Source organism: Indolivaga alginatilytica (assembly GCF_003201355.1).
In the GTDB taxonomy this organism is placed as follows: domain Bacteria; phylum Bacteroidota; class Bacteroidia; order Bacteroidales; family Dysgonomonadaceae; genus Dysgonomonas_A; species Dysgonomonas_A alginatilytica.
The window spans coordinates 115,344-173,014 of sequence record NZ_QICL01000007.1; the positions used below are offsets into that span (position 1 = coordinate 115,344).

Annotated in this window: 52 protein-coding genes, 4 tRNA genes and 1 pseudogene (2 of these 57 cut by a window edge); 40 read left to right on the plus strand and 17 right to left on the minus strand. The window is 36.7% G+C overall.

Annotation, left to right across the window (positions count from 1 at the left end):
* The 8 genes from tuf to rpsU form a co-directional block, all read right to left on the minus strand.
* Window positions 1–887, minus strand: partial view of an elongation factor Tu gene (gene tuf, locus CLV62_RS07815; RefSeq protein ID WP_110310225.1) — the 5' portion only. The gene continues 301 nt to the left of window position 1, outside the view; only the first 887 of its 1,188 coding nucleotides appear in the window; it begins with the start codon at window positions 885–887; its stop codon lies off the left edge, out of view.
* 101 nt (window positions 888–988) lie between these two features.
* Window positions 989–1,061: transfer RNA gene (locus tag CLV62_RS07820), tRNA-Thr, on the minus strand.
* Between the two features lie 6 nt (window positions 1,062–1,067).
* Window positions 1,068–1,140 (minus strand) — tRNA-Gly (locus tag CLV62_RS07825).
* Window positions 1,141–1,151: 11 nt separating this feature from the next.
* A tRNA-Tyr gene (locus CLV62_RS07830) sits at window positions 1,152–1,234 on the minus strand.
* A gap of 9 nt (window positions 1,235–1,243) precedes the next feature.
* Window positions 1,244–1,317, minus strand: a tRNA-Thr gene (locus tag CLV62_RS07835).
* Window positions 1,318–1,430: 113 nt separating this feature from the next.
* Entirely contained in the window at window positions 1,431–1,730 is a 300-nt protein-coding gene (gene hpf, locus CLV62_RS07840; RefSeq protein ID WP_110310277.1) for a ribosome hibernation-promoting factor, HPF/YfiA family, read from the minus strand.
* A gap of 26 nt (window positions 1,731–1,756) precedes the next feature.
* Entirely contained in the window at window positions 1,757–2,641 is an 885-nt protein-coding gene (locus tag CLV62_RS07845; protein ID WP_110310226.1) for a tyrosine recombinase XerC, read from the minus strand.
* A gap of 59 nt (window positions 2,642–2,700) precedes the next feature.
* Window positions 2,701–2,892: a 30S ribosomal protein S21 gene (gene rpsU, locus CLV62_RS07850; RefSeq protein ID WP_110310227.1), complete on the minus strand. Its 192-nt coding sequence runs from the start codon at window positions 2,890–2,892 to the stop codon at window positions 2,701–2,703.
* A gap of 736 nt (window positions 2,893–3,628) precedes the next feature.
* Between rpsU and CLV62_RS07855 the strand changes: the two genes are divergently transcribed.
* From CLV62_RS07855 to CLV62_RS07900, 10 genes are all read left to right on the plus strand, one after another.
* Window positions 3,629–4,447, plus strand: a complete 819-nt coding sequence (locus tag CLV62_RS07855; RefSeq protein ID WP_110310228.1) for an enoyl-ACP reductase FabI — start codon at window positions 3,629–3,631, stop codon at window positions 4,445–4,447.
* 167 nt (window positions 4,448–4,614) lie between these two features.
* Window positions 4,615–5,223: an L-threonylcarbamoyladenylate synthase gene (locus tag CLV62_RS07860; RefSeq protein WP_110310229.1), complete on the plus strand. Its 609-nt coding sequence runs from the start codon at window positions 4,615–4,617 to the stop codon at window positions 5,221–5,223.
* 57 nt (window positions 5,224–5,280) lie between these two features.
* Window positions 5,281–6,681, plus strand: coding sequence for a S41 family peptidase (locus CLV62_RS07865; RefSeq protein WP_110310230.1), 1,401 nt, complete (start codon window positions 5,281–5,283; stop codon window positions 6,679–6,681).
* Window positions 6,682–6,874: 193 nt separating this feature from the next.
* Window positions 6,875–8,371 carry a S41 family peptidase gene (locus CLV62_RS07870; RefSeq protein ID WP_110310231.1) on the plus strand — a complete coding sequence of 499 codons (1,497 nt, stop codon included), beginning with the start codon at window positions 6,875–6,877 and terminating at the stop codon, window positions 8,369–8,371.
* A 70-nt stretch (window positions 8,372–8,441) separates the two neighbouring features.
* Window positions 8,442–10,886: a bifunctional aspartate kinase/homoserine dehydrogenase I gene (gene thrA, locus CLV62_RS07875; protein ID WP_110310232.1), complete on the plus strand. Its 2,445-nt coding sequence runs from the start codon at window positions 8,442–8,444 to the stop codon at window positions 10,884–10,886.
* A 27-nt stretch (window positions 10,887–10,913) separates the two neighbouring features.
* Window positions 10,914–11,801: a HEPN domain-containing protein gene (locus CLV62_RS07880; RefSeq protein WP_110310233.1), complete on the plus strand. Its 888-nt coding sequence runs from the start codon at window positions 10,914–10,916 to the stop codon at window positions 11,799–11,801.
* A gap of 88 nt (window positions 11,802–11,889) precedes the next feature.
* Window positions 11,890–12,369 carry a GNAT family N-acetyltransferase gene (locus CLV62_RS07885; protein WP_110310234.1) on the plus strand — a complete coding sequence of 160 codons (480 nt, stop codon included), beginning with the start codon at window positions 11,890–11,892 and terminating at the stop codon, window positions 12,367–12,369.
* A gap of 788 nt (window positions 12,370–13,157) precedes the next feature.
* Entirely contained in the window at window positions 13,158–13,748 is a 591-nt protein-coding gene (locus tag CLV62_RS07890) for a DJ-1/PfpI family protein (RefSeq protein WP_110310235.1), read from the plus strand.
* A 352-nt stretch (window positions 13,749–14,100) separates the two neighbouring features.
* The gene (gene nspC / locus CLV62_RS07895) at window positions 14,101–15,243 is read left to right on the plus strand and encodes a carboxynorspermidine decarboxylase (RefSeq protein ID WP_110310236.1); all 1,143 of its coding nucleotides are present in this window, start codon (window positions 14,101–14,103) and stop codon (window positions 15,241–15,243) included.
* Between the two features lie 45 nt (window positions 15,244–15,288).
* Window positions 15,289–15,564 (plus strand): DUF1294 domain-containing protein, encoded by a 276-nt coding sequence (locus CLV62_RS07900; RefSeq protein WP_110310237.1) that lies wholly within the window; start codon window positions 15,289–15,291, stop codon window positions 15,562–15,564.
* 2 nt (window positions 15,565–15,566) lie between these two features.
* Here the strand turns inward: CLV62_RS07900 and CLV62_RS07905 are convergent, their stop codons facing one another.
* The 3 genes from CLV62_RS07905 to CLV62_RS07915 form a co-directional block, all read right to left on the minus strand.
* On the minus strand, window positions 15,567–16,073 hold the full coding sequence (locus CLV62_RS07905) for an isoprenylcysteine carboxyl methyltransferase family protein (RefSeq protein WP_110310238.1): 507 nt from the start codon (window positions 16,071–16,073) through the stop codon (window positions 15,567–15,569).
* A gap of 72 nt (window positions 16,074–16,145) precedes the next feature.
* Window positions 16,146–17,207, minus strand: coding sequence for a type III polyketide synthase (locus CLV62_RS07910; RefSeq protein ID WP_110310239.1), 1,062 nt, complete (start codon window positions 17,205–17,207; stop codon window positions 16,146–16,148).
* 214 nt (window positions 17,208–17,421) lie between these two features.
* Window positions 17,422–18,243, minus strand: coding sequence for an RsiV family protein (locus CLV62_RS07915; RefSeq protein WP_110310240.1), 822 nt, complete (start codon window positions 18,241–18,243; stop codon window positions 17,422–17,424).
* A 138-nt stretch (window positions 18,244–18,381) separates the two neighbouring features.
* Between CLV62_RS07915 and CLV62_RS21695 the strand changes: the two genes are divergently transcribed.
* The 11 genes from CLV62_RS21695 (at window position 18,382) to secG (ending at window position 29,078) form a co-directional block, all read left to right on the plus strand.
* On the plus strand, window positions 18,382–18,549 hold the full coding sequence (locus tag CLV62_RS21695; RefSeq protein ID WP_170120036.1) for a hypothetical protein: 168 nt from the start codon (window positions 18,382–18,384) through the stop codon (window positions 18,547–18,549).
* A 98-nt stretch (window positions 18,550–18,647) separates the two neighbouring features.
* Complete coding sequence (rpe, locus tag CLV62_RS07920) at window positions 18,648–19,298, plus strand: ribulose-phosphate 3-epimerase (protein ID WP_110310241.1); 651 nt, start codon at window positions 18,648–18,650, stop codon at window positions 19,296–19,298.
* 22 nt (window positions 19,299–19,320) lie between these two features.
* Complete coding sequence (locus tag CLV62_RS07925) at window positions 19,321–21,276, plus strand: ComEC/Rec2 family competence protein (protein WP_110310242.1); 1,956 nt, start codon at window positions 19,321–19,323, stop codon at window positions 21,274–21,276.
* Window positions 21,277–21,397: 121 nt separating this feature from the next.
* A complete protein-coding gene (locus tag CLV62_RS07930; RefSeq protein ID WP_110310243.1) occupies window positions 21,398–22,450 on the plus strand; it encodes a DHH family phosphoesterase in 1,053 nt (350 codons plus the stop codon).
* The gene (locus tag CLV62_RS07935) at window positions 22,447–23,031 is read left to right on the plus strand and encodes a DUF4827 domain-containing protein (RefSeq protein WP_110310244.1); all 585 of its coding nucleotides are present in this window, start codon (window positions 22,447–22,449) and stop codon (window positions 23,029–23,031) included. The genes CLV62_RS07930 and CLV62_RS07935 overlap by 4 nt, the downstream gene beginning before the upstream one ends.
* A gap of 14 nt (window positions 23,032–23,045) precedes the next feature.
* Window positions 23,046–24,431: a phosphoglucosamine mutase gene (gene glmM / locus CLV62_RS07940; RefSeq protein WP_110310245.1), complete on the plus strand. Its 1,386-nt coding sequence runs from the start codon at window positions 23,046–23,048 to the stop codon at window positions 24,429–24,431.
* A gap of 189 nt (window positions 24,432–24,620) precedes the next feature.
* A complete protein-coding gene (locus CLV62_RS07945) occupies window positions 24,621–25,457 on the plus strand; it encodes a lysophospholipid acyltransferase family protein (protein WP_110310246.1) in 837 nt (278 codons plus the stop codon).
* A 463-nt stretch (window positions 25,458–25,920) separates the two neighbouring features.
* Window positions 25,921–27,192, plus strand: a complete 1,272-nt coding sequence (locus CLV62_RS07950) for a sigma-54 interaction domain-containing protein (RefSeq protein WP_110310247.1) — start codon at window positions 25,921–25,923, stop codon at window positions 27,190–27,192.
* On the plus strand, window positions 27,189–27,695 hold the full coding sequence (locus tag CLV62_RS07955; RefSeq protein ID WP_110310248.1) for an LptE family protein: 507 nt from the start codon (window positions 27,189–27,191) through the stop codon (window positions 27,693–27,695). Before CLV62_RS07950 ends, CLV62_RS07955 begins: the two co-directional genes overlap by 4 nt.
* Window positions 27,696–27,816: 121 nt before the next feature.
* Entirely contained in the window at window positions 27,817–28,713 is an 897-nt protein-coding gene (locus CLV62_RS07960) for a hypothetical protein (protein ID WP_110310249.1), read from the plus strand.
* Between the two features lie 5 nt (window positions 28,714–28,718).
* Complete coding sequence (secG, locus tag CLV62_RS07965) at window positions 28,719–29,078, plus strand: preprotein translocase subunit SecG (RefSeq protein ID WP_110310250.1); 360 nt, start codon at window positions 28,719–28,721, stop codon at window positions 29,076–29,078.
* A gap of 94 nt (window positions 29,079–29,172) precedes the next feature.
* Here the strand turns inward: secG and CLV62_RS07970 are convergent, their stop codons facing one another.
* The 4 genes from CLV62_RS07970 to rlmH all read right to left on the minus strand — a co-directional run bounded on the left by CLV62_RS07970 (window position 29,173) and on the right by rlmH (window position 35,538).
* A complete protein-coding gene (locus CLV62_RS07970) occupies window positions 29,173–29,964 on the minus strand; it encodes a TrmH family RNA methyltransferase (protein WP_110310251.1) in 792 nt (263 codons plus the stop codon).
* Between the two features lie 110 nt (window positions 29,965–30,074).
* Window positions 30,075–32,000 carry a choice-of-anchor J domain-containing protein gene (locus CLV62_RS07975; RefSeq protein WP_170120037.1) on the minus strand — a complete coding sequence of 642 codons (1,926 nt, stop codon included), beginning with the start codon at window positions 31,998–32,000 and terminating at the stop codon, window positions 30,075–30,077.
* Window positions 32,001–32,019: 19 nt separating this feature from the next.
* Window positions 32,020–34,689: a TonB-dependent receptor gene (locus tag CLV62_RS07980; protein WP_110310278.1), complete on the minus strand. Its 2,670-nt coding sequence runs from the start codon at window positions 34,687–34,689 to the stop codon at window positions 32,020–32,022.
* A gap of 375 nt (window positions 34,690–35,064) precedes the next feature.
* Window positions 35,065–35,538: a 23S rRNA (pseudouridine(1915)-N(3))-methyltransferase RlmH gene (gene rlmH / locus CLV62_RS07985; RefSeq protein ID WP_110310253.1), complete on the minus strand. Its 474-nt coding sequence runs from the start codon at window positions 35,536–35,538 to the stop codon at window positions 35,065–35,067.
* A 489-nt stretch (window positions 35,539–36,027) separates the two neighbouring features.
* Between rlmH and CLV62_RS07990 the strand changes: the two genes are divergently transcribed.
* The 19 genes and pseudogenes from CLV62_RS07990 (at window position 36,028) to CLV62_RS08085 (ending at window position 55,664) form a co-directional block, all read left to right on the plus strand.
* Window positions 36,028–39,237 carry a SusC/RagA family TonB-linked outer membrane protein gene (locus tag CLV62_RS07990; RefSeq protein WP_245904048.1) on the plus strand — a complete coding sequence of 1,070 codons (3,210 nt, stop codon included), beginning with the start codon at window positions 36,028–36,030 and terminating at the stop codon, window positions 39,235–39,237.
* 141 nt (window positions 39,238–39,378) lie between these two features.
* Window positions 39,379–40,938: a SusD/RagB family nutrient-binding outer membrane lipoprotein gene (locus tag CLV62_RS08000; RefSeq protein WP_110310255.1), complete on the plus strand. Its 1,560-nt coding sequence runs from the start codon at window positions 39,379–39,381 to the stop codon at window positions 40,936–40,938.
* A gap of 133 nt (window positions 40,939–41,071) precedes the next feature.
* The gene (locus CLV62_RS08005) at window positions 41,072–41,938 is read left to right on the plus strand and encodes a nucleoside phosphorylase (protein WP_110310256.1); all 867 of its coding nucleotides are present in this window, start codon (window positions 41,072–41,074) and stop codon (window positions 41,936–41,938) included.
* 14 nt (window positions 41,939–41,952) lie between these two features.
* On the plus strand, window positions 41,953–42,597 hold the full coding sequence (locus CLV62_RS08010; RefSeq protein WP_110310280.1) for a SanA/YdcF family protein: 645 nt from the start codon (window positions 41,953–41,955) through the stop codon (window positions 42,595–42,597).
* Between the two features lie 14 nt (window positions 42,598–42,611).
* Window positions 42,612–43,043 carry a GNAT family N-acetyltransferase gene (locus CLV62_RS08015; protein ID WP_110310281.1) on the plus strand — a complete coding sequence of 144 codons (432 nt, stop codon included), beginning with the start codon at window positions 42,612–42,614 and terminating at the stop codon, window positions 43,041–43,043.
* Between the two features lie 39 nt (window positions 43,044–43,082).
* Complete coding sequence (locus CLV62_RS08020; protein WP_110310257.1) at window positions 43,083–43,490, plus strand: tautomerase family protein; 408 nt, start codon at window positions 43,083–43,085, stop codon at window positions 43,488–43,490.
* 6 nt (window positions 43,491–43,496) lie between these two features.
* Window positions 43,497–43,988: a GNAT family N-acetyltransferase gene (locus CLV62_RS08025; RefSeq protein WP_110310258.1), complete on the plus strand. Its 492-nt coding sequence runs from the start codon at window positions 43,497–43,499 to the stop codon at window positions 43,986–43,988.
* 15 nt (window positions 43,989–44,003) lie between these two features.
* On the plus strand, window positions 44,004–44,552 hold the full coding sequence (locus tag CLV62_RS08030; protein ID WP_170120038.1) for a GyrI-like domain-containing protein: 549 nt from the start codon (window positions 44,004–44,006) through the stop codon (window positions 44,550–44,552).
* Window positions 44,552–45,106, plus strand: a complete 555-nt coding sequence (locus tag CLV62_RS08035) for a DUF4269 domain-containing protein (RefSeq protein ID WP_221409227.1) — start codon at window positions 44,552–44,554, stop codon at window positions 45,104–45,106. The genes CLV62_RS08030 and CLV62_RS08035 overlap by 1 nt, the downstream gene beginning before the upstream one ends.
* 215 nt (window positions 45,107–45,321) lie before the next feature.
* Entirely contained in the window at window positions 45,322–47,166 is a 1,845-nt protein-coding gene (locus CLV62_RS08040) for a glycoside hydrolase family 13 protein (protein ID WP_110310261.1), read from the plus strand.
* Between the two features lie 508 nt (window positions 47,167–47,674).
* Window positions 47,675–49,066, plus strand: coding sequence for a tRNA uridine-5-carboxymethylaminomethyl(34) synthesis GTPase MnmE (gene mnmE, locus CLV62_RS08045; RefSeq protein WP_110310282.1), 1,392 nt, complete (start codon window positions 47,675–47,677; stop codon window positions 49,064–49,066).
* Window positions 49,067–49,773: 707 nt separating this feature from the next.
* Complete coding sequence (locus CLV62_RS08050; protein ID WP_146212717.1) at window positions 49,774–50,115, plus strand: hypothetical protein; 342 nt, start codon at window positions 49,774–49,776, stop codon at window positions 50,113–50,115.
* 12 nt (window positions 50,116–50,127) lie between these two features.
* Window positions 50,128–50,793 (plus strand): annotated as a pseudogene (locus CLV62_RS08055) (tyrosine-type recombinase/integrase); the annotation flags it as partial.
* A 6-nt stretch (window positions 50,794–50,799) separates the two neighbouring features.
* Window positions 50,800–51,384 carry a hypothetical protein gene (locus CLV62_RS08060; RefSeq protein WP_110310264.1) on the plus strand — a complete coding sequence of 195 codons (585 nt, stop codon included), beginning with the start codon at window positions 50,800–50,802 and terminating at the stop codon, window positions 51,382–51,384.
* Window positions 51,381–52,358, plus strand: coding sequence for a RhuM family protein (gene rhuM / locus CLV62_RS08065; RefSeq protein ID WP_110310265.1), 978 nt, complete (start codon window positions 51,381–51,383; stop codon window positions 52,356–52,358). Before CLV62_RS08060 ends, rhuM begins: the two co-directional genes overlap by 4 nt.
* Window positions 52,359–52,474: 116 nt before the next feature.
* A complete protein-coding gene (locus CLV62_RS08070) occupies window positions 52,475–52,810 on the plus strand; it encodes a DsrE family protein (RefSeq protein WP_110310266.1) in 336 nt (111 codons plus the stop codon).
* A gap of 4 nt (window positions 52,811–52,814) precedes the next feature.
* Window positions 52,815–53,348 carry a hypothetical protein gene (locus CLV62_RS08075; protein WP_110310267.1) on the plus strand — a complete coding sequence of 178 codons (534 nt, stop codon included), beginning with the start codon at window positions 52,815–52,817 and terminating at the stop codon, window positions 53,346–53,348.
* A gap of 10 nt (window positions 53,349–53,358) precedes the next feature.
* On the plus strand, window positions 53,359–54,093 hold the full coding sequence (locus CLV62_RS08080; protein ID WP_110310268.1) for a hypothetical protein: 735 nt from the start codon (window positions 53,359–53,361) through the stop codon (window positions 54,091–54,093).
* Window positions 54,094–54,446: 353 nt separating this feature from the next.
* Window positions 54,447–55,664: a hexokinase family protein gene (locus CLV62_RS08085; protein WP_110310269.1), complete on the plus strand. Its 1,218-nt coding sequence runs from the start codon at window positions 54,447–54,449 to the stop codon at window positions 55,662–55,664.
* Window positions 55,665–55,791: 127 nt separating this feature from the next.
* Here the strand turns inward: CLV62_RS08085 and CLV62_RS08090 are convergent, their stop codons facing one another.
* On the minus strand, window positions 55,792–56,172 hold the full coding sequence (locus CLV62_RS08090) for a VOC family protein (protein ID WP_110310270.1): 381 nt from the start codon (window positions 56,170–56,172) through the stop codon (window positions 55,792–55,794).
* Between the two features lie 35 nt (window positions 56,173–56,207).
* A protein-coding gene (locus CLV62_RS08095; RefSeq protein WP_245904049.1) for a DUF4419 domain-containing protein crosses the window boundary here: on the minus strand, window positions 56,208–57,671 show its 3' portion. The gene runs 72 nt beyond the window's last position; only the last 1,464 of its 1,536 coding nucleotides appear in the window; its start codon lies beyond the right edge, outside the window — the gene reads right to left on this strand; it ends in the stop codon at window positions 56,208–56,210.

Sequence of the window (57,671 nt, forward strand, 5' to 3'; positions counted from 1 at the left end):
TGAGTGATAACCATACCACGTTTGATATCGTCTTTGTCAACACCACGAAGTAATAAACCTACGTTATCACCAGCTTGACCTTCGTCTAGGATCTTACGAAACATTTCAACACCAGTTACTACTGATTTTTTTCCTTCAGCTCCAAGTCCGATGATTTGAACTTCTTCACTTGTTCTGATAATACCTGTTTCGATACGACCTGTTGCAACTGTACCACGACCTGTGATCGAGAATACATCTTCTACTGGCATAAGGAATGGTTTGTCAACATCACGTGGAGGAAGCTCAATCCAAGTATCAACAGCTTTCATAAGCTCCATAACTTGGCTAACCCAAGGTTCAACACCGTTTAATGCTCCAAGAGCAGATCCACGGATAACTGGAGTATTGTCACCGTCGAAGTTGTAGAATGAAAGAAGTTCTCTCATTTCCATTTCAACTAGTTCCAACATTTCTTCGTCTTCAACGATATCGCATTTGTTCATGAATACAACTAGACGAGGTACGTTTACCTGACGTGCTAGAAGGATGTGCTCACGAGTTTGAGGCATAGGACCATCAGTTGCAGCAACTACAATGATAGCACCGTCCATTTGTGCAGCACCAGTAACCATGTTCTTTACGTAGTCAGCGTGACCTGGACAGTCAACGTGAGCGTAGTGACGGTTTTCTGTTTGATATTCTACGTGAGAAGTATTGATAGTTATACCACGTTCTTTTTCTTCAGGAGCGTTGTCAATTTGATCAAATGATCTAGCTTCAGAGAACCCCTTATCTGCTAATACTTTAGTGATAGCAGCAGTAAGAGTAGTTTTACCGTGGTCAACGTGACCGATTGTACCGATATTAACGTGTGGTTTCGACCGGTTAAAATGTTCTTTTGCCATAATAAAGTGTACTTATTATTAATTAATGATTGCTTTTTAAATTCTTTTCTATAAGTGATAATAAATCACTTTTTTATAACATTGCCTGCCGCAATCTCTAGAGCCTATGACGGGACTTGAACCCGTGACCTCTTCCTTACCAAGGAAGTGCTCTACCAACTGAGCTACATTGGCGATGAGAGCGAAAGACGGGGGTCAAACCCGCGACCCTCAGCTTGGAAGGCTGATGCTCTATCAACTGAGCTACTTTCGCGATAAAAAGAGTGGGCAGTGATGGATTCGAACCACCGTAAGCTTACGCTATCTGAGTTACAGTCAGACCCATTTGGCCACTCTGGTAACTGCCCTTTCTTTTGAGCCTCTTGTCGGATTCGAACCAACGACCCCGAGATTACAAATCACGTGCTCTGGCCAACTGAGCTAAAGAGGCATTAGCCTTGATTATTCATAAATAATAATCGCCGTTTCGCAGATGTGCTTTATGCGAAACGGCGACAAAAATAGAAAGAAATTTCTTAAGTCCCAAGAAAATATGAGTAATTTTTACTTAGATTGTACTTTTTCTTTATACTTGATGAGTTGTTTCTCTAAAGCCTCTACACATAAATCGATTGCTTCTTCGAAACTTTCGGCTGTTTTGTTGGCGTAAAGTTCATCGCTCTTGACGTTTAGCTTTATTGATGCATCTTTATTATTGCTGCTTTCTGGTTTTACAACTTTAAGTATAATATCTGCACTCAATATGTCGTCTGAATATTTTTCTAGTTTAGTTACTTTCTTTTGGATAAACTCTCTTAGTTTATCGGCAGCATCGAAATGTAGAGCTTGAATTTTAATGTCCATCATGATTCCTCCTTTTGTTTTAATAGTTATGCTCGAGGATGAGCTTTATTGTATATTTTCTTTAATTCGTCAAAAGATGTATGTGTGTAAATTTCCGTTGATGCCAGGCTTGAATGTCCGAGCAATTCTTTTACGGCATTAATGTCAGCTCCATTGTTAAGCATTCCTGTTGCAAAGGAATGTCTTAGTACGTGTGGGCTTGCTTTCGCTAAAGTAGGGATCCACTTGAGGTGACTGCTTACTATCCGATGGATTAACATGGGGTAGATTGGCTCTCCATCTTTCTTAACAAAGAAGGCGGCGGTTTGGTTCTCGAAACTTTTATTGCGTATTTCTATATAGGCGTCAATCAATGCTATCGTGTTTTTACTAATAGGTATGATGCGCTGTTTGTTACGTTTTCCGGTGACTCTTATGTTGCCTGAATAAAGATCGACATCTTTATCTGTCAATCCGATAAGTTCAGCTCTTCGCATTCCTGTTACATAGAATAGTTCGAGGATCACTTTGTCCCGGAATGATTCGTAATCATCATCCTGAGTGTCGAAATCAAGAACTTTCTCCATATCTGAATAGTTGATAAACGAAGGAATTGGCTTTTTGGCTTTTGGTCCGCTTATCTTCTTGAGAGGGCTTATGGATATTTGTCCCATTTTTTGAAGAAAACGATAAAAAGATTTCAAAGAGCTTAGCTTTCTGTTTACAGATCGAGCAGATGTTTTGCTTTCCATTAAGGAAATGATCCATGCTCTTACAATGTCCCCGTCTACGGTTTCTAGTTCTACTTCCGGATACTGTGTTTCGATAAAGTTTTTGAACTGGATAAGGTCTGTATAATAAGAAATCTCCGTATGAGAAGAATAATTCTTTTCATAACGGAGATAATCTGTATATTTCTCAACTATCGTCATTCTTTATCTTTATGGATAAGTGACGAAGTTATACAATCGTTGTTATAAATACAAATGTTTTAATCTTCTATTTGGTGAAGCTTTTGTACGTATGCAGCGTGTATTCTTAGTTTTCTATTTGTAATAGAAGGCTTTTCGAAAGCTTGACGGCGTCTTAGTTCTTTAACAACACCAGTCTTTTCGAATTTTCTTTTGAATTTTTTAAGTGCTTTTTCGATGTTTTCACCTTCTTTTATAGGAACAACTATCATAATTTTTATTTTTAAATTTCTTTTTGTGAAAAATATTGTTTTGATTTTTTTAAAATAACGAGATACTCATCATTATTAATGAATATCCTGAGAATTGCTATATTTCTATTGCACTTCTATACCTTATATTATATGTTACTCTAAGTATTAATCAAAACCTCCTTTCTTTTTCGGGAGGCAAAGGTAAGAGTTTCAATGATAAAAACAAAAAAAAGATCAATTTATTACATTTCGGAAATAGTTAAGGTGTTTTGAGTTTTATCGCCTGATAATGATTGAACATATCCGGTTGATTGGTAAATTGTTATTACTAAGGTTTCATTCAGTGGTTGATAATGGAGGCTTTTATACGATATGATTAATGTGACTCCGGTTACGCTGCTCGCCTAGCTGTAAATACGCCGAAAGCGACATTGAAGTTGTTGCTCTGATCAGAAAATCTTCGTTCAATTTGCAATTAGGACACCTGTTGCGCCTAAATTAATAAATTGTTAGGATGATTCTATTTAATATAAATTGATTCAAAATTGTTTTTCCTGTTTGTAATAAATGATAGATTTTCTTGAAATGCAATGTATTCATGTAGATATTGTATATGTATAATGTCAGTATAAGTGGTTGTTATCTAGTGGTCTGTGAAATTTTGCAGAAAAAGCAATCTATAATTGCACATTTTTAGTATTTTTGTGCCATTCAACAATCAAAAAGAATATTATTCACTAATAGAAAAATAAAAATGAGTCATAACTTATTAAAGGGCAAAAGAGGTATCGTCTTTGGAGCTCTGAATGAAATGTCAATAGCATGGAAAGTTGCAGAAAAAGCTGTAGAGCAAGGAGCAACAATTACATTATCAAATACTCCTATGGCAATGAGAATGGGAGAAACTAATGCATTGGCTGACAAATTAAAGGCAGAAGTGATTCCTGCGGATGCTACAATTGTAGAAGATCTTGAGCAAGTTTTTGCCAGATCGCAAGAAGTTCTAGGTGGTAAAATTGATTTTGTTCTTCACTCAATAGGTATGTCTCCAAACGTACGTAAAGGACGCGATTACGATGACTTAGATTATAAGTTTTTAGATAAAACACTAGATATTTCGGCTGTTTCGTTCCATAAAATGATGCAGGTTGCGAAAAAAATGGATGCGATCGCCGAAGGTGGTTCGGTTTTAGCTCTTACTCATATTGCTGCACAACGTACCTTTGCAGGATATAACGATATGGCTGATGCGAAATCGTTGCTTGAATCGATTGGTCGTAGCTTTGGTTATGTATATGGGCGTGATAAAGGCGTACGTGTAAATACTATCTCGCAATCCCCTACAATGACTACTGCAGGAGCAGGTATCGGAGGTATGGGTGGATTTCTTGAATTCGCCGAAAAAATGTCGCCTCTGGGCAATGCCAATGCTGAAGAATGTGCAGATTATTGTATCGTTATGTTCTCGGATTTGACTCGAAAGGTAACTATGCAAAATCTGTTTCACGATGGTGGTTTCTCTAATATGGGACTGACTATTGCCGTGATGGATGAGTTTAATGCAAATAAATAAGCCGGAAATTATTTTCTATAAAAATAATAAAAGTGCGTAAGCCTTAAGAGACAGAAAACAAGCGTTTTCTGTCTCTTTTTTTATTATATTTGCGAAGTTGTAAAAAAAAATTAAAATAAGAAGAAAAGGACCCCTTTTCTGTAATAAGAAAAAGTTTAGTAATAATTATGTTAATAAAGATATATCCCGAGAATCCGAATCAAAAGGAAATCGATAAAGTGGTTAAGGTATTGCAGGATGGAGGATTGGTTATTTACCCGACCGATACAGTTTATGCCATCGGTTGTGATGCTCTGAATGTAAGAGCTGTGGAGAAAATTTGTAAGATGAAAGGTATAAATCCGGCAAAGAGTAATCTGTCGATTATCTGCTACGATTTAAGTAATATCAGCGAATATGCAAAAGTGGATACCTCTACATTTAAGCTGATGAAAAAGAATCTTCCCGGAGCTTTTACTTTTCTTCTGAATACGACTTCATCGTTGCCTAAGATATACAAAGACAAAAAAACAGTAGGAATAAGAATACCCGACAATAATATCATTCGGGAGATTGTCAGGATTCTAGGTAATCCGGTTTTGACAACATCTGTTAAAAATGACGATGAAATTATTGAATACTCAACGGACCCTGAACTTATAGAAGAAAGATATGAGAAAATAGTAGATCTTATTGTTGATGGGGGATATGGAGGTTTAGAGGCTTCAACCATAGTCGATTGTACGGATGGAGAGCCCCATGTTACCCGTCAGGGAAAAGGAGAGCTAATTTGGTAGGCATAAATAAAATACGTATTTTTGCACCCAGCATTAATTATAATACGTAAAGAAAATATGAGAAAGAAACTTTTTACAATACTTACTATTGTTTTAGGAACTATGTTTATGGTATCCTGTGGTGGTGACGATCCAAAACCAAATCCGATTAGTCCGGGTGTTAATGAAGACATTTTGGGGATAATGAACAGAAACTACCTTTGGGCTCTACCTGCCGAACCTAATATATATCAAGAAACAGAACCTTTTTTTACATCTTTACTGCATAAAAATGATGTTTATACTGATGGAGGTAAAACTTACAACTATTCAAGGATATCAGCTGTAAGCAATCAGACCGGTACTGTTTATGATCCGGGATTCGAATATGCGATTAACAATTATACCGGCGGTGTAACTTATTATGTTATTCTGTATGTAAAACCGGGTACTTCTGCTGCAGACTATCTTTTACGAGGATTGTATATCACAACAGTTAACGGAACTGCAGTTACTGCAGCTAACGCTTCAACTTTGTTATATGATGCGTATAGTAAGGGAGCAGATGTGAAGCTATCTATAAGAACTCCTCAGATTACAGCAGAAAGAACTATTACTATAAAACCATATGCAAATTATGTGGAAGCACCCTTGCATACTGCAAAAATGTTAACTGCAGGAACTCAAAAAGTGGGTTATGTATTTTATAATCATTTTTCATCGTCTACACCCGGAACGAGTGACTATAAATATGATAATGCTTTAGCGGCTCAGCTGAATAAATTTAAAACTGACGGAGTAACCACTCTGGTGTTTGACCTTCGTTATAATTCAGGAGGGGGTACTGCTGCTATTCAGGCATTAGGAAGTGCTTTGACAAAAAGTCGTGATACTACCAAACCTTTTATAGAGCAATTATTCCGTGCTGATTTGCCAAAGCCAAATATTCCTTTAAATTTTGTAGATAAAACAGGAGGAAATACTGATATTCCTAAACTAGGAGATCAACTGCAAAAAATATATATTATTACAGGACAATCTACTGCAGGTATACCGGAAGCATTTATAAATGCGCTGAAAGCATATCGTTCGGATATTGTATTGGTGGGTGAGGCAACAAAGGGAAGAGCGGTAGCGACTAGTAGTACTCAGGATGCCTCGAAACAATGGAATTTACGACTTGCGCTTTCGTATCTGGCAGATGTAAATAAGAAGTATGACTATAATAATAAAGGATTTACACCCAATACTATAATAAAGGAGGTTCAGGCAAATGCTGATGCTAATAGTACTATCTTAGGCGAAATGGGAACTGATAAAGAGATTATTCTCTCTCAAATATTAGAGATGATCAACGGAAAAGAATTTGGACCTGCTTCCGGTACAAGATCATCCGCATTTGACCGAGAGGTGAAAACTTCATTGTTCAGAAGACCGGGTGCAAATGAGTCAACAATAGACTTGATCAACCTTAATTAATAAAAGAAGACTTATAAATTAAGTAATATAGAAAAGTGGTGGAATCTTTATTGATTTCGCCACTTTTTGTATTCATAAATGTATCGTTTTCTTAATTTTGTAAACAAAGATTAAATCTTTATATTTGCGAGTATCTGAATCCTAATGGAAAAGCAGATTTAAGCAAACCGGAATCATTCTAAAAATTACATTTATGAAGATAGGGTATTCGTTATTATTAGTGGCTTGTATAAGTCTGTCGCTCTTCACTTCCTGTGAAGATAAGAAAGAAAATAAGGATGGAGAAGATCCTTCGTTAACAGATAACGAATATGTTAATAAGTGGATCTATGAGGAGATGGACGAATGGTATCTGTGGCGTGACCGAATGCCGGATGAAAGTAAACTTAATTTCGATTCGGATCCTACAACCTTTTTCAAGAGTCTTTTATATGCTCAAGAGAGTGCAAAAGGGTATACGTTTTCAACGATAGAAAGTACTCATGATAATATGCTGAAATCGACTAGCTTGGATAATAATACAGTATCGTCTAATTTGGGTTTTGAATATGTTCCGGCTACAACAGGTCTGGCTGATAATCCGGTTGCCTTTATAGTGGTTTATATCAATAAAGGCACAAATGTGGCAGCCCAAGGGGAACTGAAAAGAGGAGATATTATTTTGAAAGTGGATGATAAGGCAATCACAATGGATAATTATCAAACAATTTTATATCAGAATAAGCCTGCTTATAAGTTGGGATTCCTTGATAATACCACTTCTAAAACAATAACTGTTACTGCTGATTATGAAGAGAATCCTGTGTTTCTGGATTCTATCTATATTGTGAATAACCGAAAAATAGGCTATTTGGTTTATAATTCCTATGAGATGGGAGACAAGGCCAAACGTGCCTATGATGTGCAGGTAGCCCAGGTATTAACCAAGTTTCAACAGCAGGGTGTTACTGATCTGGTACTGGATTTGCGCTATAATTTAGGTGGGTATCTTGAATCTGCTAAGGTGCTTTGCAGTGCATTGGTTCCTAATAGAAGTACGAAGAATATACTTCAGATAAGCAGTTATAATTCGGTTAAGCAAGCCCAATTCGATGCTTTACCCGATAATAATGCGACGAAAATAGAATATCTATATGATTATTTTGTTGATAATGTTGTAAACTTCACTACCGGAGGTACTTTAACTTCAATACCTAAACTGGGGGATCAACTAAATAGTGTATATATAATAGGAACCGGTAATACGGCATCGGCAAGTGAAATGACTATAAATGCACTTACTCCGTATCTAAAAGAAGCCGGAAAGAATATTGTCAGGGTCGGAGAAACCACTATGGGAAAAAATGTGGGGTCATCACCTATCTCTAAAGATAATGATACCCGGAATACGTATGTATTGCACCCTATTTCATTTAAAACACACAACAAAAATAAAGAGTCTAATTATGCCTCAGGATTTGAACCTGATATACAAGCTGATGACTTTGAATTGCTATTCGCTCAGGGAGGGTTAAAACCTTTGGGAGATAAAAATGAAACTATGTTGAATGTTGCAATCTCCGATATTACGGGTGCTGCCAGAAACCGAAGTGCGGCAATAAGCAATATTACCTATAAGAAATTACGGGGATCATCTCTGGAACGTAAGCCGACCGCTTATCAGTTGATAAGTAGACAAGTAGACAAGTAAACGAGTAAACAAGTTTAGAATCTCGTTTGCCGTTAAGAATAAATTAAAAGATATAAGACCGCATAGAGCTATGAAAGTAATGAAATTTGGCGGAACGTCTTTAGGTTCTGCTCAAAATATATTGAATGTAAAGAAGATAATAGATGCTGAAAAAGGCTCTTTAGTGATTGTTGCATCTGCTTTTGGAGGAATAACGGACAAACTGATGTCTACCTCTTTGCTTGCTGCGGATGGAAACGCCCTTTATGAGACTGGTTTTAGAGAAATAATAGAGAGACATTTTTCGATAATTAAAGATATACACTTCGATGAAAAAACGGAGGGCGATTTGTTATCGAAGATCAATGTATTATTGGATGAACTGAGTAATATATATAAAGGTGTTTATCTGATAAATGATTTGTCGCAACGTACATCTGATAAGATTGCAAGTTATGGCGAAAGGCTGTCTTCTTTGATTATCAGTTATGTGCTGAATGATTTTGAATATCTGGATGCTATTCAGTTGATAAAGACAAATTCGGCTTTCGGAAAGCATACTCCCGATATAGAGCTTTCGAGTTCTTTGATAAAGAATGCCTTTGCGACTTCGTCGGGCAAAGTATTGGTAGCCGGCTTTATTTCTGCTTGTAAATCCCGTAACGAGATTACTAATCTGGGTAGAGGAGGTTCCGATTATACTGCTGCCATATTTGCTTCGGCTCTCGATGCTGATGTACTGGAAATATGGACGGATGTGGATGGTTTTATGTCTGCCGATCCCAAAGTGATCAGCGGTGCTTATGTGATCGAACATCTGACGTTTACCGAAGCTACAGAGTTGTGTAATTTCGGTGCAAAGGTGATATATCCTCCTACGATATTTCCTGTTTATCATAAGAATATACCTATCCGTATTAAGAACACCTTCCATCCCGAATTGCCGGGAACATTTATATCCCATGATGGGGGCGAGAATAAACGCAAAGCATTGATAAAGGGCATCTCCTCCATCGATGATACTTGCCTGCTTACAGTGCAGGGACTAGGTATGGTGGGTATTATAGGTGTCAATTACCGTATCTTCAGGGCTTTGGCGAAAAATGCAATCAGTGTGTTTTTAGTGTCTCAGGCTTCGTCTGAAAATAGTACATCGATCGGGGTTCGCTCTGTGGATGCAGATTTGGCTTCACAGGTATTGGAAGAAGAATTTGCTAACGAGATAGCTTTAGGCAGTATCAACAGGGTGCAGTTGGAGCGCGATCTGGCAACGGTTTCTATTGTTGGCGAAAATATGAAATATACTCCTGGTATTGCAGGGAAGTTATTCGAAACTTTAGGTAAAAGCGGTATCAGTGTAGTTGCTTGTGCCCAAGGTGCTTCGGAGGTAAATATCTCTTTTGTTATTAAGAATAAATATTTGAGAAAAGCGCTGAACTCGATTCACGATTCATTCTTTTTATCTGAATATAAAGTTCTGAATCTGTTTATTGTAGGATGTACCGGTATTGTCGGTGGTCATTTGATCGAGCAGATAAAGAAGCAACAACCCAAACTAAAACAGCAATATTCCCTGAAGCTGAATGTGGCAGGCGTTGCAAACGGACGTAAAGCGTTGTTCTGCCGTGAGGGTATCGATCTGGATAATTACAGGGAGCTTCTCGATAAGGAGGGTATAGCCAGTTCGCCTACTATCTTGCAGGATAAGGTGTTGGATATGAATATTTTCAATGCTGTGTTTGTCGATTGTACAGCAAGTGAAACTGTTGCTTCGCTGTATGATGGTTTGTTGGGAAATAATGTTTCGGTGGTTACTGCCAATAAGATTGCAGCATCATCGGCTTATGATAATTATCTGAAATTAAAGAATACGGCTCGCGAACGTAATGTGAAATTCTTGTTTGAAACGAATGTGGGTGCAGGGCTCCCCATTATCAATACAATGAACTCGCTTACCAATTCGGGCGATAAGATTATAAAAATAGAAGCTGTCTTGTCGGGTACTCTGAATTTTATATTCAATACCATCAGTAAGGATATTCCCTTTAGTAAGGCTGTAAAGATGGCTAAAGAGGCGGGATATGCCGAGCCTGACCCGCGTGTCGATTTATCGGGACAGGATGTAATCCGTAAACTGGTTATTCTTAGTCGTGAAGCAGGATATAGAGTGGAACAAAAAGATGTGAAAGTAAAATTATTTATTCCTCAGAAATATTTTGACGGAACCCTCGATGAGTTCTGGGCCAGTATCAATGAAGTGGATAGGGGTTTCGAAGAAAGACGTCAAAATCTGGAAGTGGAAGGAAAGCGTCTTCGCTTTGTTGCCAGATATGAAGACGGCAAATGCGAAATGGGCTTGCAGGAAGTAGATATGAGCCATCCGTTCTATGATTTGGAGGGAAGTAATAATATAATTCAGATTACAACCGAGCGTTACAATGAATATCCGATGATTATAAAAGGGTATGGTGCAGGAGCAAGTGTAACTGCGGCAGGGGTGTTTTCGGATATTATAAGTATTGCCAATGTGAGATAATATGGTATTTAATTTTAAACCGTTTGAATGAAAAAGTCAATCACATATCTACCATCAGCCAATCAGCGGGATTTGCATTATATTGTTGAATCTGTCCTGACACGGGTTAAGCAAACCGAAATGATAATTCTTTTTGGCAGCTATGCCCGTAACGATTTTGTTGTATATGATGAAAAATATGAATTTGGCAAGATTCAGTTTTATGTAAGTGATTATGATATATTGGTTGTTACAAGCGGTATATCAGATGGTATTGCAGGTAAAGCACTGGATAATATAGAAGTCCAGTACTACAATCGGGCAAAGGATCCTGACAGGCAGCCTCCTGTTCAGTTTATAACTATTGATATGAAGAAATTGAACAAGGAACTGAAAGAGGGCAGGTATTTCTATACGCAGATAAAACAGGAAGGTGTAATTCTATATGATAGTGGAAACCATAAGTTAGCTCGCAGACGCAAACTTAATTTTGAAGAAATAAAACAGCAGGCACAAGAGTATTTTAATGAGAAATTTGAAAAAGGAAATTTCTTTTTTGATGATGCAATAGCAAATAATGAAAAAAAACGTTTTCAAATGGTTTCGTTTTATTTACATCAAGCCTGCGAAAATTATTTTTATACCATACGTTTGGTCTATACTCAGCAGAATAGTAAACAGCATAACTTAACAAAGTTACTAAACTCGGTAAAGAAATATTCTACTGATTTTGTAAAAGTATTCCCACAAGATACTCCGGAAGAAAAACGACTTTTCGAACTTATCAAGGCGGCGTATGTGAATGGTCGCTACGATCCCGACTTTGTAGTTACCAAAGAGGATATTGATGCGTTAGTTCCGAAAGTGGAGTTATTGAGAGATATTACAAAACGAATTTGTGAGGAGAAGATTAAGGAGTATGGGGAAATTGAGTGAAAGCTCTATTATTTGGAGAAAAAACAGAATATAATATTTGCCCCATTGGATAAGTTACATACTTTATTTGTAAGAGAAGATTTCATGTATGAATATTAAATTTAAAAAGGTAAGTGATTTCAAGCGAGGAATACTTTTTGACTTATTGAAAAATGCGTATTCATTCGACTGTAAGTATGAACGAATCTGCATTGCTGATTGGCTATTTTTTGATAACTTCTTCTTTGATAACCTGCAAATTGCAGATAAGTGTGGGTTTGTCACAACATTAAATGATGAAGCTATCGGATTTGTTTCATGGGATCCGAGAAAAATGCCTGAATATACAGAAATTGGACATAACTGTATCGCTTCAAGGTATAAAGGCTGTGGATATGGTAAAATCCAACTTCAAGAAGCGGTTAATAGAATTGTCCAAAATAATCCGCAAAAAATTATTGTAACCACAAATAGTGATCTTATACCTGCTCAACGAATGTATGAGAGCATTGGATTCACAATATCTCAAAAAAGAATAGAGCCGGATACCTCAGAGTTTGAACTCATTAATTATGAATTGCTCATCTGAAATTATAGATTTTATCGAAACTACTTGTATAAAAGGTAGATACGACCATTGTTTTACAGCCACCGGAGAGGATATTGATGCCCTTGTTCCCAAAGTAGAGTAACTTCGGGATATTACTAAAGATATTTGTGAGGAGAAGATCAAGGAATACGGAGAGAAAGATTAGCATAAAACCAGTCTTTAATACTGACTTAGATTCAAATAATAACCGGTCAAAAGTTCTATTGATAAAATAATGCCAATCAGTATTTGAATTATCAGTAATAAATGCTCATTTTTCCTGACGCACCCTGTCGGGTTTGTCTTTCATTTTGCCTTGATGCAAAACGAAACAAAAGATCAAGACTGTGCCTTTTGCTTTGGCCTCGATTCGTGATCTGAAAGCGAAAACAAAAAATTACTTTTGACTTTGATTTCTTTTTGTTTTTTTACGCTTTCCTCCCACATCGGGTACCCCGTGCAATAGACAAGGTCGGGAGCCTGACGGGCGTAAGCCGAGCCGTCATTTACTTCGCAGGCGAGGTATCCGTTCTGTGAAGCAGTCGTTAAGAATAAAATACAAAAAGTCCGACAGGACGGCTTATTTTATTCAGACTGCAAGCAGTTAACGGATCGCCCAGAAGTGGACGGCAAAGACTTTTTGGTTCCTTTTGCGGCTTTGGGCAAAAGGAACACAAGCAATCTTCGATTGCGCGTAGTATAAATAACTTAAATGAGCGTTTTATATAATCTAACTACTGATTCACATAAATTATAAATGAATTGCGTATTTTATAACTTGATTAAAAATGAAAAAAGTATTGTTGTTATTAGCGGATGGATTTGAAACATTTGAAGCAAGTGTATTCATTGATGTTATAGGCTGGAATCTTGTTGAAGGAGATAACTCTACCGAATTATTTACGTGCGGATTAAAAAAAGAAATTAAAAGCTCATTTAACCAACGGTTTATTGTAGATTATCTGGTTGAAGATATTGATATTTCTACATTTGACGCATTAGCAATTCCGGGCGGATTTGATGTTTATGGATTTTATAACGATGCTTATGACGAAAAATTCTTAGATTTAATTCGAGGATTTAAAACAAATAATAAGATTATTGCATCTATTTGTGTCGGAGCCTTGCCACTGGGAAAGAGTGGTATTTTGAAAAATAAAAATGGAACTGTTTATAATAATCCGGTTCGAAGAGAAGCATTAAAAGGATTTGGTGTTAATGTGATAGATCAACCAATTGTAATAGATGACAATATCATTACTTCATGGAATCCGTCAACAGCGATAGATGTCGCTTTGTTATTATTGGAGAATTTAACAACAAAAAGTAATGCTGACAAGATTCGCCAATTAATGGGATTTGATGATAGAAAAAATTAACTGCCCACAACAAGGAGTTGGCATAATGGTAGGTTGTGTAGTATATCAAATACATAGCTTTAATCGAGCATCGAATCATTTTATCTATCCATGTAAGGATGTATGAGACCTTAATGCGATCGCTAAAGTAACAAGAACGAATAAGAAAAATAAAGCCGTGAAAAAGTGTCACTTTTGTTACTTTTGTCACCTTTTTAATTGTTAATGTCTGATATGTAGTAGATTGTGAAAATCAAAAAAGTAACACTCAGTAGTCACCTTTGTCACCTTATTGATTACTTTTGTAACTGATGACACTTTTTATTGCAGAAGTTTTTCAACAACAGACAGGTATAAATAAGAATAATAAAAAATGATAGAAATACATAAAGTACCCTCTCCATGTTTTGTGATGGAAGAAGAGTTATTACGAAAAAATTTATCGCTGATCAAATTGGTAAAAGATCGTACAGGTGTCAATATTATATTGGCATTTAAGGCTTTTGCCATGTGGAAATCATTTCCTATTATCAGAGAATATATCCCATATTCTACAGCCAGTTCGGTATTTGAAGCACAGTTGGCTTACGAGGAAATGAAAAGTCCGGCACATACATTCTCGCCGGCATATACAAATGAAAACTTCCCTACATTTCTAAAATATAGTAATCACATTACATTTAATTCATTAACTCAGTTCGAACGGTTCTATCCTCAGGTTGAATCAGATGGAAATAAGGTGTCGTGTGGAATACGTATCAATCCCGAATATTCGGAAGTTGAAACCGATTTATATAATCCATGTGCTCCCGGATCTCGTTTTGGCGTAACGCCCGAGGTTCTTGGTGATCAATTGCCCGAAGGTGTCGAAGGGTTGCATTTTCATACGCTTTGTGAGTCTTCGTCTTATGATTTGGAGAAAACGTTGAATGTCGTAATTGCTAAATTCGATAAGTGGCTGAAGCAGGCTAAATGGTTGAATATGGGCGGAGGTCATTTAATGACCCGTGATGATTATGATGTAGAGCATCTAGTTAAGTTGTTGTTGGCTTTAAAGGAGAAATACCCGCATCTTGAAATCATAATGGAGCCGGGAAGCGCTTTTGCCTGGCAAACAGGGGTATTGGTGTCAACGGTAATAGATGTGGTGGAAAATCAGGGAATAAAAACTGCAATTCTGGATGTTTCTTTCGCATGTCATATGCCCGATTGTTTGGAAATGCCGTATAAGCCAAAAATCAGAGGAGCATATCATGACCCTGTACATGGTAAGCCTACCTATAGGATGGGAGGGAATAGCTGCCTGAGTGGCGATTTTATGGGCGATTGGTCTTTTGACGAGCCTTTGGCGATAGGCGATAAAATTATATTTGAAGATATGATTCATTACACCATTGTTAAGACAACCATGTTTAATGGAATATCTCACCCTGCTCTTGCGTTGTGGCATCAGGATAACAGACTCGAGATATATAAGGAATTTGACTATACGGATTATAAAAACAGAATGAGCTGATTGGGATGAAAGGAAGAAAGCCTAAAATCCGTATAATTTAATTATATGTATATCTTCTATTTCCTGATTATCTGGAATATCGTTGTTTTCTTTCTGTATGGATTGGATAAACGTAAAGCAAAGACTAATAAATATAGAATTAGTGAAAAAACATTGCTCCTTAGTTCCTTTTTATGGGGAGCTACAGGGGCTTTTTTAGGAATGCATGTCTTTCGTCATAAGACTAAGCATGCGAAGTTTAAGATTCTTATTCCAATATTCTTAGTTCTCAACTGCGTTTGTTTCTATTATCTCCGGGGTTATCTTTTGATAAAGTTATAGAACTAAAGATTCAAAGCCTTGTTTTCTTCTTTAATTCTCCAAGCTAACATCAAACCATTGAGCAGGGTAAAAATAACTGCTGTATAATACAGGTGGAATATAAGGGGGATAATTGCGATTTCGGCAATAACGATAATATAGTTGGGATGTTTTACATACCTATAAGGGCCTCTTCTTATCAAGGGAAAACGGTTGACCCGATAGATTTTCGTATTCCAGAATTTACCCAATGAAAGGATAACCCATGCTTTTAAAGCCATCAGTACAAAGAATAGAATAAGTAGACGTATACTATAGCGCATAGTTGCAGCAATAGAGTAATCAATAATAGAATATTCAACGATTAAGGAGATAATAAAGAGGACGTGAAGCCCTACAATAAAAGGGTAGTGCTTTTGTCCATATTCAATTGCCCCATGTTGTAACAGCCATTGTTCATTCTTTCGGGAGAGAAACAGTTCACCGATCCGTAGCAGGATAAGAAATAAGATAAAAAAGGAAAATATCATATGATGTCAGTTAGCAGTTATCAGTCAGCAGTTACAAGGCTTGTTTATTTATAACTGTTGACTGATAACTGATTATTGTTGACTGTTTAATAAAACCATCTCACACGAGAAGCCGGGTCCCATTGACATCATCAGGCTATGACCGTTTTCAAACCCTTCGGTGAAGAATCTCTCTAATACATACAATACGGTCGAGCTCGACATATTGCCATAGCCTTTCATTATCTCCCGTGTATTTTTAAGGAAGTCGCCTTCCACGGCTAATGCTTCCTGATAGGCTGTAAGTACTTTCTTGCCTCCCGGATGGAAGATGAAATTTTTAATATCAGACAGTTTCAACTGGTTTTTAGCCAAAAACGAAGTCACATCATTATTTACATTCTTAGCAATAATAGAAGGAATACCCGAAGAAAATAGAACCTTAAAGCCGTTATTCCCAAAATCCCATCCCATAATATCGAGAGTGTCAAAGTACAACTTGCTTTGGCTGTCGATAAAGGCAATTTCTTTTTCGGTTTTATTTGTATGATTATCGCCCGTTATCAGGCAGGCTGCGACTCCGTCGGCAAACAGGCTGGCTCCTATAAAGTTGCTCTTACTGAAATCGTCACGCAGAAAAGTCAGAGAACATAACTCGGCAGCGACTAACAGCACTACGGCATCGGCATTCGCTTTAGCCAAAGTACAAGCCTTTGCGTATCCCGCAACACCTCCGCCACAACCCAACCCGAAAACAGCCATATGATTGATGTGCTGATTAAGCCTCATTTTGTTGATTATTAATGCGTCCATACTGGGGGTTGCTAAACCTGTGGTAGATACAAAAATGATATCGGTAATGTCATCCTTATTGATTTGTGCGGAAGAGATACACTTCTCGATCGCCTCCACGGAATATTCGAGGCATAGCCGGATATACTCCAGATTCTGCTCCTGAAAAGTATGTACTTGCGAATAATAATCGAGTGATTTACAGAGATTCCTGGTTGCAATTTCGGTATTATCAAACGCACTCATCATCCTTTCTACTTCGGGAAAAGAAGCTGAAAATAAGTTTTTCGCATACTCCTTTACGTCCTGTTGGCTTGTTTTGAAAGGGAAATCTATTTTGGATATTGCTGCTAATGAAGGCATGGTTTTGTAGTTTTATTATTAAGCGATATAACATAAGTCCTGCATCATCAAAAGAAGCAATAAGACTATGTCGTAACTTTGTTGTATTAAACAAATGGCAGGAGGGAATAGTTCTAGTCAGAATAAAAGGGCTTCAGATAATCGTTCATTATCCGAAGCCCCTTTTACTATTTTAATAATATTGACAGTTTATCTAATTGCCGTGAGATTAAACTCATTCTGCTTTCTTTTTCGTCTTTAAATCCATTATTGGCAAGTACTCGCTTGTAAGCATGTCTTTTATTTTATCATATGGTAAACTCACTTGTACTAAACCATCCGAATAGGGGGCTACTTCGTAACTGTTATACACATATACAATTCCACGATTGTCGAAGTAGAAATTTTCACTGGGGACTATTGCATCCGGTTCAAGGAGTGTAATAGTATCACCTTGGGAATTTAATGTTTTCGCTAATTCTTCTTTGATGTATTCGGTGATCTTATCTTTGGTGCCACTTTTGAAAAGTTTATTTTCTTTTATGACCGAACCGTTTCGAGTGTCGATATTGTAATAAGCAATATATTGAGAGCCGTGTGCACCACCCATATATTCGTTTGTTTCGGTTCGGGCTGTGATGGTAATATCGGTAGTGTCAAATACGGAAGTTATTACATTTTTATAATAATCGGAAAGGTCGCTTCTATCCCTTATTGCTAATTTAGCAATATCCGTACTTTCGTTAATAGACCTTCTTGTAAGCGTATCGAATGCACTTTGTGGTGAGAGGTCTTTATATTCGTCTCCGGCAAAAGCTGTAGCAAATTGAGATTGTATCAGATGAAGAAGAGAATCATTTCCTATCTGTGATGGGTAGTTGAATTCGAAACTTAATTTTATTCCTCCTTTTGTTGAATCATTGTCAAGGAATATTCTTTTCTCAAGACTCAATTTGTCAAATTTCCATTTTTCGCTTGCAGGAGCGTTCGGTTGTGTTTTTTTACAGGAGGTAATTGCAATGATTACCAGTAAAAAAGCTAAACTGATTTTTTTCATAATCGGGCTATTTATATTTTATTAAGAACAAATGTAAAATAAAAACGCAATAAGGACATAATAAGTTCAATTAACTAACGTTTATAAAGAGTAATTAGTAATCAAGGGAATCAAAAGTAATAAAATTGGGGAAAGCCTATGGATGAGAAATCTACACAAGTAACAGGCGATGAAAAATTAGTAGAAATGTTGAGAGAAGAAAATGGGCCATCAGCAGAGACGTTAAAATTTTTAAGAATGTTTGCGCATAGTTATTATGCCGAACCATCGCTGCCCGAAGCACTCAGTACTACATGCTTAAATTGAAATTGTAGTTTTGAACAGAAAACAACAGTCTTTCCTATAAATGTAGGGAAGGCTGTTTTTTTATTATCTTTGTTGTATATAAGTTATAACGCTGCATTATGAGTCATAAAATATCACCCTCGCTTCTTTCTGCGGATTTTCTGAATCTGCAAAAAGATATTGAAATGTTAAATAACAGTGAAGCCGATTGGTTGCATTGTGATGTAATGGATGGAGTATTCGTTCCTAATATATCCTTTGGTTTTCCTGTATTGGAACGAGTTAAGGAAATAGCTAAAAAACCTTTGGATGTGCATTTAATGATTGTACAACCCGAAAAGTTTATTCAACAGGTAAAAGATATAAATGCGTATATGATGACTGTGCACTATGAAGCATGCACGCATCTGCATCGTACGGTAGGAGCGATACACGAGGCCGGAATGAAAGCCGGTGTAACACTTAATCCACATACTCCGGTCGAACTTCTGGAGGATATTCTGGAAGATATTGATATGGTTCTGATTATGTCTGTAAATCCGGGATTTGGCGGGCAAAAATTTATAGAACGTTCGCTATCGAAAGTATCACGTCTTCGCCGCATGATTAATGAACGCAATCTTTCTACTCTGATAGAGGTGGATGGCGGAGTGAATCTGGAAACGGGTAAACGTTTACTTGACGCGGGAGCGGATGTGCTTGTTGCCGGTAATGCCGTGTTTTCTGCACCTGATCCTACACAGATGATTCATCAGTTGAAAAATTTATAAGATTTATATCTGAGATTGGGGTATGGATAAAATGACGAAATCGCCGTTTTTTCGATTGTTATTACCTCTGGTCTCAGGTATCGTAATCCAGTATTATTATCACATAGGGAAGTGGGGTATAATTCCGATAGTTTTAGGACTTGGAATTATGCTCTATTCTTATTTTGTACCCGAAGCCAAAAGGTTAAGCCGACAATTTGTATTTGGTTATGGTGTGTATTTGATGATGTTGGGCATAGGGATTAGTTCTACTATGATCAGGCAGCAAATATCAGCGTTCAATTTTCAGGATGTTAGTGAAGTTTACACTGCTACCGTTATTGATCTGCCTCAGGAAAAACCGAGATCGTATGCTTATAAAGTAAAACTGAAAGATTCCGATAAGCAGATTGTCTGTTATTTTTCGGAAGATAATATACTGAATAAACTGAATGTAGGTGATACCTTTACTTTCTTTTCGCAGATACAATCCTTTAAAAACAGGGGCAATGCCGATGAGTTTGATTATGCCCGTTATATGTATAATAAAGGATATGCAGGAATGACTTTTGTCAGATCAGACAGATGGCAGAAAGAAGGGTACTCAGATAACAATCTGTTTATGAAGGCGACCCGGTGCCGTCAGTATATCCTTAAGGTATATGAATCTCTCGATTTGACTAGAAATGAATATGCTATGCTCTCGGCTCTGACACTGGGATATACGGATGCATTGTCGGATGAGATTGTGGAATCGTTCAGAGCGACAGGTGTCGCACATATTTTAGCTGTGAGTGGGATGCATGTGATGATTATTTTTACAGTCATTACATCCTTGTTGGGGTTTATCTCCCGACATTCGAGATATCATTGGGTGAAGCAGGTAACTGTTATCCTGTTTTTGTGGACGTATGTTTTTGTGATTGGTTTTCCGCCTTCGGCTCTTCGAGCCTGTATTATGCTTACTGCATTTTGTGTTGCCGATATGAAGGGTGTTAGAAGTTACTCCTTCAATACATTGTTTGCGACTGCTTTTCTGATGCTGGTCTGGAATCCCTTCTGGCTTTTTGATATGGGCTTTCAATTGAGTTTTCTCGCCGTTTTATCTATGCTCTTCTTTATGCCTGTATTGTCGAAAATGATACCTGTCAGAAATAAGCAGTTGAGATATTTACGGGATATCTTTAATGTTTCTTTGTCTGTACAATTAGGCGTGTTTCCTCTTTGTTTATACTATTTTGGAACGTTTCCGGTTTATTTTTTTATAACCAATCTCATTATTATTCCTCTTATAACTCTAGCTGTTTATGATGCAATTCTTATTGTGTTTTTAGCAGCGATAGGGACTGTAAATTCTTCACTGGCGGGTTATTTGTATTATCTGCCGATTCAATTATTTAAGCTATTGGTTAAGGGGACTACTTGGGTTTCATCATTTTTTGAACACTTGCCTTATGCTTCTTTGCAGAACCTGAAGCCTTCTTTTATTGGTCTGGTTTTGTTGTGGGTTATTGTTGTATCTACAACCTATTTCTTTGTAAAAAGAAAACCAAAGGCTTTGATTGTATCTTTGGCAAGTGTTTTAGTTCTTATAGGATTCGCGATCAAAAGCACTATTGATAATAAGAATACATTGATTGTTTATAACCGACTGCAATCAACACAAGTCACATACTATATTGGCTACTGTAAAGATGAAATAACAGGGGTAGATAATCATCGGCTTGTAGTCTTGAATGGCTTGAAATATCTGATAGTGGCACAAGATACATGGAAAGGCAGGTTTCCGACTCAAAAAATGAAGGTTGATTACTTGCATTTAATAGAAAATGAATCACTATCCTTATATTCTCTTAATCAAGTGTTTGATGTAGGTAAAGTTGTATTGGACGGTTCTTTGTCAGAGAAAACTTTAAAAAGATTTGTGTTAGAATGTGAAAAATTACGAATTCCGTATTACGATGTATCTGATAATGGAGTTTTACGGATATTTTTTTAGTATTTTTGCACAATTGTGTTTTAACTAAGGCCGTAAGCCTATTTGCTATTCTAATTAATTATAGCAAACACAGTTTGTTGTAATTGAATTTAGTGTAGCAATATATATCATTTTAGGAGTAATGTTTACAAAAATAATAGATCAGGATAAGATAACCAAAGTAGCGGATTTAATTGATAAAGCGGATAAAGCTGTTATTGTAACACATGTTTCGCCGGATGGAGATGCTATCGGTTCTTCTTTGGGATTGTATCATTATCTGATTGATCAGGGATTGGATGCAACTATTATAGTGCCTAACGAGTTTCCCTATTTTTTGAAGTGGCTTAAGGGTTCGAAGGATATTCTTATCTATGAGAAGTATCCTGAGTTTGCCGAAAAGCTGATTAGCGAAACAGATCTTATATTCTGTCTGGACTTTAATGTGCTGAGCCGTATCAAAAATGTAGGGGTTGCTGTAGAAGCATCTAAGGCGAAAAAGGTTTTGATAGATCACCATCCATATCCTTCAGACTTTAGTAATGTTTGTATTTCTCATCCGGAGATATCGTCAACCAGCGAATTGGTGTTCAGATTGATATGTCGTATGGGTGATTTTGAGATGATGAGTAAAGACTCTGCTGAAGCGATCTATATGGGGATGATGACCGATACAGGAGCATTTACATATAATTCGAATGATGCACAGATATATTATATAATTGCTCAGCTTTTAAATAAAGGAATAGATAAAGATTTTATTTACTCGAAAGTATATCATAGTTATACAGCCGACCGATATCGTATGATGGGGCATATGCTGTCTGAACGTATGAAGATCTATGAAGAATACGGAGCAGGGCTGATATGGTTAGATAATGAAGATCAGAAGAGATTCAATTCCCAAAAAGGAGATACCGAGGGGTTTGCTAATCTTCCATTAAATATACAGGGGGTAACTTTTTCCGTATTTTTGCGTGAAGACGATGATATGATAAAGGTATCACTCCGTTCGCAAGGCGATTTCCCATGTAATACATTTGCTTCTCAGTGTTTCAATGGTGGTGGTCACCTGAATGCTTCGGGCGGTGAGTTTTTCGGATCGTTGGTTGAAGCAATCGATCTTTTTGAGCGTACCCTTCCGGAGTATGCTGATTTATTGATAAGTAATAAAAATAATCTAGAGAAAAAATGAAAAAAGTACTAGGTCTGGTTTGCTTTTTTATTGGTTTATGTGTCGCTTTCGGTGCTTGTAGTAATACAGAAACCTATGCTGATAAATTAAAAAATGAACGTAAAAATATTGCCCGTTTTATCAATGAGCATAATATTGTTGTTTTAAGTCAATACCCGGCTAATGGAGTTTTTGAGGAAAATCAGTTTTTTAGAGATCCTGTTACCGGTGTTTATATAAATGTAATAGATTCGGGCAATGGCAATAGGGCAAGTGTGGCTAAGCGCTCATTAGTGACTGTGAGGTTTTCGGGGGCAATGACAGTGCCTGCAAACGAATTGGATACTAATACTAATAATGTGTCGGGACTACAACCTATGACATTTAACTATGGTATTTCCGGTACTTATTCAAGTACTAATCAGTATCTACCTGACTATTTTTTCTTATCCCAAGGTATTATTGCTCCTTTAAGGTTTGTAGGAGAAAACGCCAGAGTTAGCCTTATAGTTCCTTTTGCACAAGGTTCTACTTACCAATTAGCTGCGTTCCAACCTATGTATTATGAGATGTTACACTATACAACAATTATTAACAACTAATCTATATTTCTATTATGGCATTAATTAAATCAATATCAGGTATCAGAGGTACTATCGGCGGGTATGCCGGTGAAGGACTGAACCCTCTTGATGCTGTTAAATTTGTGTCGGCTTATGCCACTTTTATTCGGAAAAACACAACTGCCGGCAGTAATAAGATTGTAGTCGGTCGAGATGCCCGTATCTCGGGAGCTATGATGGAACAAGTCGTAGTGGGTACACTTATGGGAATAGGTTTTGATGTTGTAAATATAGGATTGGCAACAACTCCTACAACAGAATTGGCTACTGCTATGGAGGGTGCATGTGGAGGAATTATCCTTACAGCGAGCCACAATCCGCGTCAGTGGAATGCGCTGAAACTTCTTAATCAAAACGGAGAATTCCTTAATGCTGAAGAAGGTGCAGAAGTATTACGTATTGCCGAAGCCGAAGAATTTATTTTTGCAGATGTTGATCATTTGGGGAAAATTACAAACAAAGATTATACGGATGCACATATCAAAGCAGTACTCGATCTTAAATTAGTAGATGTTGCTGCAATAAAAGCTGCTGATTTTAAAGTAGCCATAGATTGTGTAAACTCGGTAGGAGGAATCGTTGTACCTAAATTGCTTAAAGCTTTAGGTGTAAATAATATAATAGAGCTCAATTGTGAGCCTACAGGTGATTTTGCTCATAACCCTGAGCCTTTGGCTGAAAATTTGACGGAGATTTCAGATCTAATGAAGTCAGGTAAAGCAGATATTGGTATCGTTGTCGATCCCGATGTTGACCGTTTGGCTTTGGTGGATGAGAAAGGTGAGATGTTTGGCGAAGAATATACTTTGGTGGCTGTTGCCGATTATGTGTTGAAGCATACTCCGGGCAATACGGTATCTAATTTAAGTTCGAGCCGTGCCTTACGTGATGTTACTAACCGTTATGGTATGCAGTATAATGCTGCCGCAGTGGGAGAAGTAAATGTAACTACCAAAATGAAAGAAACCAATGCTGTAATTGGTGGTGAAGGTAATGGAGGGGTTATATATCCTGCCAGCCATTACGGACGCGATTCATTGGTGGGTATTGCATTGTTTTTGACACATTTGGCACATGAAAAGAAAACTGTAAGCGAATTACGTGCGACTTATCCTGAATATTATATTGCGAAACAAAAGATCGAGTTAACTCCCGAAATAGATGTCGATGCAATATTGAAAGCAGTAAAAGATAAGTTTTCATCTTATGATGTAACCGATATAGATGGCGTGAAAATTGATTTCCCTGATAAATGGGTGCACTTGCGTAAATCGAATACAGAACCGATTATCCGTATCTATTCGGAAGCTTCAACGATGAAGGATGCTGAAATTGCAGGAGCTGAGATTATTGAAATTATAAAGTCTCTAACAAAATAGAGTTTTCGAAAAAGTAAATAGAATCGGCTTGTGTCATTGCAAAAAATGATGCAGGTCGATTTTTCCGTCTGAAAAGACAGGTGTATTATATTACAAATAGGTAACTACTCTATTCGTTTTTAGAGCTATATTTAGGAAATAAAAGGAGTGTCCAATAAAACTTGCAGAAACATAAATAGTTTAAGTCAGATGAAAGAGAAACTAGTCAGTATAGATGAAATTCGCAACGTACATCCTGTTTTTAGAGGGCGTTTTGGAAATATTCTTATTAAGATAGCGATGAGCCTTACAGGTTTAAATAAGGTTAATCGTATTTATGATACATCTAAACAATACGAAGGTGTTGAGTTTTGTAACCATCTTTTAAAAGATGTCGGAGTGAATATTGTTGTCGAAAATTCAGAAATTCTGAATCAGTTCGAAGGACAGGCATTTATTACTGTATCCAATCATGCATACGGGCATATTGACGGAATTACGGCAATTGACGTTGTAGGTTCTATACGTCCGGACTACAAAATGATGGTTAATTTTATTCTGGGAATGATAGACACTATGTCGATGCACTTTATTGCGGTTAATCCTTATCAAAGTGGAAAATTAGCCAATAAATCGAGTCTCGATGGAGTAAAACAATGTATCAGTCACATAAAAGGAGGCCATCCTCTCGGATTCTTTCCTGCGGGTGCGGTTTCAAAAACGAAGATAAGGAAAGGTAAAATGATTGTTCGGGACAGAGAATGGCAGCCTTCGGTCATAAAATTGATTAAAGGTTCTAAAGTTCCTGTCGTTCCGATGTACTTTAGTGGGAAGAATTCATGGTTTTTCAATTTTCTGGATCTTGTGGATTGGCGATTACGGAGCTTGCGTTTAGGGCATGAGGTATACAATAAAAAAGGAAAGACAATGCGTGTTATTTTCGGAGAACCTATTATGCCTGATGAAATAGCAAAACATACTGATCTGGAAGAGCTGGGAAATTTCTTAAAAGATAAAACTTATGCTCTGGCTAAAGACGGAGAATAAAGGTAAAGGTATAAAAATACCGGTTTTTTATCTATCAGTTAGCTATGAATAAGGAACATTCAACAAGGAAAAATAAAACTCATAAAAAAAGTGTTACTTTTGTTACCTTTGTAACCTTTTGAATGGTTGTTGATTGATTATTAGTGATTTAAGAAAGTCTCAAAAGTGACATTTATTAGTCGTTTACCGGCTGTTTTTGTTACTTAATTGTTTACTTCCTGTAACTAATGATCCCTTTATTGTAGAACTTTTCACCTGCTGATTTTATTTGATGTATATAAACAGAAGTTGTCTTTTTGGGAGATTCGTTTGTTTGAGATCAAATTAAATATGTAAATTTGTCAGTATAGCTGTTATCAGTTATCAGTTAACAGTTAACAGTCTCGGGTTTACTTGTCTACTTGTTAACTCGTAACTATTTTATTTTACTTAAACAGGTCTGAGACCTTAATTATACTACGATATGGCAAAACCCGATATGCAGCAGGTAAAGCAACGATTTGGAATTATTGGAAATAGTCCGGATTTGAACAGGGCTATTGATATAGCCTTGCAGGTTGCTCCAACAGATATGTCAGTATTGGTAACAGGGGAGAGTGGGGTCGGAAAAGAAAATTTCCCTCAGATAATCCATCAGTTTAGTCGCCGTAAACATGGCACCTATATTGCGGTTAACTGTGGCTCAATCCCCGAAGGTACGATCGATTCGGAGTTATTCGGGCATGAAAAAGGTTCTTTTACGGGTGCTACAGGCGAACGTAAAGGATACTTTGAAGTTGCCAATGGAGGAACGTTGTTCTTGGATGAGGTGGGAGAGCTTCCGCTGTCTACCCAAGCTCGCCTGTTACGTGTTTTGGAGAGTGGCGAATACATGAAAGTCGGTTCTTCGAAAGTGGAGAAGACAGATGTGCGAGTTGTTGCTGCTACTAATCTGGATATGGTTACTGCCACAGCAAACGGGCGGTTTCGGGAGGATTTGTATTATCGTTTGAATACTGTTCCTATTCGTGTGCCTGCATTGCGTGAACGTAAGGATGACATTCCTCTATTGTTCCGAAAGTTTGCTAGTGAGTGTGCAGAGAAATACCAGATGCCCGCCATTGCGTTGACTGCTGATGCCCGTGAAGTTCTTAAAAATTACAGGTGGCCGGGAAATGTGCGTCAACTGAAAAATATCACAGAACAGATTTCTATTATCGAACAGGTAAGAGAAATAAGTCCCGATATATTAAAACAATACCTTCCCGCAAATGAAGTCGGTATTGTTCCCATAGGTACTATTAATGCCGGAGGAACGGAGCATAAGTTATTTAATAGCGAACGCGAAATTCTCTATCAGGTACTTTTCGATATGAGAAAAGATATGAATGAATTGAAGAAGGTCGTACATGACCTGATCGCCGGAAAAGATTCGTCTCATCTGGGGAAGGAAGCGGTAATTCCCTCTTCATCAGGATTTACTGTAATCGATAAAGATACAAATACGAATATAACAGTTCCCGTCAAATATAATGAGAACCCGTCGGTCTCTTTACCTATCTCAAAAGATGCGGAGGATATAGACTCTAATGATTATGAAGAGGAAGCTGTTTCGCTTCAGGACGTAGAGAAGGATATGATTAAAAAAGCTTTGGAGCGTCATAGTGGAAAACGTAAATATGCGGCTCAGGATCTGAAAATATCCGAACGTACATTGTATCGAAAGATCAAAGAATACAATTTAGAGAATTTATGAGAAAACTGATTTCTTGCTTATTAATAGTAGTAGTTGCTGTTTCGTGTCGCATTTCGTATCAGTTTAATGGTGCATCGATTGATTACAGTAAGATAAAGACTCTGGAGATTAAAGATTTTCAAAATCAGGCAAGGTTGGTGTACCCTCGGTTATCACAGGAGTTTAGTGAGCATATGAGAGATGTATTTCTTCGGAATACAAAACTTCAATTAGTTACAAACAGACCTGCCGATCTTGAGATAGAAGGAGAGATTATCGGTTATGATCTTATGCCTTTGGCTGTGCAGGATGGTCAGTATGCATCGCAAACACGTTTGATCATGACCGTGAGGATGCGTTTTCATAATAACGTAAATCCACAGGAGGATAAGGAAGAAACTTTCTCTGCTTATCAGAATTTTGATAGTAATAAGATGTTGACAGATATAGAGGCTGAACTGGTAGAAGAGCTGAATAGGGAAATTGTAGATCAGATATTTAACTCTACAATGGCAAATTGGTAATATATAAGGTCTCAGACCTTTTTGTTGCCTTGGTAAGAAAAACAGCAATAAGTAGTTATCATTAGAAAGTATATCATTAAATTTTTTTATCTACTTATTATACCAGAAAAAAGAGAAGGCTATGAATATAAAGGATTTTTATGAATTGGTTGAATTAAAGAAAGAGCCCGATGTTTCGATGCTTCTTAAATTGCAACTTTTGACGAAGAAATATCCATTTTTTCAAGCCGGATTATATACCTATATCAAGTGTCTGCATCTTGGTGAATCGGATAATTTTTCCTCAGAACTGAATAGATTAGCTCCTTTTATAATGGATAGGAAGGCGTTGTTCTACTATGTGATGAGTGCCGAATACAAAGAGTTTCAGAAAAAATCAGGTCATGCTTTACCTGAAAGCCGCACTAATGTATTGATAAGTGCATTCTTTGAAACGCTTGATAATACGGATGAACAGCGTGAACTGGAGCATGCTATTATAAATTCGAGTATGGCTTCGCTGGATTACTTTTCATATCTGGAATCGTCGGTAAATACGGAGTCCGGTGAGAAGGTTAATCTGGATAGTATTCCCTCCTTCTCTATAGAAGATATAGATCTTCATGGTAAGGGTGACGACGAAGTTGTTATATCTGATGTTGAAGCTGAAATTGAAGTATCAGAAGAGATTGAACCTATTGGGGAGGTTGTTCAGATGAAGCATCAGGGCATTATTGATAGTTTTATCACTAAAGCCCAAGATAAAGAAAATCTGCGCATCACGTTTGATCCGTCTATTCAGGATAATTTGTATGATGGGGATGATGTGCCTTTGCAGGATGAAACAGAGGAAGAATTGGACGATGACTTCTTTTTTACGCAAACTCTTGCTAATATTTATATTAAACAGAAGAAATATAACCGGGCATATGAAATTATTAAGCGTTTGAGTTTGAATTATCCCGAAAAAAATATTTACTTTGCAGACCAATTATCATTTTTAGAAAAAGTAATAAAAAATTCGAATAAAAATAAATAAGAGATATGGAAATTGTTCTTTCTATTGTGACCATTATAGTGTCTATTGTTTTGGTCTTGGTTGTTTTAGTTCAAAAGTCAAAAGGTGGAGGTTTATCCTCTAATTTTTCATCGTCTAACCAATTTATGGGAGCTCCTAAAACAGCAGACGTTTTGGAAAAAACAACATGGATTTTGGCTGGAACAGTTATTCTTTTAAGTATGGCGAGTACTAAAGTAATAACTAGTAATGCTCAAGCTAGACAACCACTTCAGATAGCTGCTCCTGTAGATAACACTGAAGCTCCTGATATGCAATCGCCACAACCAACTGCGGTTCCTCAATTGCCACAAGCGCCGGAATCAACTCCTGAGCCAGCTAATTAATTAGCTTCGTCTTATCAGAGTTCTTAAAATATAAAAGAGGAAAGCTTCGTAACTGTCGCTTTCCTCTTCTTTTCGTTTTGGATTATCGAGAATATCAAAAGCCTCGTTGCCGCATGGCTTCGAAGGTTATGACTGCTGTAGAGACCGATACATTCAGCGAATCGATTTTACCTCTCATCGGAATTTTAATCCTCCGATCGGCATTGTTCAGCCAGAAGGGAGTTAGTCCATCAGCTTCTGTTCCCATTACAATTGCAGAGGGTTGTGTGTAATTTTCTTCATGATACCAGTTTGATGCCTGCAATTCGGCTGCAAACGATTTTATGTTGTTTGCTTTTAGCCACATTAGGGCTTCATCCGACGAGCAAACAGCAGTAGGTACGGTAAAGGTACATCCTACACCTGATCTTATCGCATTGGGGTTATAAATGTCTGTCAATGGATCACAAATAATGACTGCGTCTACTTGTGCCGCATCAGCACTTCTTAGTATAGCTCCTAAGTTTCCTGGTTTTTCGACAGCCTCCAGTATAATAATGAAAGGATTGTCCTTCGGCTTAAGATCTGCTAGTGTATGAGATTTTGGTTTAGCCAATGTAATTAGTCCATCCGAACCTTCGCGGTAAGCAATCTTCTCAAAGACTTGTTCTGATACTTCATATTTAATATCCTCTTTAATACTGTTTAGTACCTGAGGGTAATCCGTCTTGTCAAATAGATCGGGACAGATAAATACTGAATCTACAATATATCCGGCAGAAAGCGCAAGGGTTAGTTCTCGTGCACCTTCGAGTATAAAAAGGTTCTGTGCTTTGCGTTCTTTAGCTTTGCCCAGTTTTACGATGTTCTTTATGCGATTATTTTGCAGACTTGTAATTCGTTCCATATCTATTTACAAAGGAATATAAATTTCTTGATGTATCCGAATAAAATATCAAAAACAAAAGAGCTTGCCTTTTCAGGTAAGCTCTTTTGATATGCTAAGAGTTATTTCTTTTATTCGGCTTTTTCTATAGTACCGTACTGAGATTGTCTTTGGATGTATTTCCACTCTTTATTTCCAACACATTGAAGCGTGTACGTCCAGTTTTCATTTGTGTTAGTGCCTATAGGGTTTGAATAAATCAACACTGTCACTTCAGCTAGTTGGTCAATACCGTTTACCTGAGGCTGAGTATCCGGGAATTTGAGGGTCAGGTATACCTTTATTCCTTCAATAGCCCGTTGATCCATGAATGCAGCTTTTTCTGCCGTAGTTCCCGATTTAGGATATGTTGTATCCAACGACCTGTCTGATTCCCGGTATGAGATGTTTCCATAATTTCCACTAAAACCGTAATAGTATTCAGAATCTCCATAACTACTTACTAATGCAGGATTGGCTATTGCCTCATGAGCTTTTACATAGTTTACTATCATCATATAATCGTCAGTATTTTCTTTTCCTTTCTTCATTGTGACATGCAAGGTAGGATCGAATACCCATCCTAGAGTCGAAAGTACAAATTGATCGGTTTTTTCAAGGATGAAAGTATTAACAGACCATTTTCCTTTTGAGAATACATATTCATCAGCGTAGCATGAAGTCGCAGATACTTTATATGTTATTGTTTTAGCGTCTCCTTCTTGTGCAAAAGGGAATTTAAGCCCTAAGAATGCAGGCAAGAAATCGGGTGCTTGTGCTGTAGTCAGGAATTTAAGACCCATTGCATCATAATCGGTTGGCTGAAGAGTTATTACCGAATCCGCAGCAGATTGCCATTTAGCATTTCTATACTTATATGGAGTATATCTTAATTCCTTATTTTTTACATCTATACCGCTTATCTCATCAAATGCTCTTACATTGTCAATTTGATAAGTTGTTGTTTTCTTTGGAGTTGAAGTGTCATCCCCCGAATATTTGAATGAGATATAGATTTTTTTACCTTTATATGCTTTTAAATCTAAGGTGCCTGCACTGGCCCATGTCGTATAGCCGCTAGCCGGCTGAGGTATGGTAAAACTGCTTGTAACATCCTTCCATGTTGCGGTTGTTATATTAGCGTCTTTTCCACTAAAATTTTCAGACACTTCTATAGATAAACAACTGGCAGTAAAATTACCAACAACAATATCGAAGGTAAATTTAGGACTGGTTGTTCCTGTCAAATCAATAATCTTGGTAATTAATCTTACATCATTAACTGCTTTGGTATTATAAGAAGAAACCTGAGCATAATTATTGTTAGAATATGTTCTGTTCTGCCAGCCAATAGCCCCTTTAAGGTCTTTGTTGATCCAACCGTCGATAGCTACTAATACTCCCGATCCTGCAGGATAACTATTGAAATCTTCTTCGAAGATTTCACTTTCTACAATAGTTGTTACTGGTTCCTCTTTGGAATAATAATATTCAACATTCTTGAACATTCCTTCTACGGGAGCAGTTACGTTTTTTGTCAGAATTACAGGAATTGATTTCTCCGGAGATTTTTCCGGAGTAAAAGCTGTTACGGCATTATCTCCCCATATTAACTTATAATCGCTATCTGTAATCGCATAAGGGGCAGTAGACAGATTCCTGACAACTTGATTTCGCCCCTCTTTATACTGATAGGTAACTTTCACTGACGATTTAACGTCTGCTGCGTAGTATTTTGTTTTCAGAAAATAAGGTATAAGTATTCTTGCATCAGCTTGATCCGAGAACATTTTATCAGCGTTTAAAGTCTTTGCTGTTGCAGAGTCTTTTACATTTTTATTCGCATTTAAAGCGGTTACAATGGAGGTAATATCTGTCGTCGCAAATGTATAGCTTACCCCTGCTAATACATTTGTCGGTTTCGAAAGCTCATCGAATCCATCAAAACTATCATTATAATCACAAGCCGAAAATGTTGCTGTGAGTATTGTTGTCAATAATAATATATATATCTTCATTTTCATTTTCTATTTCGGATTAAAAATTCACTTTCAGAGTGGTAGTATATGTTCTGCCAAAGCCATACATCACAGCAACTTGTGTCCAGTCATCGTGTTTCCCCGGATTTCTGGGTTGTAAATCTCTCGAATCTGAAATGTATGTCTGATCTAGCACATTATTTACATTGCCCATCAGATTAGCATCGAAGGGACCCATCTTGAACCGGTAATTTGCTCGTAAATCTAATAGACCTACATCAGGAACTTTAAAAGGTGTATAATATGTATATGTTCCACCAATATCGGGTATTTCGATAGCATAGTCGGCATAGTTATTACACAGAACTGTAAGATCTGCACCAATAGTAAGGCCGTCTAATAAATGATAGCTTGCTCCTGTAGCAAAAGTTGTTTGAGCGGAATTACCGACTTTCACACCTCTCATGTCGATTGTTATCGGTTTCTGATCTTTAGCGTCAATCACGGTTTTACCATTACTAGGCCTTCCATAGGCGTCATAAACTAAGCCCGAAGTTTTGCTATCCCATATCCAGTCACCAAGAGATGCCATACCCGTTATTTCGAGATTGTGTATTGGTTTGATTACGAAATCAAGCTCTATCCCCTGATGGCGGGCATCGAGGCCACTCAGGTTTACAAATGCATCCACATCATCTCCAATAAATGTTCTCACTGATGTTCTATCCATCCATTTTGTATAATATACATTCAGATTAGCTGTGAAAAATTTAGAGCGATATCCGTAACCGACTTCTGCTGAAAATAGTTTTTCATTGACAGCATTTCTATTCACAGTGTTGCTTGTATGTATGGATGTGAAATAACCTCCACTCATAAACGGAGCACGGGATACATATCCTGTATTAAAGAATACATTGTGTTCTTCATTTATATTGTAATTGGCTCCTCCTTTTATATTGAATCCAATGAAGCTTTTTACTTCCGATTTTTGATTTTCTTTGCTATAGTAGAACCTATCGATTTTCCAATAGGTATTGTTCGATGCAGATCCGGAGATAAATACACTTAATGCGTCTTTGTTGTATTCGGCTTGAGTAAATCCTCCCGTTTGAACAACATATCCAGTGTTGTCACGATATACAATGTCTCCTACTATTAGCTTCTCATTTTTATCTACAGTACTGGTGGGATCTTTGATTGTAGCCCGGGCAGGATCAACATAGAAGCTCCCTCCCATCAAATCGATAATCCGTCCATCATGTAAGCCTGCGTAATAGCGAAGGTCTATACCTCCATAAAAGTTAATTTCATCGGTCAACTGACTTGTATAGGTCGAGATTAAACCTGTCCAGATATGGTTGTTACGCGATTCTGTAAGTACTGTTTTGGAGCCGGTAGTGTTAACGTCGCTAGGTGCATTATCACTCTGTAAATTGGTGTAATCCATATAACCGGTTAATGGGTTCCGGTGGCCTGTTTTATTGACTCCTATGCCATTTAATGTACCTGTTGCAGTTACGGTTCCATAAAGGGAGGATGTCGAAGCACCTCTCCACGCATTACCTGCACCATCACCGATAGACAGATAGAGTGCCGATGACAGGCTCGATTTATCGTTAATAGACCAAGAGTGGTTTAACGAAATTTGAGGTTTGTGGTAACGGTTGCGGTTTGCATTAACACGTTGTCCTTGAGCATCGAACCCGTAAGTGGGGTTGAATTGATATTTCTCTTTTTGTTGCTGCCATTCTGTAACCAACATTTTATCATTATTATAACGTTGATTGTGCCATTGAGGTGACCCGAAGGCAGTAAAAGATAATTGGTGATTTGCATTGATTATCTTGGATATGTTGGCGTACCATGTGTATGCTTCAAATTCCGAACCTAATATATAACCATTACCCCAGTTCTTGCCTCCAACGAAACTCATTGCCCATCCGTTTTTGTTAAGCCCTGTTGAAAGGCTGAAAAGAACTTTGTTATATCCGTCATTACCTATACCATATAGTATAGACCCACCTTTTTGGGCATCGGTTGATTTAGTAAGGATATTAATTGTTCCTCCGACTGATGGAGCAGCAATTTTAGATGCCCCAAGACCACGTTGTACTTGTAGTGAACGAGTTACATCAGAGAGACCTGCCCAGTTAGACCAGTAAACACCTCCCCATTCCATGTCATTAACAGGAACACCATTCACCATTACTGCAATGTTGGCCGATTCAAATCCACGTACGTTGATACGTGAGTCTCCGTAACCTCCACCTTGCTTTGTGGCATATACCCCCGGAGTCGATTTTAGAATTTCGGGGAATTCCTGAGAACTTAATTTAGCTTCCAGCATTTCGGGCTCAATTATCGACATTGCTACTGGAGTCTTACGTCTGATGGCAACGGAAGATGTAACTACCACGTCTCTAAGACCTATGGCACTACTTTCCAGTTCGATTGTGCCTAAGTCGGCTCTTGCATCCAGTTTCAAGGAGTTGTATCCTACGTAAGTAAATGTAATTTTACCTTGTAGTGATGGAACATTCAAGCTGAAGGACCCATCAAGATCTGTTGATGTTCCTAGTTTAGCACCTTCGGAGTACACAGATACACCAATAAGTGCTTCTTTAGTGTCTTTGTCAATCACTGTACCTTTTATCACATTTTGCGAAAAGGCTGAGACCGAACTAAATAAAATAGTGAAAAGCAGAAAAAGCAGTTTTCTCCTCATGATAAAAATTGATAGTTTAGGGATTATAAAATGTAATAGATGTTTTTTATGCTGTAGAGTGTATAGTTGAGATGCAGATTCCTCAACTGTAATGTTTTTAGTATGTTTCCACCAGTAACTCATTCAGCAGAGATATAATAATGGGACTTGTGTTTATATAGATTAGTTTGCAGGCGACAAAAATTGTAGACTCGCAGAACTAGAGGTCTAAATAATAAAAAAAAGCATTTTCTGGAGAAATAGCTCCACATAATGAAATAGATAACTTAAATGAGAGACAAAGGTAAGATTTTTTATAGTTAGTTCTGAACAAATAATAAAATAATTACCCATACGCTAAAATAATTAACATTTAAAATTGTGCGTATTCTGTTCTTATTCGTGGTGATAAGGCTCGTTATTTAGTATAGTCATTGCCCTGTAGAGTTGTTCTATGAATATGAGGCGAATCATCTGATGGGAAAAAGTCATTTTAGACAATGAAATTTTCTCCGAAGCTCTATTATAGATTGTTTCAGCAAAACCATAAGGTCCACCTATAATAAATACAAGGCGTTTAGCTACTGTATGTGTCTTCTTCTCTATGTAAGAGGCGAATTGCAGGGATGAGAATTCCTTGCCTCGTTCGTCCAACAGTACAATGTAATCTCCTGTTTGTAAGTTTTTGACTATGAGATCTCCTTCTTTCTCTTTTTGCTGATCTTCCGAGAGGTTTTTTGTGTTTTTTATGTCCGGTATTATTTGCATTTCGAAGGGGATATAGTGCCCCAGACGGTTTTCGTATTCACGGATAGCATCCACAAAATATCCCGCATCAGTTTTTCCTATTACAAGAAGACTTATTTTCATATAAAGACAAATTAAAATGCAAAATTAAGATTATTAAAGTTACAATACTTATTGCAGGGCATATTTCCTGTTTATTTCGGATTGTATCATAATGTCATGCTTTTGTGTTTTCTAATATATCTCATTTTTTTCTAATATATCTCATTTTTTATCACTAAGTGTTTGTTTGCTAATTGTTTGTGTTTAACTTATTGATGTGTTGATATTTGGGCATTTTAAATGAGATTTGTGTTAAAATGTTATTGTTTTATTTGAAATATGCTTTTATTTGCGAATGTTAACTTTATTGGTAGTTTTAATTTTAAACCTAATAAATATAAAATAGCACAAATAATCTCTTAATCTTAATTAAACTCATGGTAAATACTTCTTAAAGCTATTTCTGTTAATCAGGAATGATTTTCGGGTGGCAATTCTGTTGCTTATTATCTAATAACCCCGAAAAATACTTATGAAAAAGGGTGTACAAATTTTCTAACTATTTATTTTATGAAACACAAATCTCAATTAGCCCATATTCTCATGGGAAAATGTTTCCAACGGACTTCTTTTGCAGCCATAGCATTATCTGTCTGTTGTTCCGGTAATTTTTTGTTTGCGTCAGAGAATACTTCTTTGAATTTTAATGAAGGCAGTTTGCTTGTTGAGCAACAGCAAACAAACAGAGTTCAGGGTCAAATAATTGATAAAGCGGGAGAACCTTTATCAGGTGTAACCATTACAGTAAAAGGCTCTACTAATGGAACGATTTCCGATTTGGATGGTAAATACTCTATCAATGTTCCGGATCAGAATGCTACTCTTATATTTAGCTATCTCGGTTTTACTACACAGGAAGTGCCGGTAGGAGGAAAGCCTGCTATTAATGTCACTCTGAGCGAAGATACTCAGGTGTTGGGAGAAGTTGTAGTAACAGCTCTTGGTATCAGGAGGCAAGCCCGATCGATAGGTTATTCAACTACTCAGGTTTCGGGATCTGATTTTACAGAGTCCCGCGATATTAACCTGGGAAATGCTTTAACAGGAAAAGTCGCAGGGGTAAGTGTATCTAATAATGCGACAGGACCGGGTGGTAGTAGCCGTGTCGTTATTCGTGGTAATGCTTCATTGACAGGAAATAATCAACCTTTGTATGTTATAGACGGAATTCCTTATGATAACAGTACTCAGGGAAATTCAGGAACATGGGGAGGCGCTGAAATGGGCGATGGACTTTCTAACATCAGTGCGGATGACATTGCGGATATTCAAGTCTTGAAAGGAGCGGCTGCATCGGCTCTTTATGGTTATCGCGGAGGTAACGGAGCCATACTTATTACTACCAAATCGGGGTCGAAGGGTGTAGAGGGAATAGGTATTGAGGTTAATAATAACTTAACATTCAATACTATTTATGATCACCGTGAATTTCAGAAAGTATATGGGCAAGGTACGCAGGGTAAGAGACCAATGTCTCAGACTGCTGCCATAGAATCATATTCTTCGAGTTGGGGAGAGAAAATGGATGGAGGCAAAGCCATCAACTTTCTGGGTGATGAATATGCCTACAATCCAGTAGATAATTGGAAGAATTTCTATAACACAGGTATAACCAATCAGACTTCGGTAGCTTTAAGTGGAAAAGGTGGAGACAAAGTGGTGTATCGTATTGGCTTTTCCAACATTACAGATGCCTCTGTTATACCTAATTCGGGTTTGAGGCAACAAGGGGTTAATATGAATACAACATATAATATAACACCTAAAGTACACCTTACTGTTACGGCAAATTATATTTTTGAGAAGGTTCGAAACAGAGCCAATCTTTCGGATGGTAATGCCAATGTGAATGCAACATTGCTTTATTTAGCTAATTCATATGATGTGAGATGGTTAAAGCCTGCTGTTGATGCAAACCGTTCTGAATTACTTCCCGGTAATAATGTCTATTTCAATAATCCTTATTTCCTGACACACGAGCGTAGTAATTCTACCCGACGTAACCGTCTGACTACAGGAGCAACTCTTAAATACGATATAACCGATTGGTTGTATGCTCAGGGGCAGGTAACCCGTGACGGTTATATAATGGATTATCAGTTGATAATACCAACAGGGGCGGGCGCTGATCCCGGTGGTAAAATCGAAGAATGGGAAAGAAATTACTATGAGTTGAATGGCAACTATTTACTTGGATTTAATAAGAAAGTAGATGAATCATTTTCTATCAGCGCCACTTTCGGTGGAAATACCCAAAGGACAGTAAATAAGTCTTTTGGTACAGATGGTGGAATAGGTCCGTTCATTATTCCTTTTTTCTATTCGGCTAATAATGTGGCAAACAGACCTTATACACAGACTTATTCGGAGTATCGTGTAAACTCTGTATACGGAACGGCAGATTTCGGATTTAAAGATTATTTATTCTTGAATTTCACGGGTCGTAATGACTGGTTCTCGACCCTTAACCCGGATAATAACCATTATTTCTATCCATCGGTAAGTACCAGTTTTATGTTCAGTGAAGCTTTTAAAATGCCCGATTGGGTTTATTCAGGTAAACTGAGAGCATCTTATGCGGAATCTTCAAATGGAACTATCCCATATCAAAACTACCTGACTTATTCGTTGGAAACATTCAAAATTCAAGGACAATCAGTAGGTAAGGTAACTAACCGTAATATACCTAATGCTAATCTTAAGCCTGTTAAAATACAAGAATGGGAAGCCGGTTTGAATGTTCAGTTCCTAAATAATCGCTTAGGTTTCGATATGGCTGTTTACAAAAAGAAAACAACCGATGATATTACAACAGTATCTACAAGTTATACCTCAGGTTATTACGGTGCTGTAATGAATATCGGAGAGATTCAGAATAAAGGTATTGAAGCGATGGTATATGCTGTGCCAGTGAAAACAAACGATTTTATGTGGAATACTTCGTTTAATATTGCTTACAATAATAGTGAGATTCTATATCTGGGAGGAGTTAACTCTCTTTCTATAGAGGGTGCACAGGCTCGTAACGGAACTGCTGTGATTATGAATATTATAGGTGATCCATACGGTCAGATTGTGGGTTACAAATATAAGACCAACGAGAATGGAGACAGAATATACGATAAAGACGGTTATGCTGTGCGTAGCGATAATCAGGAAGTATTAGGTAATGGTATCTTTAAAGTAACCGGAGGTTTCCGTAATGATTTTACTTATAAGGATTTCTCAATGTCGATGTTATTTGACTATAAATTTGGAGCAAAAATATTCTCGGGAACAAATCTGAATTTATATTCGGCAGGTTTACAGGAAGAAACCCTTGGGGGACGTGTAGGCGGTTATGTCGGTAAAGGCGTAGTGAATACAGGTACTGCCGATAATCCGGTATGGGCACCCAATACTAAGGCTGTAGATGCTCAATTATATTGGAGACGGATTTCTTCGGAAAATCCTATTGATGAAGAATTTGTATATGATGCCAGCTTCATTAAACTGAGAGAATTGTCTATTGCTTATCGTGTGCCTCAATCTATGATACGCGGGTCATTTGTGAAGGCTTTGAGTCTGTCGCTGGTTGGTCGTAATGTGTGGACATTGTTAAAGCATACTCCTAACATTGATCCTGAATCTGCTTATAATAACACCAACGGGCAAGGTCTTGAATTGAACGGTTATCCGCCAACACGCAGTATTGGTTTTAATGTAAATGTAAAATTCTAAGAATCTTTGAATAGCAGTTCTTTAGCAGGTATCATTAGATACTTAATGATCTGTTTCAGATTCATAAAAAAGTAGAGTCTACATATTTCTAAAAACATTAAAAAGGTCTGAGACTTAAATACAATTTTAAATTGAAACAAAATGAAAAATAAAATATTATATATACTGACTGCCATAAGTTTGTTGTTCGGATCATCGAGCTGCAGCGATTTTGGAGATGTAAACACCGACCCTCAACACGTTACGGGAGACAAAATGAAGTTTGAAATGATGTTTACAGGTGCACAGGTATTTGTCGCAGGAAGAGATTGGGCGGCTTGGCGTAACAATCTTATATATTGTAGTACTATGATGCAACATCTGTCTTCTGTCCAAGGTTATTGGGCGGGAGATAAATATACCTATAATTCGGATTACAATGCTGCTTATTTCGACTCGTATGATTCAGGTATAAAAACATTGATGGAGACTTATTTTGCATGGAAAGATGATGCTTCAAAAGTAAATGAATTCCAGATGACCCGTATTGTAAGAGTTCTTTTGATGCATAGAATGACCGATATGTATGGAGATGTACCCTATTCAGAGGCGGGACAAGGGTATATATCGGGAATTAAATATCCTAAATACGACACTCAGCAAAGTATCTATATGGATATGTTGAAAGAATTGGATGAAGCAGCCCAAACATTAGATTCTTCAAAGCCAAATAATATAAAAGCTGCTGATATAATGTATGGCGGAGATGTTGACGGATGGAGAAAAACAGCTTATTCCTTAATGCTTAGATTGGGGATGAGACTATCGAAAGTAGATCCTGCGGAGGCCGAAAAATGGGTAAAAAAAGCAGTCGCAGGGGGGCTTTACACAACCACTTCGGAAAGTGCAACAATATTACATGATCCAACTACGGATGATGCAGCTCAAGCTACGGGTAAAGTGCTTTGTCATCTCGATCCGGATGCTTCACGCGTTAGCCTGACATTTATTGATCACTTGCGAAATACAAAAGACCCACGTCTTATTTATACTGCAACAGTTTGTGAAAATCCTAAATACGGAGTTTTAGATTCCAAATTTGAGCTTGGAGATACCACAGCTGTAGTCCAATTGGGTATGCCTAATGGTTTTGATCAACTGGAAGGTGCTACAGATATATCAAAAGCTCCAAATTGGGCAGGTAATATTAATAAATATTCAGTTGTGAATCGTTATACTTATTCTCGTCTGGATGCACCTACCTTGGTGATTACTCATGCTGAAAACTTGTTGCTGATGGCTGAGGCTGCTTATCGTGGGTGGATTACAGGAAGTGCAAAAAGCTATTATGAAGCTGCAGTTAAATCGGCAATGGAGCAAATATCGGACTATGGAGTAAGAGGAATCAGCTCGGAGCAGATTGCCAAATACTTGCAGGACAATCCCTATAATGAAGCTGATGCGTTGAATCAGATCAATACTCAATACTGGGTTGTAACCTTTATCGATGAATACGAGGCATGGGCTAACTGGAGAAGATCGGGATATCCCGCCTTGAAAGAGATCAATTATTATGGTAATGCAACTAATGGAACTATTCCTCGTCGTTTTACTTATCCAAGATCGGAGGCAACTATTAATGCAAAAAATTATCAGGCTGCTGTAGCTAATCTTGCGGATGGAGATAAAATGACTTCAAGAGTATGGTGGGATAAAAAATAATATTTGTTATATACTAAATACGATAAAGTCCCGAAGGTAATTTCCTTTCGGGACTTTTCTTTATCAGATGAAAGATGTTTGTCTCTAATTCAAAATCTGTATATTTGTATTTAAACGTATAAAAAATAATAGCATGAGTATAATACCGGAATCGGAACTTATTATCAATAGTGATGGAAGTGTATTTCACTTACATCTAAAACCTGAGCAACTGGCGGATAAAATAATAATGATGGGTGATCCTGATCGTGTTACACTTACCGCTTCATTTTTTGATAGTATAGAGAGTGAAGTACAGAGTCGCGAATTTCATACCATTACGGGAACATACAAAGGAAAGCGTATTACAGCTTTATCTCATGGGATAGGCCCGGATAATATAGATATCGTAATTACTGAGCTTGATGCATTGGCAAATGTTGATTTCAAAACCCGTGAGGTGAAAAATGAGTTTAAACAACTCACTATGGTGCGTGTAGGAACTTCGGGAGGATTGCAGCCGCATTGTCCTATCGGGTCTTATGTAGTTTCTGAAAAATCAATAGGGTTTGATGGTGTGTTAAATTACTATGAAGGTCGCAACTCGGTAGCTGAACTCGATTTTGAAGAGGCTTTTAAGAAGCATGTAAACTGGTCTCCTTTGCATTGTGCCCCGTATGTTGTGAAAGCAGATGAAGGATTAGTACAGCAAATAGGTCATGATATGATTAAAGGAGTGACTATCTCGGCGATCGGATTTTATGGACCTCAAGGGCGGACGGTGCGTATACCGTTGGCAAGCCCAGACTTGAATAGTCGTATCGAAAGCTTTAAGTTTGGCTCGGATGTAATTACCAATTACGAGATGGAAAGTGCTCCCCTTGCAGGATTAGGTCGTTTGATGGGACATAAAGCGATGACTGTTTGTACAATAATAGCCAATCGTTTGGCAGGAGAATCAAATTCTAATTACAAAGGGTCGATAGAAGATTTAATAAAAACGGTTCTTGATCGAATTTGATGAATAAACGGAAAATGAAAATAATAAAGAGAGTAGCCGTTTACATAGCGGTTACTCTTTTGTCTATTGCCGTTGTGCTTGTTTTTGCCAATTGGAAAATACCTCACGATACAAAAGACTGGTTGTATAATGATGTTGATAGTATTCCTCCTCAAAAGGTAGCGCTGGTATTGGGTGCATCTAAGCATATACGTGGAGGGTTGCCCAATCCTTACTTTGATAATCGTATTGCTGCTGCTCATGAGTTGTACGTTGCAGATAAGGTGAAAGCTTTTGTAATGAGTGGAGATAATGGACGTGAAGGATATAGCGAACCCGAAGATATGCGTGATGCCCTTGTGGCTTTGGGTGTTCCCGATAGTATAATCTATCTTGATTATGCAGGATTCCGTACATTGGATTCGGTGGTGCGCATGAATGAGATTTTCGGACAGGATTCGTTTATTGTAGTGTCTCAGAAATTTCATAATGAGAGAGCGGTTTTTCTGGCTCAGTATTATGGTCATACGGCGTATGGTTACAACGCTAAAGATGTTGCCTTGGGACGTGTTTCGTATAAAACTATTGTGAGAGAGAAATTTGCGCGGGTAAAAGTTTTTGTAGATATTATACTAAATAAGCAGCCTAAATTTCTGGGTGAGCCTGTAGAGATAAAATGAAAAGTAAATCAGATATGGAAATAGAAAGATTAGTCAGTGTGTCGGATGAAGTTGTAGAGTCTTTAGGAAAGTTGTTGATTCAACTTTCGCCGAATGGTAAATCTCCAACCAGGGAATACCTTCATGAAATGCTGAGTCTGTCCAATATATTTCTTTTTCTCGCTAAGGAAGACGGAAAAATAATAGGGACTTTTACCTTAGTCCTATATAAAATACCAACGGGAATTAAAGCTTCTATTGAAGATGTAGTAGTTGATGTAGATATGAGAGGAAAACAGATTGGAGAAAAGATGATCCGATTTGCAATTGATTATGCCGGTACCCAACTTGGAGTTACTAAGATCGATTTAACATCGAGTCCTTCCCGTATTGCAGCTAATGCATTATATCAGAAACTCGGATTTGTAAAAAGGGAAACTAATGTATACCGTTTCAAATTGAAATAATCCTATTCAAATTATTCACAAACTAAAAATTAGTAAGCTATGCCATTTGTAAATGTAAAATTAGTAAAGCAGCAAGTTGATCAAAGCCAAAAAGATTTATTGATAGGTGGTCTGATGGATATAATTGTAAACATTATGGGGCGTAACCCTGATACTACAGTTATAGCAGTAGATGAAATAGATCAGTCGAATTGGTTCATAGGCGGCAAGTCGATGGATAAATCAGTACATGATAAGGTCGTATCTGTTGAGATAAGAATTTCGAAAGGTACAAGTAACCCTGCGCAGATGGCCGAGGTGATAAAGGCAGGTAAAAATATAATTCATCGGGCACTCGGTTCGTGTGATGAGACAAACTATTTTATAATAACCGAGCTGAACCCTGATAGCTGGGGATTTGATGGCATATCAATGACAATTAGAAACGAAATGGAAAAACAAAAATGATTGTTTATGGACAATTTTACGCATATTACTTCACAAGAAAATTTATCGGCAATTGTACATGTGTTAAACGTATCACATGGTACAGTTGCTAAAGAATTCGGGTTCAATAAAGACACTAATCCCACAAATAACGCCTTCATTGAAGAGCAGACTTTGCGAGATCAATTAAATAATGGAATTGATCTGTATGCTTTGTCTGATAATGATAGGTTGATAGGCTGCATTGCAATTGAAAAATCGTCAAGAGAAACAGATACCTTTTATATTGAGAAAGTTTCTGTTATCCCTGAGTATAGAAATCAAGGGACAGGAGTTAAGTTGATGAACTTTGCTACTTTGAAGATTCAGGATTTAGGGGCGAAGAAAATCTCGATTTCATTGATCGATTCGAATGTGAAGCTAAAAAAGTGGTATTCATCACAAGGCTTTGTAGAAGCAAGTTTTAAAGATTTTGAGCATTTACCTTTCAGGGTGTGTTTTATGAGTAAAGAAATATAATAAATTACGATGAAGATGTTGAAAATTATTTTAGTTGTAGTTACAGTGCTTCTTGCAATCGTTCTAATAGCTTATATCTACTATGGCGGATTAAGTAAAGTAACAGTAAAGGAGAAAATTCAAGGGGGAGAGATATTGGTTTATGAAGAAGTTGTAGGTGATTATGCCCAAACAGGGAAATATACAGATAAAGTATATTATGAGCTGCTTAATAATGAGGGGATTGAAACCACTAAAGGATTCGGAATCTTTTATGATAATCCACAGGAGGTAGAGAAAAGTAAACTTCGCTCAGAAGTAGGATGTATCGTTGAGGGTTTAGATAGTGTACAAATTGCAGACTTGGCAGGCAAATATAAAGTACGTACATATCCGCAGGCGAATTATGTGACAGCAGAGTTTCCTTTTAAGGGGCATATGTCTATTATGATTGGTTTGATGAAAGTTTATTCTCAGATTGATAAATATATAAAAGAGCATGGAATAAATGATAAAGGTGCTATTATGGAAATATATGATGTTCCGAATAAGAAAATAATCTATCGAAAAGAGATTATTCAATAATGATTTTTTATGATATAGGATATTTAAAAGAAGGAAACTCCAGACAACAACATTGCTATAAAGTCCTGAGAGAAACAAATATTCTTGAGATTCTCCATAGTTATAATCCCGTTGTAGTTGGTACTATTCCCATTGCCATAGATATTGAGGGCAGTGATATTGATGTAGCTTGTTGCACCGAAAATTTATTGGAATTTCGAGATATCGTTCGTTTTAACTTTTCATCATTTAAAGATTTTTCTGATCATCTGGAAAATGTCTATATTGCTAATTTTGAATATCGGGGATTAGAGATCGAGATTTATGGAGAGCCTGTGCCTACGTTTATGCAGAATGGGTATCGCCATATGCTTATCGAGGATAGGATTCTCAGATTAGCAGGAGCCAAGTTTAGAGATGATATAATAGCCCTAAAACGACAAGGCTATAAAACTGAGCCCGCATTCGGCATCCTTTTGAAATTGAAGGATCCTTATCAGGAATTGCTTAATCTGGTGCAATTGGATGATGACGAGCTGATGTCTTTTGTCGCACAAGCTTTGCAAAATAAGTAATAGGATCTTTCTTTAGGAGATATTTGAGTTCTTGCAATCGTTTGCAAGAATTTTCTGCGTGAAAAATAAAATTTCACACAAAAGTTTGTCTTTTATTCTCTAGTTTTGTTAACATCAGATACTTCGTGTTTTCTAAACTTCTATTCTGAGAGGTTTAAGTTATACACTGATCAAAGCAATAAATAGGTCTGAGGCCTTTATAATACCAAGAGAGAATGAAGAAATCGTATTTAATTTTACTGTTAACAGTTTTGATTTACGGAACGGCTAATGCTATTGATGTAAAAAAACTAGAACCTGCATTTTGGTGGGCAGGGATGAAAAACACCGAGTTGCAAATACTAATGTATGGTGATAACATTGCCAAATGTGATGCTAAAATAACTTCTCAAACTGCTACAATAAAAGAACTGGTACGTTTTGATAATCCTAATTACTTATTGGTATATGTAGATTTATCTACTGCAAAACCCGAAAAATTTGATATAGTTCTGCAAAGAGGGAAGGAAAAGAAAACTATACCTTATGAATTGAAACAACGAAAAGAAGGGTCAGCCGAAAGAACAGGCTTCAACACTAGCGATGTTTTATATCTTATTATGCCTGATAGATTTGCAAATGGCGATCCGTCAAATGATGTAATAAAAGGAATGATTGATAACAAGGTTGATCGTAATGACCAATATGGTCGTCATGGTGGAGACTTTAAAGGTATTGCCGATAATCTGGATTATATTGCAGACTTAGGTGTTACTGCTATTTGGTTAAATCCTACACAGGAGAATGACATGCCTCATGGCTCGTATCATGGGTATGCAATAACTGATTATTATAAAGCTGATCCTCGTTTTGGAACGAATGACGAGTTTATCTCATTAGTCGATAAAACTCATGCTAAAGGTATGAAGGTAGTAATGGATATGATCTTTAATCATTGTGGCAGCGAGAATTTTTTGTTTAAGGATATGCCTGCAAAAGATTGGTTTAACTTCCCCGATAAATATATACAAACTACATATAGAACCACAACTCAGTATGACCCTTATACTTCAGCTCATGATAAGAAGATGGCTCTTGATGGTTGGTTTGTAGAGCCTATGCCCGATTTTAATCAAAGAAACCCTCATGTTGCCAAATATCTTATTCAAAACAGTATTTGGTGGATAGAGCATTATGGTATAGATGGTATCCGTCAGGATACACATCCATATGCCGATTTTGATATGATGTCGGAGTGGTGTAGGCAAGTTACAGAAGAATACCCTGATTTTAATATCGTTGGAGAGACTTGGTTAAATAGTAATGTAGCTGTTTCGTTCTGGCAAAAAGATAGTAAACTGGCTTATCCTCGTAATTCGCACTTAAGAACTGTGATGGATTTCCCCCTAATGGGTGTTATGAATTCTGCTTTTGATGAAGAATCGGATTGGGATAAAGGCGTAGCTCGTATTCATGATTATTTAGGGCAGGATATTGTATATGCTGATCCATCGAATTTATTGACATTTTTGGATAATCATGATACTTCTCGTTTTTTTAAAACCGATGAAGAAGCAGACGATACAAAAAAATACAAGCAAGCTTTAACCTTTTTGTTGACAACTCGTGGCATACCTCAAATCTATTATGGAACTGAGGTTCTGATGACTGCTGATAAAGCAAATGGAGATGGTACTCTGCGTGAAAATTTCCTCGGCGGATGGGCTGGTGATAAGCAAAATGCTTTTACTCGTGCAGGGAGAACTGATAAACAAAATGCTGCATACGATTTCACTCAAAAGATGCTTCAGTGGCGTAAGGGTAACAATGCAATAGCTAAAGGTTCTTTGAAACATTATGTGCCGATTAATGGTGTTTATGTTTACGAGCGTAAATACAATGATAGATCAGTAGTTGTGTTCTTAAGTGGCTCAGATAGTGAGAAAACATTAGATTTGGAGAATTATAGAGAGGTGTTGCCCAAAACTCAATCGAAAGATATTATCACCGAAAAAACGGTTGATGTAAGTGGGACTTCATTGACTATTGCTCCTCGAGATGTAATAGTGCTCGAATTCTAAAATTCAAGATTGAAAATCATTTTTGATAATACTATTTTAAATAGATTATTGCAAATAGTAAAGATAACTTTTAGGTTCAGGAAAATTTTAGGTAATTAGATTATTGGGTTACGAAGGAAAAGAGGAGCGAAAATATTCGTTCCTCTTTTTTATTTTTAGATGTTCTCTACCTTTGCTTAGAGGTCGTTTGGTATTAAGTCCATTATACTTTCCTTAAATTACCGGAATATTTCTATCTTTGATAAACAGTCTTGATTTGATTAAAGGCATTCAATGTGGGCATGTTTAAGAATATTCATCTTTTCTAAAGTAGAATAAATTATTATTCTATCTGTGTGGTTTTCTTTCGTGTGTTTTCAACTCGCTGTTAATTATTTGTTTATGCCTTTTTTTTGGAAGTTCTCACTGTTCTTTTTTTAATTCGAATATTATTTCAATCTAGAATAGTGTAGTTAGTTGTGGTTGTGGAAATGAATATAATATAGTAACTCTAAAGATTAAACTTATGATGCAACAGTCGGATATTATTGTAGCTATTTCTACCCCTGCAGGAGTAGGAGGCATTGCTGTTATTCGTTTATCAGGTAAAGGGTGTATTGGATTAGTTGATACGGTTTATCGCTCTCCATCAGGAAAGAAATTGATAGATCGGAAAGCTAATACAATTCATTTTGGCACTATCGTAAAAGATGATGCTGCACTTGATGAAGTGTTGGTCAGTGTGTTTCACAATCCAAGCTCTTTTACAGGAGAGGATAGTGTTGAGATTTCATGTCATGGATCTATTTATATACAGCAGGGTATTTTACAATTATTATTGGAAAAAGGAGCACGTTTAGCAACCGCAGGAGAATTTACGCAAAGGGCATTTTTGAATGGTAAGATGGACTTGTCACAAGCTGAATCTGTTGCCGACCTGATTGCTTCGACTTCTGCGGCTACTCACCGATTAGCCTTGAATCAGATGCGGGGAGGGTTTAGTAATAAGTTGGTTGAGTTGCGTACCGATTTGCTCAATTTTGCTTCTCTGATAGAGTTGGAATTAGATTTCTCGGAGGAAGATGTGGAATTTGCAAATCGGGATAATCTTAAGAATTTAGCCAATCATATTCATGAAGTAATAGAAAAATTAGCTGATTCTTTCTCTTTAGGAAATGTAGTGAAAACAGGTATTCCCGTAGCTATTATAGGGGAGACGAATGCGGGAAAATCTACATTGCTCAATCTGTTGTTGAGGGAAGAGAAGGCGATTGTTTCGGATATTCACGGAACAACTCGGGATGTAATTGAGGATACTATAAATATTGACGGTCTTATATTTCGCTTGATTGATACGGCGGGCATTCGTGATACGGATGATGTCGTTGAAAGTCTGGGTATAGAACGAACTTTCAAGAAGCTGGAGCAAGCTAATATAGTTCTTTGGGTTATAGATGCTGAAACGGAAGATGAGCGAACTATTGCTTTGTCGCAAAAAATACTACCACTTACTGAAGGCAAGAAACTAATATTAGTATTTAATAAAGTTGATATAATTCCTGCTGCCCGTAAGGAGCATAAGGAGCAATTATTAAGTGATTTAATTCCCGATCGAATTTTCATTTCAGCAAAGTATCATCAAGGTACAGAAAATCTACAAGATATTTTAGTTGAGGCTGCTAATATTCCCGAATTTGGAGAGCAGGATGTCGTTGTTACCAATATGCGCCATTATGAAGCTCTGAAAAATGCTTTAGCTGCTATAACTCGTGTCTCTGACGGAATGGAATCTGGTTTATCCAGTGACTTTCTTGCTCAAGATATTCGTGAATGTATGCATTATTTGGGTGAAATTACAGGTCAAATTTCTACTGATGATATTTTGGGTAATATATTTAGTAAGTTCTGTATCGGAAAGTAACTATATCAAATATTGGTAAATAAGAACACGCAAATGTGCTGTAATACAATTGATTATTTGTATAATTTAGATTTTACAAGAATCTTGTTTTCTTAATTTATCGTTAGGGTAACCGCACCAAAATTCACATTATTTGTAATTGTCAAATAATTAATATGTTACAAATTACTCATTTTGTGGCTTTGCTAATTTTACTCAAACATCTCAAACAGCAATAACTACATTACTAAGCAGATTCTATCTTGTGCATAATTTGGGTGCGGTTGCCCTAGTTTGCAGGAAATATTTACTACAATATTACAACGAATGATTATATTTGCTGCAAATAAATGTAAAAACATTACAAACGAAAGGTTGAAGGATTAAAGTATATAATCAGATGAAAGAATTTAGCGAACGAAATTATTTATCTGTAAAATAAATGCTTAGTAAAGATTGATTATGAAGTCGTCTAGACTTTTTATTCTCTGAATATTTTGCTAATAAAATGATATTTTAGAGATCCTAAAAGTTCGAATAAGCTCTATTTTTTTGATTGAAATATGAAATTCAATTATCAAAGAATAAAAGAATTCTATCTTTTTTTAAAGTCTAGACGAGTTCTATCTAATATAATAGAATTCATCAACTACTTTTTAAATTAGAATTAGATTTGTATATTTTGTTTTTTGTGTTAAAAAATAAATTAAGTCAATAGATAAATGGATATGAAAAAAGAAATAGTAATATCTTTAAAACAAGTGAAGACATTTATAAAAAGCTTTTTAATAGCTTTTATATCACTTTTTCTCATAGTTACTATTTTTGGAGAGAGTTATTCATATCACACTCCATTCTCTATAGGTAATGATTACTTCAAAGCTCCCAGTTTTATTGGTGATTATGATATTTCTCGTGAAATAGATCTATATGAATTGAAATTAATCTTTGGACAAATGTACTGGCATTTAATAATACTTACTGTAATAATATTTGTTCTATTTAACTTCTTTCAGAAATATAAAGTGTCAATCAAAAATACTAATGAAACAAATAACAAAGAGGATTGAACGTGATATAACCAATTGAAGTACAAAGACCTTCGCATATCACAAAATTCAGCATCAGGATATTTTTCCACATTCAGAGCCTTACTGAAAGTTGCATACAAAGAAAAATTCTTCAGGGAGAACCTCAATGAATATCTGGACTCAATCAATACCACTGATGTCAAGAAAGAATATTTGATATTAGACGAACTGAAAACATTAGCCAATACACCTTGCGACTTCCCGATATTGAAATCTGCATCTATATTTTCGTGTATGACAGGCTTACGGATAAGCGATGTTTTAAAGTTGGATTGGAAAGAGATACTCCCTGCTTCCGAGGGTGGCTATTGTATGCGGTTAAGAACCGAAAAAACAGAAACAGAAACTACCTTACCCATCAGCGATGAAGCTTTGGAGTTATGCGGAAAAAGAGGCAAAGGTAAAGTATTTAAAGGGTTGACAAAGTCCATGACTCAACAACCTCTGAAAGATTGGGTAGCCAATGCAGGGATAACAAAGCACATTACATTTCACTATTTTCGCCATACTTTTGCTACCTTGCAGGTTGCTTTAGGTACTGATATTTACACTGTGAGTAAGATGCTTACGCATAAAAATGTATCTACAACACAGATTTATGCAGATTTGGTAAATGCGAAGAAAAGGGAGTCAGCTAATAAGATAAGTTTAAAATAAGGAATTATGAGAAGAAACATTCTATATCCATATACCCTTGAAAAGAAAGGTAATGGAATTAAGCTTGAGATAATGTCAAACAAAAGATACGGACTATTGTACATAGCTGTAATAATTATGTCTTCAATTTCTATGGCTGGCTGTACTTTCTCTCTTTTCTGGAATAGGGATTTCCCTTTGAAAGATTATTTCATTCTAATTTGTATTATTATAGGCTGCATTCTATTTATCTCGCTTGCCTTTTACTTATTAAAGTGGGAAAGGGAAGGCAAAGAGATATTTATTTTGTATCCCAATAAATTGGAGAATATTGTAGCAATCAAGCCTTTTAGAACAGAAAAACATACGTTTAATTTTGACAAACTAGAAATAGGGTATCAGTCGGGAGAAGATTTCTATAGTGAAGAGGAGGTGAAAGAATTAGGTGTAGAACTAGACTTGGAAAAAGGGGAAGGCAATTATCCCATTCAATTTTACATGGATGAAGGAGTGCAGGTAGTTGATTCAGAACGGGAGATTCCAATAGATATAATCAGGAGAATAAAAAAAGAATATTTATTAAATCAAAATTACGAAAATAAAGAAATATGAAAAAAGGAGAAATTATAATTTACCAAACCTCCGATGGTAAAACCCAACTAGATGTAAAACTAGACAATGAAACAGTTTGGCTTACGCAGGCACAAATAGCTGAATTATTCGGAACTAAACGCCCTGCTATAAGTAAACATCTATCTAATATTTATGCAACAGTTGAGTTAGACGAAAATAGCACATGTTCCATTTTGGAACATATGGGTAATGATGGAAAACAACAATATCAAACAAAATATTACAATTTAGATGCAATTCTATCAATTGGTTATCGTGTTAACTCGAAAAATGCTACCCAATTCCGTATCTGGGCGAATAGTGTACTAAAAGAATATCTAATCAAAGGTTATGCAATAAATCAGAACGCAAAGACGGAACAATTGGAAGACCTAAAGAAAACAGTCAAACTGCTTTCCAACGTAATAGATGCCAAGACTCTGTCTGCTGATGAAGCAACTGGACTATTGCGTGTGATAACAGATTATACATATGCTCTTGATACGTTAGATAGATACGATTTTCAAAAACTCGAAATAGAAAAGACTACTACAGAAGAATCTTTCAAAGCCAATTATGACAATGCTATGGAAGCTATTCATGTGCTTAGAGATAAATTCGGAAGCGGAGGCTTATTCGGAAACGAAAAAGACCAATCATTCAAAAGTTCGATCAGTACCATTTATCAAACTTTTGGAGGAGAAGAACTATATCTCAGTATAGAAGAAAAAGCAGCTATGCTACTATACTTGGTTACCAAAAACCACTCGTTTAGTGATGGCAACAAACGTATTGCCGCATTCCTATTTCTTTGGTTTTTAGAGAATAACGGTATTTTATACAGAAGTGATAGTACCAGGCTTATAGAGAATAATACACTTGTTGCACTTACTTTGATGATTGCCGAAAGCCGAACCGAAGAAAAAGATATGATGGTAAAAGTTGTTGTTAATCTGATAAACAAGAATAACTAAATATGGATTTTAGTAGTAAATTTAGAGATAAAAAGTAGCGTAAAATAAAGGTTTACAAAGATTTGGTAAATTTGAAGTAGGGTTGGTTCGTGAACTAAATTAAAAACAATTACACTATGAACAAATTAAATATCCTTTGGACAACAGATAATAAAGACACTATCTTTAATATGTTATCCATGTATGCTATAAACTCAAAAAGACACAATTGGTGGCAAGATGTAAATGTAATATTATGGGGTGCATCGGTTAAATTAGCAGGAGCAGATACCCAAATACAAACTGAAATCTTAGAGATGCTAAATCTGGGCATCACAGTAGAAGCCTGTAAAGATTGTTGTGATAATTTTGGAGTTGCTGATATTATTGAGAAATTAGGAGTTACAGTTCAATATATGGGTAAACCTATGACTGATTATATAAAAAACGGAGAGGCTCTAATCACAATTTAGCAAGATGGATTTTAGAACCAAGCTTTCTCAACGTATAGGAATGTACGATATCAATGAGATACTTCGTCTGACCCATGATAGCGAAAGCCGAAAGCAAGAACTATATGACTTAGTTATTGGCGAAGATCAAGCCATCGGGTATCATGCAACTTGGATTTTTACTCATTTTTCGTCACAGGATAACGAGTGGTTATACAATAAGCAAGATCAATTGATTGATGAAGTATTAGCCTGTAAGCATGGTGGGAAACGGAGAGTAATGCTCAACTTACTTTACAGACAACCATTCCCGAATCCGCCAAGAGTAGATTTTCTGGATTTCTGTTTAGAACGAATGATGTCTGGCGAAGAATTGCCCGGAGTAAAATCGCTTTGTATGAAGATCGCTTACGAATTATGCCGTCCCATTCCTGAATTAATGCAAGAATTGAAAACAATGCTTGCAATGATGGAAGGCGATTTAGTTCCATCTATACAAGCTGTCCGAAAGAATATTCTAAAGGCAATGCAAAGAGGAAAGAGTTTACAGAAATATTAAAGTTGACAATATGAATTACAAAGACCCTGAAAATATATTACTCATTATATGCGGAAGCACGGGAATAGCAGCACTTGCGTTGATATTTCGCTATCTTTTTATTCTAAAGTGGGGATTTGATGCTTTTGGGGCAAACCTTGTATTCATTATTATATTTATAGTCGGATTAGTCTTTTTTATTTCTTATCTGGAAACCATTCAAAAAGTTATCCCTCCACTTTTCAAAAGGCGAAAACAAATAATAGAAAATCAGGATATAATACCCGAACCCGATAAGGTTGAAGATATTGAACCTACCATTGAGACAGAATCAGAAGAATCTATTCGAAATGAAACACCTGTTATTAATGAACTTGATGTAATAAGGGAAAAGCACGAGCAGGACGAAATTACAAGAAAACGAGAAGTGCTTGAAGTTGCTATTAGATATACAAGAACGACCTTTGCACCTTTTGCGGATGATCAGAATATAAACCGCCTATGTGAATATATCATTCAATATTCCACAGGAACAGAATTAAAGGATGTAGAACCAATCAGAGTGAAAGATTTACAGAACGTAGATTTATTCCATTTTGGCTGGAATGTCTGGAATCATTTTCGTATAAATAAGCAGGACGATATAGCTTTATTCTTGAAAATCGTTTTTGCCAAGAACCTTAAAGATGTCGATGCTGATACTATAAGAAAGAAACTAACTTTCAATGAAGGAAAGCGTAAAATTAGATTACAAGAGAAATTATAACTTTAAATAATGTAGGCAAATACATACTCAATAACCCAACGCTTTTTATTGGTCTAACACCTTAATTTTTATATCAGCTAATAACTGACTTGTAATGCTAATCTTTAGGTAACACGCCATTGACAACTTGTTCTTAACCAATAAATAAGGTGTTTCATATTGTTGTCAAATCATGTTTTCGCTTGTGTGCTTGCGATAACAAAACTTTTTCTATATATTGTCACTGGGTTTTCGTTAAATCTGAAAGATATATTTCTCATTAGTTTAGCCACTTTAAAGAAATGACCTGCTGATTAAATACAGAAACTCTTGTATTATTTTTCTTCTACAAAATTTAAACTGACTCTTATTCTATGGAAGCAAATGTTTTTGAACTTAGTACAGCGCAATTGAAAGAAATTGCTTTAGATTTGAAAGATAAGGTAGAAAAAGGATTACAGAGTGATAATACCGAGATTCTTTGTCTGCCTACCTACGTATATCCACCTAAAGAAGGAGTAGAAGGTAAATCTGTCGTTTTAGATTTGGGAGGAACTAATTATCGTACTGCTAAAGTCGAAATACAAGGGGGCGAAACTATCATAACTCCTAAAAGCGGTTGGGAAAAAGACCTTTCGGTGATGAAAACCCCCGGTTATACTAAAGAACAATTGTTTGCCGAGCAAGCAAACCTGATCAACAAGATTGAACTACCTGATAATTCTGCTATCGGATATTGTTTCTCATATCCTGCTAAATGCGAAACGGATGGTGACGCTACGCTATTGCGTTGGACTAAAGGTGTAAATATAGACAAGATGGTAGGCAAACCTATCGGCAAAGATTTGTTAGATTATTTAAACGATCTTAATAAAGTTCAGTTCAAAAGCATAAAGGTAATCAACGATACGGTAGCTAGTCTGTTGGCTGGGCTTTCACGCAAAGATAAGTGTGACGCTTATATAGGACTTATAGTGGGTACGGGTACAAATATGGCATTTCTGACTCGTGAAAATAAAATAGCCAAGCTCAACAAACCCGACAGCCAGAATATGATTCCTGTTAATCTTGAATCGGGTAACTTTTTCCCTTCGTATCTGACCGAGTACGACAGTGCTGTAGACAGAGGCGAAGGTGAAGTTCCCGGCTCACAACGTTTCGAGAAGGCAGTATCTGGTATGTATTTGGGTAAGGTGTTCAGAGCCGTTTATCCGAATGATGGCTATGACGCATCGTTTGACGGAAAGAGCCTGACCGATTTGATTAACAGCTCTACTCCCAAACGTATGGGCCATGTATCAGTTGCACGATGGATATACGAACGTTCGGCCAAATTGGTTGCCGCTTCTTTGGCAGGCTTAATTGCTGTTCAGGTGATGCACGATCCCTCTATCAAAACTATACGGGTAGTTGCTGAAGGAAGCCTTTTTTGGAGCGTGATGGAACGTGTAAACGAGAATGACTTCCATACAATAGTTGCAAAAGTGCTGAGAGATTTATTGGATGAAATGGATTTAGGTTACGTAGAAGTGTATATTGCGGGTATTAAGAATGCAAACTTAATAGGTTCGGTTATTGCGGCATTATCGTAATTTTATATAGTTATTTCGATTTTAGCACTAATCTGATTAGTGCTATTTTTTTTGTCTGTACTAAAAGTGATCAGACCAATTAAACTGGATATATTGTTTTTTATAAATTTCAAACAGACTCTAAAGATTATTCCGGCTCATCTGTATCGAGACAAAACGGATGCCCAGACGGATCAAACATGGTTCTCGAAGTCCTGAAATATTGAGTGTCTGCAACTTTAGCACCACATTCAATAGCATATTGCACTGCCTCTTCCAGATTCTCTACATAAAAATCAAGGTGAAGCATCTGACCTTGTTTACCTTTCTGCCAAGGCCAGATAGGTGGTTCATATCCTTCCACTTCCTGAAAAGCGATGACCGAACCTGTCGGTGATGTAACTGCCGCCCATCCGTTAGCATGAGGGTGAGTCCAATCCCATCCGAGCAGTTTCTGGTAAAAAATTGCCATTACTCCGGCATCGACACAATCGATAACAATATTGATTTTCCTGATATTTGGTTTCATACTTAAACTATTTTATTCATTGGCGAGATGCAAGATTATTCGCTAATCTTATTATACTTTTTATTATTAATCTCAAGTTCAGTATCAGGAAACATCCTACATACACGCTTTATTTCCTTATTTGATATCTCGCCTGATAGAGAAAGTGTTTTTATTTTCATATTAGCCATCTCATCAGGTATATTAATGTCTTTTGTAAAGCTAATAACGAGCCAATCAACTTCTTTTATTTGCAGCAATTCTTTAGGAATTTCACTTGTTGTAAACATAAAAGTTTTAACTGGATCATCGTTTTCAAAATAATGTTTAAGAGTGATATTCTTCGAATCTTTTTTTCGGATCATCCAACCCATTTCAGGTTTCAGGGCAAATGTCTTTTTATCTTGTCGCAAACCGATAAATCCGGCCCATATTTCGAGTGGAATAATTTTGTCCTCCTTGCCATTAGAAAATTTGTATTTCAAATCTACTTTTACAAGTTCGGGGGCTAACTTATCATCTAAGGAGATTGTTTTTAGGTCAGTTCTTTTTCCTTCCATTAAATATGGGAAAAATTTCACAATCCATCCGTCAACGGTACTTGGATCACCACACATTTCAGATTCATGGTGCTTGAATATGTTTTTCCAGAATTCTTTATTGATATTCCCCTTAGATGCGTTAATAAATTCTTTGAGTACAGGTTCAAGTTCATTTATCCACCAGCTTAACTTATATTTTTTTAAATACTGTGCTTTCGTTAAGACCTTTCCCCAATCTTCGGGTGTTCCCTCTAAGGTTATTTCTGGTATGCCGCAAACTGTTACAGATGCCCAATATTCGAAATAAGGTTCAGTTGCAGACATAATCGTTATTTCTGAAACAGTCTTACTTATTGCTGTGGTGGTTGTAAAATCATTCTTTAAATTATCTATTAAGTAGTTTCCTGTGAAATGTGCTATTTGCGTAGAAAAGGTCGAGAACATATCCTCCCAAGTTAAATTCTTATCATTGGAATCGTAATGAACAACAAGTGTTGCCTTATCTTCAAAGTTTACAAATAAGTTTCGCAATTCTTCTGCATTATTATTTACATGATTGGCAAACCCCTGAGAAATAAGTAACCATATAATATCGGGAGATAAAACAAACGGTCGGTGATCGGCATAAGCTTTATACATCCCTCTGAAAAACGAATAATTGCCAAAATTCACAAGTTTCTCAGGACCATTGTAATAGCTTTTTATATTATATTCAATATCGATATCTTTATCTTCCGAGTAGCCTCTCGCTTTGTCAAAATCATCCTTAATTATATTTTCAAATATTGTGTGTAATCCTTCTTCGTCTAAGGTGGTATCTACCCTTTTTAAATCCTCAATCTGAAAGGTTATTTTTGTGTCTGCATACATATCTTTCAAATAAGGGGTACTGACTTGCGGATAAATAACATCACTGTCATTAACCAATACAATCGGATCTCTTTTAATCTCCGCTACTTCTGCTTTCGTTGCGTTTTT

Bases quoted from the DNA above. Each gene is read 5' to 3' on its own strand.
- CLV62_RS07860 (WP_110310229.1), top strand. From the start codon at position 4,615: ATGTTAATAAAGATATATCCCGAGAATCCGAATCAAAAGGAAATCGAT.
- CLV62_RS07880 (WP_110310233.1), top strand. From the start codon at position 10,914: ATGAAAAAGTCAATCACATATCTACCATCAGCCAATCAGCGGGATTTG.
- CLV62_RS08070 (WP_110310266.1), top strand. From the start codon at position 52,475: ATGAACAAATTAAATATCCTTTGGACAACAGATAATAAAGACACTATC.
- rlmH (WP_110310253.1), bottom strand. From the start codon at position 35,538: ATGAAAATAAGTCTTCTTGTAATAGGAAAAACTGATGCGGGATATTTT.
- CLV62_RS07930 (WP_110310243.1), top strand. From the start codon at position 21,398: ATGTTTACAAAAATAATAGATCAGGATAAGATAACCAAAGTAGCGGAT.
- CLV62_RS07970 (WP_110310251.1), bottom strand. From the start codon at position 29,964: ATGGAACGAATTACAAGTCTGCAAAATAATCGCATAAAGAACATCGTA.
- mnmE (WP_110310282.1), top strand. From the start codon at position 47,675: ATGCAACAGTCGGATATTATTGTAGCTATTTCTACCCCTGCAGGAGTA.
- thrA (WP_110310232.1), top strand. From the start codon at position 8,442: ATGAAAGTAATGAAATTTGGCGGAACGTCTTTAGGTTCTGCTCAAAAT.
- CLV62_RS07945 (WP_110310246.1), top strand. From the start codon at position 24,621: ATGAAAGAGAAACTAGTCAGTATAGATGAAATTCGCAACGTACATCCT.
- secG (WP_110310250.1), top strand. From the start codon at position 28,719: ATGGAAATTGTTCTTTCTATTGTGACCATTATAGTGTCTATTGTTTTG.
- CLV62_RS07910 (WP_110310239.1), bottom strand. From the start codon at position 17,207: ATGCCTTCATTAGCAGCAATATCCAAAATAGATTTCCCTTTCAAAACA.
- glmM (WP_110310245.1), top strand. From the start codon at position 23,046: ATGGCATTAATTAAATCAATATCAGGTATCAGAGGTACTATCGGCGGG.
- CLV62_RS07950 (WP_110310247.1), top strand. From the start codon at position 25,921: ATGGCAAAACCCGATATGCAGCAGGTAAAGCAACGATTTGGAATTATT.
- CLV62_RS07885 (WP_110310234.1), top strand. From the start codon at position 11,890: ATGAATATTAAATTTAAAAAGGTAAGTGATTTCAAGCGAGGAATACTT.
- CLV62_RS08080 (WP_110310268.1), top strand. From the start codon at position 53,359: ATGAATTACAAAGACCCTGAAAATATATTACTCATTATATGCGGAAGC.
- CLV62_RS08085 (WP_110310269.1), top strand. From the start codon at position 54,447: ATGGAAGCAAATGTTTTTGAACTTAGTACAGCGCAATTGAAAGAAATT.
- rpsU (WP_110310227.1), bottom strand. From the start codon at position 2,892: ATGATAGTTGTTCCTATAAAAGAAGGTGAAAACATCGAAAAAGCACTT.
- CLV62_RS07915 (WP_110310240.1), bottom strand. From the start codon at position 18,243: ATGAAAAAAATCAGTTTAGCTTTTTTACTGGTAATCATTGCAATTACC.
- CLV62_RS07845 (WP_110310226.1), bottom strand. From the start codon at position 2,641: ATGACGATAGTTGAGAAATATACAGATTATCTCCGTTATGAAAAGAAT.
- CLV62_RS08010 (WP_110310280.1), top strand. From the start codon at position 41,953: ATGAAAATAATAAAGAGAGTAGCCGTTTACATAGCGGTTACTCTTTTG.
- CLV62_RS07890 (WP_110310235.1), top strand. From the start codon at position 13,158: ATGAAAAAAGTATTGTTGTTATTAGCGGATGGATTTGAAACATTTGAA.
- CLV62_RS07980 (WP_110310278.1), bottom strand. From the start codon at position 34,689: ATGAGGAGAAAACTGCTTTTTCTGCTTTTCACTATTTTATTTAGTTCG.
- CLV62_RS07865 (WP_110310230.1), top strand. From the start codon at position 5,281: ATGAGAAAGAAACTTTTTACAATACTTACTATTGTTTTAGGAACTATG.
- CLV62_RS08060 (WP_110310264.1), top strand. From the start codon at position 50,800: ATGAGAAGAAACATTCTATATCCATATACCCTTGAAAAGAAAGGTAAT.
- CLV62_RS07905 (WP_110310238.1), bottom strand. From the start codon at position 16,073: ATGATATTTTCCTTTTTTATCTTATTTCTTATCCTGCTACGGATCGGT.
- CLV62_RS08020 (WP_110310257.1), top strand. From the start codon at position 43,083: ATGCCATTTGTAAATGTAAAATTAGTAAAGCAGCAAGTTGATCAAAGC.
- hpf (WP_110310277.1), bottom strand. From the start codon at position 1,730: ATGGACATTAAAATTCAAGCTCTACATTTCGATGCTGCCGATAAACTA.
- CLV62_RS07975 (WP_170120037.1), bottom strand. From the start codon at position 32,000: ATGAAGATATATATATTATTATTGACAACAATACTCACAGCAACATTT.
- CLV62_RS07955 (WP_110310248.1), top strand. From the start codon at position 27,189: ATGAGAAAACTGATTTCTTGCTTATTAATAGTAGTAGTTGCTGTTTCG.
- CLV62_RS08015 (WP_110310281.1), top strand. From the start codon at position 42,612: ATGGAAATAGAAAGATTAGTCAGTGTGTCGGATGAAGTTGTAGAGTCT.
- nspC (WP_110310236.1), top strand. From the start codon at position 14,101: ATGATAGAAATACATAAAGTACCCTCTCCATGTTTTGTGATGGAAGAA.
- CLV62_RS08040 (WP_110310261.1), top strand. From the start codon at position 45,322: ATGAAGAAATCGTATTTAATTTTACTGTTAACAGTTTTGATTTACGGA.
- CLV62_RS07960 (WP_110310249.1), top strand. From the start codon at position 27,817: ATGAATATAAAGGATTTTTATGAATTGGTTGAATTAAAGAAAGAGCCC.
- CLV62_RS07870 (WP_110310231.1), top strand. From the start codon at position 6,875: ATGAAGATAGGGTATTCGTTATTATTAGTGGCTTGTATAAGTCTGTCG.
- CLV62_RS08050 (WP_146212717.1), top strand. From the start codon at position 49,774: ATGAAAAAAGAAATAGTAATATCTTTAAAACAAGTGAAGACATTTATA.
- CLV62_RS08000 (WP_110310255.1), top strand. From the start codon at position 39,379: ATGAAAAATAAAATATTATATATACTGACTGCCATAAGTTTGTTGTTC.
- CLV62_RS08025 (WP_110310258.1), top strand. From the start codon at position 43,497: ATGGACAATTTTACGCATATTACTTCACAAGAAAATTTATCGGCAATT.
- CLV62_RS08075 (WP_110310267.1), top strand. From the start codon at position 52,815: ATGGATTTTAGAACCAAGCTTTCTCAACGTATAGGAATGTACGATATC.
- CLV62_RS07935 (WP_110310244.1), top strand. From the start codon at position 22,447: ATGAAAAAAGTACTAGGTCTGGTTTGCTTTTTTATTGGTTTATGTGTC.
- CLV62_RS07900 (WP_110310237.1), top strand. From the start codon at position 15,289: ATGTATATCTTCTATTTCCTGATTATCTGGAATATCGTTGTTTTCTTT.
- CLV62_RS08090 (WP_110310270.1), bottom strand. From the start codon at position 56,172: ATGAAACCAAATATCAGGAAAATCAATATTGTTATCGATTGTGTCGAT.
- CLV62_RS08035 (WP_221409227.1), top strand. From the start codon at position 44,552: ATGATTTTTTATGATATAGGATATTTAAAAGAAGGAAACTCCAGACAA.
- CLV62_RS07990 (WP_245904048.1), top strand. From the start codon at position 36,028: ATGAAACACAAATCTCAATTAGCCCATATTCTCATGGGAAAATGTTTC.
- CLV62_RS07855 (WP_110310228.1), top strand. From the start codon at position 3,629: ATGAGTCATAACTTATTAAAGGGCAAAAGAGGTATCGTCTTTGGAGCT.
- rhuM (WP_110310265.1), top strand. From the start codon at position 51,381: ATGAAAAAAGGAGAAATTATAATTTACCAAACCTCCGATGGTAAAACC.
- CLV62_RS21695 (WP_170120036.1), top strand. From the start codon at position 18,382: ATGGATGAGAAATCTACACAAGTAACAGGCGATGAAAAATTAGTAGAA.
- rpe (WP_110310241.1), top strand. From the start codon at position 18,648: ATGAGTCATAAAATATCACCCTCGCTTCTTTCTGCGGATTTTCTGAAT.
- CLV62_RS07925 (WP_110310242.1), top strand. From the start codon at position 19,321: ATGGATAAAATGACGAAATCGCCGTTTTTTCGATTGTTATTACCTCTG.
- CLV62_RS08030 (WP_170120038.1), top strand. From the start codon at position 44,004: ATGTTGAAAATTATTTTAGTTGTAGTTACAGTGCTTCTTGCAATCGTT.
- CLV62_RS08005 (WP_110310256.1), top strand. From the start codon at position 41,072: ATGAGTATAATACCGGAATCGGAACTTATTATCAATAGTGATGGAAGT.